This window comes from Vibrio sp. 1069, assembly GCF_033340555.1.
Window position 1 is genome coordinate 1 of the sequence record NZ_JAWOWP010000024.1, and the last position, 48,905, is coordinate 48,905.

The following is a 48,905-nucleotide window of genomic DNA, read 5'->3' on the forward strand; positions in this document are numbered from 1 at the left end:
GCGGGGTGGAGCAGCTTGGTAGCTCGTCGGGCTCATAACCCGAAGGTCGTCGGTTCAAATCCGGCCCCCGCAACCAAATACAAGACGATAGATTGAGTACTTATTTAGTATACAATTGTTAAGTCGTCTACGGATGCGCCGCTTGATTCAACTCCTGCTTCTCGCAACCAATCACATCGCTCTTTTCATAATGCTGCGAAGCATGAATCCCCAAAAGCTAAACTTTTATCCGCATCATATGATGTCGGACGATTTCGTTTGTGTTTAAAACACGATATGAATCGGCTGACGTACAAGTATGATGAGGCTTCGCGTGTTTTATCTACTTTAATTAACAGAGTTATCCACATACGTCGTTCTGTGGATAAGTTGGTTGATAAAGTGTTTTTAGCTTGACTTTTTATGATGGGGAAGAAAGATCTTTTCTCTAAAGTGAAGTGGAAACAACAAAGAAATATCAATTAAATCTTTGTTATATAAAGAAAAAATAAGTTTTTTGTCGGATCGAGTACGTTAAAATACGATCATTAACTGATATTTTTTTGATCCTAGTCATTTCTCCGAGCTGTGTTTAACTTTTTTCTGCTAGCTTGTTTTTCTTGAATCTCAAATTTTTTTCCACATTACAAAATTGAGAACAAGGTCATGAATTGAACATGCAAAAGTACTTTCAATCTCTTGCATATAGACTACGCTCTATGCGTCTCTCGGCAGTCCCTTCTCGACTATCCTTATTAAGCGTTGCTTTTTCGTCTCTATAGATGAATTACTCTCAGTGGGGAGTTGATTCAGTTGCTCTGTCAAAGCCCATTTAATGTGCTCATCAAGTAATTTATTTTCACCTTGCCGACTTTCCAGCGCATCTATGATTCGCTGACTATATTCTGCATTACCAAGTGCGACAGCGATGTTACGTAGCCACTGTATATGACCAATACGACGGATAGCGGAGCCTTCCATATTTTTTAGAAAAGTCGCTTCATCCCAGTTAAACATGTCGACGAGGTCAGGGTTTTTGAAACTGTCACGACGGTGGAAATCATCTTGCTCCGTTATGTCGGCGTAGCGGTTCCATGGGCAAACCAATTGACAGTCGTCACAACCATAAATGCGGTTACCCATTGGCTTTCGAAACTCTTCAGGAATCACGCCATCGAACTCGATGGTGAGATAAGAGATACAACGCCTGGCATCGACAACTTTGTCTTCAACGATGGCTTGTGTTGGGCATGATGTAATGCATGCTTTGCATTTACCGCACTGATCAACGCTTGGCTCATCTACGGGTAGTGGTAAGTCGATAAGTAGTTCACCTAAAAAGAACCACGATCCACAGTCTTGATCTAAAATCAGGGAATGTTTCCCTGTCCAACCTAAGCCCGCTTTTTGGGCGAGAGGTCGCTCTAATATTGGTGCGGAATCAACGAAAGGTCGGTAACCATATTGACCAACCTCTTGTTCAATAAGTTTGCCGAGCTTATTTAGCTGCTTTCTGACGAGCTTGTGATAATCGCGCCCTAGTGCGTAGCGGCTAATATAGGCATGACTTTTATTCGCGAGGTTCGAAGCGAATTGAGCCTCTGGTGGCAGATAGTCCATCCGGACGCTGATAACGCGAACGGTTCCCGGGAGTAGCTCATGGGGTCTAGCACGCATCATACCGTGACGAGCCATCCAATCCATTGAGCCGTGATAGCCTGCATCAAGCCATTTTTGTAGTGCTGCTTCATGTTCACTCAGATCAACGTCGCAGATCCCAACTTTTTGGAAGCCGAGTTCTTTTCCCCAAACTTTGATTTGTTGTGCGAGTTGTTCGTAGTTCATGTTAACCACCGGAATAAAGGGGGGCGGATCTTAACGGATCTCTGGCTTTGGTGCTACCCAGTTAGGTACGTTTTTGATGTTGTGAATACTGCTTATTGAAGTCATTTGCATATATTCTAAATCTAGGTCGATACTAAGATGATTAAGATACCGTTTATTGGATACTTTTTTCGCACATATGACATTTGAAAGCTTGTCTCTCAAAACCAACACGGTTTACTATTCCTGTTCTTTTGATTTTTATATAGTCAACGATCATTAGTTAGAGAAGCATCAATGAGCACGAAACAATTCAATTTAAAAGATGAGCATGAAACGGTTGCACTAGGCACCGCTTTGGCTCAGCTTTGTTCCCAGCAAACCACAATTTATCTGCATGGTGATTTGGGTGCAGGTAAAACAACCTTTAGTCGTGGTTTTGTCCGTGCTCTTGGTCATCAAGGTAACGTGAAAAGTCCAACTTATACTCTAGTCGAACCGTACCAGTTGGATCAGTGGCAAGTATATCACTTCGACCTTTATCGTCTTGCGGATCCTGAAGAGCTTGAGTTTATGGGGATTCGAGACTATTTCACAGACGATGCGATTTGCTTGGTTGAATGGCCTGAAAAAGGGCATGGCTTACTGCCACAACCGGATCTTGATGTAAACATTCGCTACCAAGGTGAGCAACGTGTAGCCGAACTAACAGCTAATAATGATTATGGTGTGCAGTTACTCAGTCGATTGGAGCTATGTTGAGTTTTTCAAATTTTAGAGTAGTGGCGACGTTTGTCGCCACTTTTCTCCTTCTCATCCCCAATTTAGCATTTGCTAACGTCGTTAAGAGTTTTCGAGTTTGGCCTTCACCTGATGAAACACGTGTTGTCATCGATTTAGGCTCGGAAGCTGACTATTCCTATTTCTCTTTATCAGGGCCGGATCGCCTTGTCGTGGATTTAAAAAGCACGACGATGCAGGCCAAACTGCCTGTTACTGTTACGGATAGCCCTGTTTTAAAACTGGTACGAAAAAGCTCGCCTCCAGAGAAGGGCACTTATCGTTTGGTGTTTGAACTAAAAAAGAGCGTTCAAGCGGAATTATTTAAATTAAGCCCAACACCAGGTGGGCAGTATGGTCACCGCTTGGTGATTGATTTACCGCACGGTAAGAAGGCATCGACCTCTAAACCGAGTAAGCCAGCGGCGGCCAGCAAAGACATGAGTTCAGTTCAACGAGCTCAAGAAGTGTTAATTGTTATCGACCCTGGTCACGGTGGGGAAGACCCTGGCTCTATTGGCCCTTCACGTCGTAAGTACGAGAAAGATGCGGTATTGAGTATCTCAAGAAAAATTGCTGCTCAGCTCGATGCGACTCCTGGTATTAAAACGCGCATGACTCGTACGGGAGATTATTTTGTAAACTTAAACCGTCGTGTCGCGATTGCTCGTGAAAATGATGCGCACTTGCTGATTTCCATTCACGCAGATGCGTTTACTTCACCGAAGCCTCGCGGTGGATCGGTCTTCGTACTAAATACTCGTCGTGCAAATACCGAAATTGCTCGTTGGGTCGAGAACCATGAGAAACAGTCTGAGTTATTGGGCGGCTCGGGTAATGCGTTCTTCACGAAGACAAAAGATCGTAACGTGAACCAAACTTTGTTGGACTTGCAGTTTAGTCATTCACAAAAAGAAGGCTATAAGCTGGCAACAGAAATCCTAGGTGAGATGGGACGTGTTGCGCACCTGCATAACACCAAACCGATCAACACCAGCCTTGCGGTTTTACGCTCTCCACAGATTCCGTCTGTGCTAGTGGAAACGGGCTTTATTTCTAACCCAACAGAAGAGCGATTACTGTTTCAACGAGCGCACCAAGATAAGTTAGCTCAGGCTATCACTAAGGCGGTCGTCAAGTACTTAAAAGATAACCCACCAGAGGGTACGGTGTTCTCGCCTTCAGCGAAGCCAATGGTACATATTGTAAAGCGTGGCGAGTCATTATCGGTGATCGCGAACAAATATGGGCTTAGCTCTAAAGCGCTGATGTCGGCAAACAACTTGAAGTCGACAGGCTTGGCAATTGGTCAGAAGCTCAACATTCCTTCTGCTGGTACGATTAAAGTGCCAAGTAAACCGATTACTGTTGAGACAGAAACCATTACGCACAAGGTTAAGTCTGGTGAGTTCTTAGGTAAGATTGCGAATCACTATAAAGTGAAGGTTTCAGATATCCGCCGAGAGAATAACTTGAAGTCAGATACCTTGTGGGTAGGGCAAAAGTTGAAGATAACGGTCGCGGTAAAAGATAAACCGATTCGTAAGCACAAGGTTTCTCGGGGTGAGTTCCTTGGCAAAATAGCGTCCAAATACGGCGTTAGCGTATCGAGCATTCGTAAAGCGAATAACTTACGCTCTGATCAGCTAGCGGTTGGGCAAGTCCTGATCATTCCAAACAAGTAGGTGAGCTTCTAACTCATTATGACGATTAAAATTTTGCCAGCCAGACTTGCAAACCAAATCGCCGCAGGGGAAGTGGTCGAAAGACCTGCTTCTGTGATTAAAGAGCTGGTTGAAAATAGTCTTGATTCTGGCGCAACTCGAATCGATATCGATATCGAGAAAGGAGGCGCAAAGCTGATTCGTGTTCGTGATAACGGAAAAGGTATCGCGAAAGATGAACTTGGCTTAGCGCTCAGTCGTCATGCGACATCTAAGATACATACCTTAGATGATCTCGAAGCCATTATGAGTCTAGGTTTTCGCGGTGAAGCGTTAGCCAGTATTAGCTCAGTCTCGCGTTTGACGCTCACGTCGCGTCCTGCGGCACAAGAAGAAGCCTGGAGTGCCTACTCCGAAGGGCGTGATATGCAGGTGAAGCTTAAGCCAGCAGCGCACCCGATTGGCACGACTGTTGAGGTGTTGGACTTATTTTTTAATACTCCAGCGCGTCGCAAGTTTCTTCGTACGGAGAAAACCGAATTTGCTCATATTGATGAGTTATTGAAACGCATTGCGTTAAGCCGCTTTGATGTCACCATCAATGTGCGTCATAACGGCAAGATCATCCGTCAATATCGCGCGGCGAAAAATCAGCTTCAAACCGAAAAGCGTATTGCTGCTGTCTGCGGTAATGCGTTTGTGCGGCATATGCTCAGAATCGAGCTTGAGCATCAAGGGTTAAAGTTACATGGGTGGATTACCACACCAGAGGGAGCAAGGCAGCAAAGCGATTTACAATATTGCTATGTGAATGGCCGAATGATGCGTGACAAATTAATCAATCACGCGATTCGTCAAAGCTATGAAATGAGCTTAAAGCCAGATCAGTTTGCTGCGTATGTGCTCTTTATTGAGCTAGATCCGCACCAAGTAGATGTGAATGTTCACCCTGCTAAGCATGAAGTGCGTTTCCACCAAGCTCGTTTGGTGCATGATTTCATCTATCAAGCTTTGACGGATGCACTTTCACAAAGCGCCGTGATTGATAAACCACAGGTGAATGAATCGGCATTTCATCGCGTGGAACCGACTGAGTCCGAAGAGATTGAGCATTCGCCAGAGCCTGAAAAAGTACAAGAGCCAGCATCTTCACCAGTACCAGAGCGGGTTTATCAAGCGATAGATAGTACACCGGCTTATCCTGGACGCAGTGATTATGAAGTGAAGCCTCGTAATAGCGGTCCTAGTGAAACCTCCGTGCGAGAGGCGCGCGTAGTGGAGTCATTCAAACGTAATGATTGGGTGGAATCCAAACCCGCACCAAAGCCAAGTCACAGTAAAGAGCGCCACGTAGAACCAGCGCCAACTAAACAAGAAGTACGCGCTTATCACGAGCTGTTGAAAACGCCAGAGTTTGAGGCTCAGGCAGTCACTCCAATAGCGCCCCAAACGATAACTTCGCACACATCAATGCCATCGATTACTGCATTAGGCAAAGCGCTGATGGTGGTCGATGAACAATTTGTTTTGATGAGCAGTGACAGTGGGGCGGCGTTAGTCTCGTTACCTAGAGCAGAATTTTATCGTGTAAAAGGCCAGCTTTCTCCAAGCGATGGTGCACTCAAGGCACAACCTCTGCTTGTTCCTCTATCTATTAAGTTAGAGGCCGAATTAGTGAGACTGGCCCAAGATTATCAACAAGATTTGGCATTGCTTGGTATTCAATTGAAAGCGAGAAACGAGCACGCCTTAATGGTGATGGGCGTCCCAGCTCCGCTGCGTCAACAAAACTTACAAAATTTAGTACCAGATCTGTTATCTTACGCGCAATCTTGTGTGAACGAAGGTATAGCAGCGGCTCAGATGCTGTCTGAGTTGATAGATTGGCTCGCATTACAGGTCACGACAGTGAAGAGTCACTATACTTTTTCTGAAGCCATTCAAATTATTGCGGAACTTGAACAGCTAAGACATGGTCAATTGCCATTAGAAGATACAAAATTCGTATCCGCTGTTGATTTCTCTGCCACGATAGCCAAATTAAAACCATGACAGATAAACTACCTTTGGCGCTATTTTTAATGGGGCCAACTGCATCAGGAAAAACTGAGCTGGCGATTCGTCTTCGTCAAAAATTTCCGATTGAGATCATCAGTGTTGATTCTGCTTTGATCTACAAAGGGATGGATATCGGTACGGCGAAACCGGATGAAAAAGAGTTAAGTTTGGCGCCTCATCGCTTGATAGATATTTTGGATCCAAGTGAATCTTACTCTGTTGCCGACTTTCGTCGAGATGCATTGAAAGCGATGGATGATATTGTTGCAGAAGGAAAAATTCCACTTCTTGTGGGTGGAACAATGCTGTATTACAAGGCGTTACTTGAAGGTTTATCACCACTTCCTGCTGCAAATCCTGAAATTCGTCAGCAAATTGAACAAGAGGCATTGACTAAAGGTTGGTCAGTGTTGCACGATGAACTCAAAGAGGTTGATCCTGTGTCAGCCGCGAGAATCCATCCCAATGATCCCCAACGTTTATCTCGGGCATTGGAAGTATTTCGCATTTCAGGTAAAACTTTGACTGAATTGACTCAAACGAAAGGTGAAAGCCTACCATACCGAGTCAAGCAGTTTGCAATAGCTCCCAAGGATAGGGCAGAACTTCACCGTCGGATTGAACTCCGTTTCGAGAAGATGATGGAAGCGGGCTTTGAAGAAGAAATGAAAGCGTTACATTCGCGAAAAGATCTTCACCCCGATCTTCCTTCCATACGATGCGTCGGTTACCGACAGATGTGGGAGTATTTAGATGGGGAGTGTACACGTGACGAAGCGGTATTTCGTGGCGTATGCGCGACTCGTCAATTGGCCAAGCGTCAAATCACCTGGTTACGCAGCTGGGATGATTTAACTTGGTTGGATAGCGAGAACATTGAACAGGCATTAGAAACGATGTCGGAAGCAATAGCATCTGATTGACATAGCTGTGTATAATGTGATCGTTTTTGCGTGAACGCACTCTCAAAGGATCTGTTGTTGGCGGTTTTTATACTATGCTGCTAATTACTTAGAGTGCATTTTTGATTCGTTTAGCTCAGATGCAAAAGCCGTATCTTTTGCATTGCACCACTAGCTAAATAATTACAACTACAAATTAAATAAGGAAAATAAAAATGGCTAAGGGGCAATCTCTACAAGACCCATTTCTAAACGCGCTACGTCGTGAGCGTATCCCGGTATCTATCTACCTTGTGAATGGTATTAAACTACAAGGTCAGATCGAATCATTCGATCAATTTGTGATCCTGCTGAAGAATACTGTTAACCAAATGGTGTACAAGCACGCGATCTCAACAGTTGTGCCGGCTCGTCCAGTGAGCCATCACAGCGGTGAACGTCCACAAGGTGAGCGTCCACAAGAGAAATCAGAAGATTAATTCTTCATCGAGTATTTTTAAAATAAGGAGTTGATTGCTTGTTTGACCGTTATGAATCCGGTGAGCGAGCCGTACTTGTTCATATCAACTTCACGCAAGAAGGTGAATGGGAAGATCTGGCTGAGTTCGAAATGCTGGTTTCTTCTGCTGGGGTAGAGGCGCTACAAGTGGTAACTGGTAGTCGTCAATCCCCACACCCGAAATACTATGTCGGAGAGGGTAAGGCCCAAGAGATTGCTACAGCGGTACAATCAACGGGTGCCGAAATTGTGATTTTTAATCACGCCCTCTCTCCTGCCCAAGAACGTAACCTCGAAGCACTGTGCCAATGTCGAGTTCTCGACCGCACTGGTCTTATTCTCGATATCTTTGCTCAACGAGCTCGAACACACGAAGGTAAGCTACAGGTAGAGCTGGCTCAACTTCGTCATATCTCTACTCGTTTGATTCGTGGTTGGACGCACCTTGAAAGGCAGAAAGGTGGTATCGGTTTACGTGGCCCGGGTGAAACCCAGCTGGAAACCGACCGTCGCTTATTGCGTGACAGAATCAAAGCCATCCTGCGACGCTTAGACAAAGTAGCGAAGCAGCGTGAACAAGGGCGCCGCGCCCGAAATCGAGCTGAAATCCCAACGGTTTCACTTGTGGGTTACACCAACGCGGGTAAGTCGACACTCTTCAACCGTATTACAGAAGCTGGCGTGTACGCGGCTGATCAATTATTTGCTACTTTGGACCCGACTTTACGTAAGATAGAGTTAGCAGATGTTGGTCCTGCCATCTTGGCAGACACGGTTGGTTTTATTCGACATTTGCCACACGACTTGGTTGCGGCCTTCAAGGCAACCTTGCAGGAAACGCAAGAAGCTGACATTTTGTTACATGTTGTTGATGCCAGTGATGAGCGTTTTCGTGAGAATATTCAAGCTGTTCATGAAGTACTAGAAGAGATCGACGCGCATGAAGTGCCGACTCTGGTTGTCATGAACAAAATCGACAATCTAGATTCGCAGAAACCACGTATAGAACGAGACGAGGAAGGCGTACCTCGCGCAGTTTGGGTTTCAGCAATGGATGGGTTGGGCATTGATGTCCTGTTTGAGGCTCTGACGGAACGTCTGGCGTCACAAATGGTCGAGCATCAGTTGCGAATTCCTCCACAGTATCAAGGACGATTCCGTAGTACCTTCTTCCAAATGAAGTGTATTCAACGTGAGGAATATGACCAGGATGGTAACTTGTTGATCGATATTCGAATGCAGCAAGTAGATTGGTCTAGACTTGAAAAAAGAGAAGGGGCAGTTTTGACAGGCTTTATAGTCACTTAAAGGACTGCTACAGTATAACGTCATATCAAATGATGGAGCTTTCTAATGGCGTGGAATGAGCCTGGAAATAACAACGGCAACAATGGCCGCGATAATGACCCTTGGGGTAATAATAATCGTGGTGGCCAGCGTCCTGGTGGCCGAGATCAAGGTCCGCCAGATTTAGATGAAGTGTTCAACAAACTGAGTCAAAAGCTGGGCGGCAAGTTTGGTAAAAAAGGCGGCGGTGGTTCTCCAATCGGCGGCGGTGGTGGTAGTGCAATTGGCTTTGGCGTGATTGCTCTGATTGCTGTTGCAGTTTGGTTCTTCGCTGGTTTTTACACCATCGGTGAAGCAGAGCGTGGTGTTGTACTGCGTTTAGGTAAATACGATCGTATCGTAGACCCAGGTCTTAACTGGCGTCCTCGCTTTATTGATGAGTACGAAGCGGTAAACGTACAAGCGATTCGTTCACTACGTGCATCTGGTCTAATGCTGACCAAAGATGAAAACGTTGTAACAGTTGCGATGGATGTTCAGTACCGAGTGACTGACCCATACAAATACTTGTACCGTGTAACCAATGCAGACGACAGCTTGCGTCAAGCAACGGATTCTGCACTACGTGCAGTAATTGGTGACTCATTGATGGATAGCATTCTAACCAGTGGTCGTCAGCAAATTCGTCAAACTACGCAAGAAACACTGAACCAAATCATTGATAGCTATGATATGGGTCTGGTACTTGTTGATGTGAACTTCCAGTCTGCTCGTCCACCAGAGCAAGTGAAAGATGCGTTTGATGATGCAATCGCAGCACGTGAGGATGAAGAGCGTTTCATTCGTGAAGCTGAAGCATACAAGAACGAAATCTTGCCTAAGGCAACGGGTCGTGCAGAGCGTTTGAAGAAAGAAGCACAAGGTTACAATGAGCGTGTCACTAACGAGGCTCTTGGTCAGGTAGCACAGTTCGAAAAACTACTACCAGAATACCAAGCAGCGCCTGGTGTAACGCGTGATCGTCTGTACATTGACGCAATGGAAGAGGTGTACTCAAGCACTTCGAAAGTGTTGATTGACTCGGAATCAAGCGGCAATCTTCTTTACCTTCCAATTGATAAGTTGGCGGGACAAGAGGGCAAAGCAGATACCAAACGTAAATCGAAGTCATCTTCAACCTATGATCAAATTCAACTTGAGTCTGATCGTACACAAGAAGACACTTCGAACTCGCAGTCTCGTTCAACAGGTTCACGTCAAGGGAGATACTAAGAATGCGTAAGTTAATGATCCCTGTACTGGTAATCGCACTGGCATTAATGTTGATGTCTTTGTTTGTGATTCCTGAAGGTGAGCGCGGTATCGTGGTTCGATTTGGTCGTGTCTTGAAAGACAACAACGACATCACTCGAATTTACGAGCCTGGTCTGCATTTCAAGATGCCTTTGTTTGACCGTGTGAAACAACTTGATGCACGTATCCAAACAATGGATGGCCGTGCAGACCGTTTCGTAACGTCTGAGAAAAAAGACGTTATCATTGATACCTACGTGAAGTGGCGTATTGAAGATTTTGGTCGCTACTACCTCGCGACTGGCGGTGGTAACTCGCTAACGGCAGAGGCACTACTTGAGCGTAAAGTGACGGACGTGCTTCGTTCTGAAATCGGTGCTCGTGAAATCAAACAGATCGTATCTGGTCCACGTAACGATGATGTGCTACCAGAAGACGCAAGTGCCGATGTTGTCGCAACTGAAGCGGCTCGTGAGGCGCTTGAGATTGATGGTGAACGCGACCTAATCATGTCTGAAGTATTGAAAGACACGCGTGAAAGCGCAATGAAAGACTTGGGTGTTCGTGTCGTTGATTTCCGAATGAAGAAAATCAACCTGCCTGATGAAATCAGTGAGTCTATCTACCGTCGTATGCGTGCGGAGCGTGAGTCCGTTGCTCGTAAGCACCGTTCTCAAGGTCGTGAAAAAGCGGAAGTTATTCGTGCTCAAGCAGAACTAGAAGTAGCAACTATTCTAGCTGAAGCTGATAAAACTGCGCGTGTGACACGAGGTGAGGCGGATGCTGAAGCTGCGAAGATTTATGCTGAAGCATACAACAAAGACCCTGAGTTCTTTAGCTTCCTACGTTCGCTACGTGCGTATGAGAAGTCCTTCAGCTCTAAGAGCGATATTCTGGTGCTTGATCCGAAGAGTGAGTTCTTCCAATACATGAACCAGTCGAAGGGCAGCATGGAGAAATAATCTCCGCGTCTCATTGAAATAAAAGGCTCCTTAGGGAGCCTTTTTTTGTATCTGATGCTAAGTGCTAGCTCATCATGATGGCGATGACGGCTCCAGCAACTACTAGGCAGCCACCGATGCGTCGTAGCTGATTGTTGGGTTGTTCACTTAATTGAGCCACCATATTCCGCCAACCGTTAGGAGCAATCAGTGGCCCAATGCCTTCCACGATCAAGACGAGCCCAATCGCCAACCATATGGATTCAGACATAGCGCTTTCCAGTCGAATAGAGAAAGCTAAATACTATCAGTGATATGCTGATTTCAAAATGAACAAAGCGGCAAGATGACATTCTGGTAGCAACTCTGTGAACAAAAAATGACTGCAAGAAGCGTGATTCGGTGCTAGAATCCATTTTTAACTAGCAATCAGACTTGGAAAGATGGGAAATAACGTAGTCGTTCTAGGCACCCAATGGGGTGACGAAGGTAAAGGTAAAATCGTAGACCTTTTAACTGAAGATGCAAAATACGTGGTACGCTACCAAGGCGGTCACAACGCAGGCCACACTCTCGTAATTGACGGTGAAAAAACCGTTCTTCACTTAATTCCATCAGGTATCCTTCGCGATAACGTAAAATGTGTTATCGGTAACGGTGTTGTACTATCACCTGAAGCTCTACTTAAAGAAATGAAGCCTCTTGAAGAGCGCGGTATTCCAGTACGCGAGCGTCTTTTCATTTCTGAAGCATGTCCGCTAATTCTTCCTTACCACGTTGCAATGGACCAAGCTCGCGAAATCGCTCGCGGTAAAAAAGCTATCGGTACTACTGGTCGTGGTATCGGTCCAGCATACGAAGATAAAGTTGCTCGTCGCGGTCTACGCGTTGGCGACCTATTCGATATGGCGACTTTCGCAGAGAAGCTAAAAGAAGTCATGGAGTTCCATAACTTCCAACTAGTTAACTTCTACAAAGCGGAGCCAGTAAGCTACGAAGAAGTACTTGAGCAAGCTAAAGGCTACGCTGAACTACTAACGTCAATGGTTATCGACGTAACTGACGAACTAGACGCAGCACGTAAGCGCGGCGACAAGATCATGTTCGAAGGTGCACAAGGTACACTACTTGATATCGACCACGGTACTTACCCGTACGTAACGTCTTCTAACACGACTGCTGGTGGTGTTGCTGCAGGTTCTGGTTTTGGTCCTCGTCACATCGGTTACATCTTGGGTATCGCAAAAGCGTACTGTACTCGCGTTGGTGCTGGTCCATTCCCGACTGAACTATACGACGGTTTAGATAAGCAAGATCCAATTGGTAAGCACTTAGGTGAAGTTGGCCACGAGTTCGGTGCGACAACTGGTCGTCTACGTCGTACAGGTTGGTTCGATGCTGTTGCTATGCGTCGTGCAATCCAAATCAACTCTGTATCTGGTTTCTGTCTAACTAAACTAGACGTACTAGATGGTCTAGAAGAGCTAAAAATCTGTACTGGTTACAAGATGGAAGATGGCTCTGTGCTAGAAGTTTCTCCGATGGCTGCTGAAGCATTCGAAAAAGCAACGCCAATCTACGAAACAATGCCTGGTTGGTCTGAGAACACATTTGGTGCTAAGTCACTAGATGCTCTACCACAAGCCGCTCTTGACTACATCAAGCGTATTGAAGAGCTAACTGGCGTTCCAGTAGACATCATCTCTACAGGTCCTGACCGTAACGAAACTATCATCAAAGTTCACCCATTCGAAGCTTAATTGATAGCCGTTAAAGATTGCAAAAGCCGACCTTATGGTCGGCTTTTTTGTATCTGAACAAAAACAGCGTGACTCTCATATGGCAAGCTTTTGCCGCTGAGCCTAAATCAGAGGCAAAAATTGTCTAAAGCTTAGCTGTTTTTTGCCGATAAGGTTATCAAGCAGAGGAGATCCTTCACCGATCTTTGGTTTCTTAGATACCTTAAGGGTACGTTTATGAAGTTACGAACAGTGGCTGCTTCACTGTTGTTGACCTTGGTTGCTACCACAGTGAAAGCCAATGTTGCTGATGTGGGGGCACCAGTTCCGATCTATACCGAAGCAGAGCTGATAAAGCTTATTGAGCAAAATAAGCACTTACAACGTGTGCGCGCTGATAACTGCCAGCTGGTGGAGGATATCGTAGCTCGTGCGACTCGAATTAACTTACCCGCTTATGAATTTCTGTACGGAGATATGTTGGCTTGGGGGGTGTGTGTCGAGCAAGATGTCGAACTGGGTCTTTACTACATCGAAAATGCAGCGCATCAGGGGTTACCAGCTGCACTAGAGCAGATTGGCCGATACTATTCGCGTGGCACTTTAGTACAGCAAGATAAAGAACGTGCAATTCCATATTTGCGAGAAGCTGCGTCAATGGGAAACCTAAACGCGCGTATTCATCTGGCCGAGTTGCTTTTACGTGATTATGGCAGTCCACTCGATTACGAAGATGCGTATCGTTGGTTATATAACTCTGTCACAGCAGATAAGCGGCAGCATAAGCGCATAACTGTATTGAGAAACGGCCTTGAACAGCGCATGCCACAAAACGTTATTGCTCGAGCTAAACGGCGAGACACCTTTTGGTAACGCTTCAATATTGCAAACAACTTCATACAACAAAGCCCACGTCACGTGGGCTTTGTTGTTTTCCCGATAGTTGGTAGCGCTTAAACCACTTTGTGTGGACCGAAGCATTCGTAATGGAATTGCTCTTCTGGTACGCCAAGTTCTAATAGCTGTTTCGCTACGTGCTGCATAAATCCTACAGGACCACAGAAGTACACCTGCACGTTATCTTGCTTTAATGCAGCTTCAATTTCATACAGATTGACAAAGCCCGTGAAGTGGAAGTCTTCACCTAGCTTGTCTTCTGCCGTTGGTTGGTTATACCAAACGAGCGCGTTCATATTTTCTTTTTCTGCAACGAGTTGGTTTACGTGTTGCTTGAAAGCATGCTGTTGGCCATTTTCGGTTGCATGAACCCAAGTTACAGGTGCTTGATGTGCTGAGAGACTTTCTAGCATTGACAGCGTTGGAGTAAGTCCCACACCAGCAGAAATTAGAACAACGGGTGTTTGTGTTTGTGGTTCGGCATCCATAAAGAAATCACCGGCAGGGGCTGCAAGCTGCACTTTTTCGCCAATGTTCAGGCTATCGTGCAGGTAGTTCGACACTTTTCCGCCTTCTTCACGTTTTACTGAGATACGGTAGGTGTTCTCTTGGACCGCAGAAGACAGGCTATATTGGCGAATTTCTTGGTTTTCTAACTGGTCACTGTTGATGTAGATGCCAAGGTATTGTCCCGGTTTATACGGCGCCACTTTTTGACCATCGGTTGGCTTTAGCACAAAGCTGCAAATGTGTTCGCTCTCAATCTTTTTATCGACTAATTCAAATTCGCGTAGACCGCGCCAGCCGCCTTCCAAAGCTTCATTTTGTTGGTAAATTTGTTCTTCGCGCTGAATAAATACATTCGCAAGTACGCCGTAAGCCTCAGCCCAAGCATCCAACACCTCTTGACCTGGATTAAAAAGCTCATCGATTGTCGCAAGTAAATGCTTACCAACGATTTGGTACTGATCTTCTGTGATCAAAAAGCTCGTGTGCTTATGCGCAATTTTCTCTACTGCGCCAAGCAGAGCTGGCAAATTTTCAATATTGGCAGCATAGGCACAGATAGCGTTGAATAATGCTTCACGCTGATCGCCGTTACGCTGGTTACTCATGTTAAAAATATCTTTCAACTCAGGGTTATGAGTAAACATACGCTCGTAAAAGTGCGCGGTCAGTTTTGGTCCTGTTTCGGCGATGAGTGGTGCGGTCGCTTTGACGATCTCGATAGTTTGATTGCTGAGCATAAGGGCTTCCTACTTTAAGTTGTATTTATAATGCATGTTTAAAGTTGTATCTCAAATGTATCTTTCGATCAAGAAAAGATTTACACTTTTATCGATAGCTCAAGTTTGGGGTTTTAGCATCACCAGCGGGTTATTGAGTCGCACTTTGGGAGAGAGTATGCAGTTAACTAGTTTCACTGATTATGCGTTGAGAACCTTAATTTTCTTGGCTTCGTTGCCGGAAGATGAGTTAACCAGCATTACCGAAGTGACGGATTTATTTGGTGTGTCGCGCAACCATATGGTTAAAGTTATCAATCGGTTAGGACAGTTGGGTTATGTCCATACCGTGCGCGGAAAAAACGGTGGTATCCGGCTGATGAAGCCAGCGTCTGAAATCACAGTCGGTGGTGTTGTGCGCGATTTAGAGCCGTTAGATTTAGTCAACTGTGGTGTGGATTTTTGCCATATTACCCCTGCTTGCCGCCTCAAAGATAAATTGGCGAAAGCAAAAAGTGCCTTTCTGGCGGAGTTGGATAACTGCACGATTGAATCCTTGCTCAGTGACAGTTCTGAACTTTTGATCTTGCTGGCTCGTCCTTAACTCATTTGCATGCCTAGAGTCGATCTCGATCATTCTTTTTTCAAAGCAATTCTGTAGCTTATCGAGAGACTCAGATATACTAGCCATATACCTTCCTTGCTAGATAGGCGTGCCTATGTCAGACAATATTCCAAACGATCCTTTTGCAGATCGTGAATCCAAAAATTACGAAAATCCAATTCCAAGCCGAGAGTTTATCATCGAGTTTCTAGAGCAAGCGGGCGTTCCAATGAATCGTAACGACTTGTTTGAGGCACTAAAGCTTGAGGGCGAAGAGCAATACGAAGGGTTGCGTCGTCGGCTACGTGCGATGGAGCGAGATGGCCAACTGGTGTTTACCCGCCGTCAGTGCTATGCATTGCCTGAAAAACTTGAAATGGTGAAAGGTTACGTGATTGGTCATCGTGATGGCCATGGTTGGGTACGTCCAGAAGGCAGCGTCGGCAAGGATGATGATATTCTGTTACCGCACCATCAGATGAAGAACATCATCCACGGTGATTTTGTCTTAGTGCAACCGACAGACAACAGCAAGCGCGGCCGCCGTGAAGGACGTTTGGTGCGTGTGCTAGAGGAGCGTAATGATCAAATCGTCGGTCGTTTCTTCCTTGAATATGGATACTCCTATGTTGTCCCAGATGACTCGCGTATCAGCCAAGATATCCTGATCCCAAATGAGCACAAAGCGGGTGCACGCATGGGTAACGTAGTCGTAATTGAAATTACTGATCGTGGCTCACGCTCACGCGGCATGATGGGTAAAGTGGTTGAAGTCCTTGGTGAAAATATGGCACCAGGTATGGAAACACAAATTGCGATTCGTACACACCAAATCCCTCACGAATGGCCAGAAGCCGTCGATAAACAAATCGAAAACTTAGGCGAAGAAGTACCAGAAGAAGCGAAAGTTGGTCGTGTGGATCTACGTGATTTGCCACTAGTGACCATTGACGGCGAAGACGCACGAGACTTTGATGATGCCGTTTACTGTGAAAAGAACAAAGAAGGTGGTTGGCGTTTATGGGTAGCGATTGCTGACGTCAGTTACTACGTTCGTCCTGACTCTGCGTTGGACAAAGAAGCGATCAATCGTGGTAACTCAGTATATTTCCCGTCGCAAGTTGTGCCGATGTTGCCAGAAGTACTGTCGAACGGTCTATGTTCGCTTAACCCGCAAGTAGATCGCTTGTGTATGGTGTGCGAAATGACCATTTCCGATACAGGTAAGCTGTCTGGTTACAAGCATTACGAGGCGGTGATGAACTCGCACGCTCGTCTCACATATAGCAAAGTGAGCGCGATTCTAGAAGGGGATGAAGAACTACGTGAGCGCTACCAGCCGCTTGTTTCTCATCTAGAAGAGTTGCACAAGATGTACAAAGTGCTGAAAGAAGCACGAGATCAACGCGGTGCAATCGAATTTGAAACCGTTGAAACCAAATTTATTTTCAATGCGGAACGTAAAATCGAAAGCATTGAGCCAGTAATTCGTAATGACGCGCATAAGATCATCGAAGAATGTATGATTTTAGCCAACATTGCTTCGGCATCGCTGGTAGAAAAAGCGAAAGAGCCCGCGCTTTATCGTATCCACGAATCTCCAGGTGAATTACGCCTGCAAGGTTTCCGTGACTTCTTAAGTGAACTTGGTCTTGAGCTAAAAGGTGGTTTAGAGCCTTCACCAACGGACTATGCTGATCTCGCACGTCAAATCTCCGGGCGTCAAGATCAAGAGTTGATTCAGACCATGCTGCTACGCTCAATGAAGCAAGCGGTATACAACGCAGATAACGCGGGGCACTTTGGGTTGGCATTGAAACGCTATGCGCACTTTACGTCGCCAATTCGTCGTTACCCTGACTTGTTACTTCACCGTGCAATCAAGTATCTGATTGCTAAAGAAGAAGGTCGTAATCAAGATCGCTGGACACCAACAGGTGGCTATCATTACTCGTTTGACGACATGGATTTTTACGGCGAACAATGTTCGATGACAGAGCGCCGTGCTGATGATGCAACACGTGATGTTGCGGATTGGCTGAAGTGTGAATATATGCAAGACCACGTCGGTGACGAACTAGACGGTGTTATCGCTAATGTCACTAGCTTTGGCTTCTTTGTACGTTTAACGGATTTGCACATCGATGGTTTGGTACATATTTCTACCCTTGCGAACGACTACTATCAATTTGACCCGATTGGTCAACGACTTATTGGTGAAAGTTTCGGTAACATCTACCGCTTAGGTGATGCAGTAAAAGTAAAAGTACTGGCTGTTAACCTCGATGACAAGCAAATTGACTTTGAATTGGTCGAAACAAGTCGTAAGCTACGCGGCGAAGGTAAGACTGCGAAGAAACGCGCAGCGGAAGCAAAACGCAAAGCGAAAGATAAAAAACGCGCTGCGACTCGCTCTTCATCGAAAGAAGGTGGCGCGGCTCGTGCAATTCCTGCGATAGAGCCAACTAAACGCCCAGAAGAAACGGGCGCAACGAGTAAGCGAAATGGCCCAAAACGTGGTGACGCCGAAGGCAACGAGAAGCCTAAAGTGAAAAAAGCACGTAAAAAGAAGCCGCACAGTAAGCCGAAGAAAACCAAGCGCACTAAAAAAGAAGCGCAGTAGGTTGAAGCGCCAACTTAGTTCAAACTCGGTTGGCGCAGGCAATACGACCAGAACAACAGGTTAAACAATGAGTAACGAATTTATCTACGGCATTCACGCAGTGAAGGCGGTATTGGAGCGCGAACCAGAGCGTTTTATCGAGGCGTACGTTTTAAAAGGTCGTCAAGATGATCGCCTAATGCCAATCCTAAATGATCTTCAGGTTTGTGGTGTTTCTATTCAGCAGATGACACGTAAAACCTTGGATGACAAAGCACGCGGTGCAAATCACCAAGGCATCATCGCTCGTGTGAAACCAGCGAAGCAGCTGAATGAGAACGATATTGATGACATCCTGGCGCAGCACGAATCACCACTGCTCTTAGTGTTAGACGGCGTGACCGATCCACACAATCTTGGTGCGTGTTTACGTAACGCAGATGCGGCAGGTGCTGCGGCGATCATCGTACCGAAAGATCGTTCTGCGCCAATGAATGCGACGGTAAGTAAAGTCGCTTGTGGTGCAGCTGAAGTCGTACCATTGATCCGAGTGACTAACTTGGCTCGTACTATGCGTACATTGCAAGAGAAAGGCATCTGGTTTGTTGGTACTGCGGGTGAAGCAACGCACGACATCTACCAAGCCAAACTGACTGGACCCCTTGCTATCGTAATGGGAGCAGAAGGTGACGGTATGCGTCGTCTTACTCGTGAAACCTGCGACGATTTGATTAAGATCCCAATGGCTGGTAGCGTTTCAAGCTTGAACGTATCTGTGGCATCCGGCATCTGTTTGTTTGAGGCAGTTCGTCAGCGTATTGCTGCAAAGTGACGACGAAACAAACAGTTACTGTCGAATCAGACATAATGATAAAAACAAAGGATGGGGTGCCATCCTTTGTCGTTTTCACCGATTTATAAATAAAAATCCTCAGGGAAGTTATGACTCAACAAGACATTAAATTCATCGCCTTCGATCTAGATGGCACTTTGCTTGATAGCGTGCCAGATCTAGCTGTCGCGGCAGACCAAGCAGTACAGGCGCTTGGCTTTCCATCGGTTTCAGAAGAACAAGTTCGTGATTACGTGGGTAACGGCGCAGACGTGCTTATTGGTCGCTCATTAAGCCAAAGCCTGACCATCAACCCGGAGCTGAGTGAAGAGCTTCGTGCTAAAGCGCGTGTATTGTTTGATGATTACTACGAGCAAAGCGGTCACAAGCTAAGTCATCTTTACCCAACGGTAAAAGAGACACTAGCAGAGCTGCACAAAGCGGGCTTTGTTATGGCGTTGGTGACTAACAAACCTTCAAAGTTTGTGCCTGACGTTTTGGAAAAGCACGACATCGCAAAATACTTCGTTGATGTCCTTGGCGGTGATGCATTCCCAGAGAAAAAACCAAACCCAGTAGCATTGAACTGGCTAATGGAAAAGCACCAAATCCAACCAAGTGAAATGCTGATGGTTGGCGACTCGAAAAACGACATTCTCGCAGCAAAGAATGCAGGCTGTGCCTCATTTGGTCTGACATATGGTTACAACCACGGTGAACCTATTTCAGCATCAAATCCAGATTTCGTCGCTGACAGTTTGGCAGAATTATTGGACGTTGTAGCGGTTTCTGCATAACGGCTACAAAAGAGCTTCCAAAATACTCGTTAATGAGTACACTGAGTAAACCGTGCACCTATTACTGCACGGTTTTTTTCATTTAATTAGATTAAGAAGTCAAAGGAATCATTCTAATGAGCAAACCCATTGTATTGAGTGGTGTTCAACCTTCAGGTGAACTAAGTATCGGTAACTACTTGGGTGCTCTACGTCAATGGCAGCAGATGCAAGACGATTATGATTGCCAATATTGTGTGGTAGACCTTCACGCGATTACGGTTCGTCAGGACCCTAAAGCGCTGCATGAAGCAACTCTAGACGCACTGGCAATTTGTCTGGCAGTTGGTGTTGACCCGAAGAAGAGCACGCTATTTGTTCAGTCACATGTACCAGAGCATGCTCAATTAGGTTGGCTTCTTAACTGCTACACTCAAATGGGTGAGCTGAGCCGTATGACTCAGTTTAAAGACAAATCGGCACGTTACGCGAATGACGTAAACGTCGGTCTATTTGACTACCCGGTGTTGATGGCGGCTGACATTTTGCTTTACGGTGCACACCAAGTACCTGTAGGCAGTGACCAGAAGCAACATCTAGAATTAGCGCGCGATATCGCAACGCGTTTCAACAATATTTACTCGCCAGAGCAGCCAATCTTCCAAGTTCCAGAGCCTTACATTCCGACAGTAAATGCGCGTGTAATGAGCCTTCAAGACGCAACGAAGAAGATGTCTAAATCTGATGACAACCGTAAGAACGTTATCACGCTGCTGGAAGAGCCTAAGTCGATCCTTAAGAAGATCAACAAAGCGCAAACCGATACCGAAACGCCACCAAGTATCCGTCATGATATCGAGAACAAGGCGGGCATTGCTAACCTAATGGGTCTGTACTCTGCGGCGACAGGCATGAGCTTCGAAGAGATTGAAGCGAAGTACCAAGGCGTAGAAATGTATGGCCCATTTAAGAAAGATGTTGGTGAGGCAGTTGTAGCAATGCTTGAGCCAATTCAAGCAGAATATCACCGTATTCGCGCTGATCGTGCTTACATGGACGAGGTAATGCAGCAAGGCGCTGAGAAAGCCTCGGCACGAGCGGCTGAAACGCTTAAGAAAGCATACGAAGCAGTAGGTTTTGTAGCTCGCCCATAGTTGCTAAGAACGAATACGAAAAGCTCCACTTTGGTGGAGCTTTTTTTATGCCTGTATTACTGAAATGGTGTGTCTTTCATACAGCGTTCCATGTCGTAATATTCAACACGTCCTCGAGCTCCTAGAAAGGCAGACTTCACAACCATGCCTCTATCAATGAAGTAACTAAGCTGTACGCATGATATATCGTAGCTGAGTTCTTTAATTCTCGCTGGAATCCAGTAGGTTCCTGGCGTTCTTAGACGCTGAGTAAAGGTAATAACACCCTCGTCACTGACTTCTAGCTCTTCAATACCATCCAGTTCATTTTTGGCTGATTCGATGATGTCTTGATTCGCCGTAGGTTGAAGTGGCTCACTGGCGGTCAACTGACACCCCGCTATCAAGCCAAGTAGGGAGAGAGCTAGCACACTGCGTTGAATTGTTTTCATTTGTCGTTCCTGGGTTTACAGCTAATGAGATCTTATTGTCTCGCGCAGGTGTTATATCTTTTGTGTATGTTTTTGGCTAGTGAGTAATGAAAAGTTATTGAATAAATCATGAAAACTTTGAAGTATGAGGGGCCTGTATAAGAGAGAACGAAGCGAGTAATAGATTCTTGGGCTTGAACAGTGATACAAGTGAAAATTAAAGCATTCTAAATTAGTGACTAATTATATTTTTTATTTGTAACAGGAACGGTTGGGTTAATAAGCAACTCAACAAGTGATGTATTTTCTACTCCTTAACATGAAGTGAAAAAGTAAACTGAGTAATCAATCTAAATTCTGACTTGTTTATCAATAGCGCTCTGTATTTATTACAAAAAATGTTTGAATGGGATGCTCTGGCATATTTTCTTATATTCACATGTGATTCATTTCACGGCTTTAATTACTCATTCTTATTTATTTCATAAATAAACCTGATAGTAGACGCAAATGGCAGGCTCTAACCAGAGCTAAGTTTGCATTTACATAAATATCAGGTATGACAATGGACACGTTAATCAAACCCTCAATACTCGCATTAACCATCGCCAGTGCACTTAGTGCAAACGCGAACGCAGAGATTATTATTTCCCAATACGTAGAAGGCGGCGCTTATAATAAAGCGGTAGAGATCGCTAATACGGGTGATACTGCGGTGACACTCACTGGCTACGAGTTGGCGAAATCATCAAACGGTGGTGGTACTTGGGGTAGCACATTCGACCTTAGCCAAGTGACGCTACAAGCTAACCAAGTGTATGTACTGGCGCATGGTGACGCGAGCGATACCATCAAAGCTGTCTCGGATATCACAGATAAAAGCGTTGCGAACTTTAACGGTGACGACCCGATCGCACTGCTTAAAGATGGTGAAGTGCACGACATCATCGGTGTGATGGGTGACGTAGATTTTGGTAAAGACACCACATTAGTTCGTAACAGTGATGCACTAACCCCTTCTGCTACTTATGATGCATCTCAGTGGACGGCATTTGAGAAAGACAACATTGACGGCCTTGGTGAGCTAAATGCGACTGAGCCACCAGCACCATTCGCTTGTGAAGTCGACGGTCAGCAACTTAACTTCACTACCATCCAAGATATTCAAGGTGAAGGCGATACGTCTCCATTCATTGATGGTTACCCATACATTACTGACGAAGATCATTTCGTAACGGGTGTCGTGACTGCTGTTACTACTGGCCTCACCAAAGGTTTCTACCTACAAGCATTAGAAAGCGACAACAACGACAAGACCTCAGAAGGCTTGTTCATTCATACTGACGCGGCAGACACGGCGCTGAAAGCTGGTGACGTTGTTTGTGTGAAAGGTAAAGTTCAAGAGTATTACAGCAATACTCAGCTTGCTTCTGATGCTAACAGCTATGTGAAAACAGGCACCTCTGAAACCCCTCGAGTTACCGATCTTGTTATCAAAGAAGGTGAGACACTACGTGATGCGCTTGAGCGTCATGAAGGGATGCAAGTTGAGTTGACCTCGGCAAGTGACTTGTTTGTAACTCGAAACTTCTCTTACGACTACGATTCACGTCGTAACAATATGATGCTCTCTCATGAAGCGCCATTGTTAAAGCCGACTCAATTACACGCGGCAGAGAGCGATGCAGCCGTTAAGCTAGCAAAAGACAACGCAGCGAACCGCGTATACCTAGAATCAGATGGCAAAGCACCAAACGGACAAATCCCATACTACCCAGATTTTGCTAAAGATGCAGACCAAGATGGCTCTTCAGAGCAGCACATTCGCCTTGGTTCGCGAGTAGAAGGTCTGCAAGGCGTGGTGGCTTACAGCTACAACGAATACCGCCTGATTGCGACCAATGAAGTCGATAACACCAACTTTGTGACTTCAGGTGAGGGTTTCGATGTGGCTCGTAAAGATGCCCCAGCGATTGCGGACTCAGATTTGCGTATTGCAAGCTTCAACGTACTGAACTACTTCAACTCCGTGGCTGACAGTGGTCATGAAAACCCAACCGGACAAAACCGTGGTGCGACTAATCTAGACGAATTCCTGATCCAGCAAGCGAAAATCGTTGCGGCGATGAACAAGATGGACGCAGACGTTATTGGTTTGATGGAAGTGGAAAACAACGGCTTTGGTGATGGCAGTGCTATCCAAAACTTAGTTGATGCCCTAAATGCTGAGATTGATGACGCTGAAGATCATTACACGTATGTCGAAATCGAAGAGCAAGACAAATACCAAGACGAATACTTTGGCAGTGATGCGATCATGGTGGCGATTTTATATCGTGCTAACGCTGTAACGCCAAAAGACGCTGCAAAAGTGATCATCACGCCAGAGCAGCACATTGCAGAAAACACAATTACTCGTAAAGAGGGCACAGAAAGTAACCCTGCTTACGATAAGTACCAACGCCACAGTCTACTTCAGACCTTTACGGTGAAAGAGACGGGTGAAGATTTGTCTATTGTCGTAAACCACTTTAAGTCGAAAGGCTCTGAGTGTATTGAAGAGTGGATTGCTGGTGTAGAAGATTCTGAGCCAGCGGATCTGCAAGGCAACTGTAACAACTTCCGCGTTTCTGCTGCGCACGCAGTGGGTGAAGCGTTGAAAGAGGTGAAAGGCGATGTATTGCTCATGGGCGACCTCAATGCTTATGGCATGGAAGACCCACTTCTGACACTGACTGATTACTCGAAAGAGAAATACGGCCGTGACATTTATACTGCTGCTTACACAACCATTGGTGATGGTGAACTTCAAGTAGAGAAGACCAAAATTGAAAAAGGTTACGGTCTGCACAATTTAAACACGTTGCTGCACGGCACTGATACGTTTTCTTACACCTATTCGGGCGAGCTGGGTAATTTGGACCACGCATTGGCAAGCAGCAGCCTAGCGCAAAAAGTGGTAGCAATTGAAGATTGGCACATCAACTCACTAGAGAGTAACTTGTTCGAATACAGCAGCAAGTACACAGGTGATATGCCGAAGTACAAAGATGCGTTCTCTGCCTCTGACCACGATCCAGTGATCATCGCGATTGATTTACCAGATGATGACATCGATTTACCTAAAGCAGGTGACAACTTAGCCGTCGATGTCCGTTTACCACCAACGGCGGTTGTGGGCGATATTGTTACGGTGAACTTAACGCCATCCACACAAGCGGCTGCGGCAAGCAGCGATACGAAAGCTTACTCGGCTAGCCAAACCTTAGTTCAAGCTGATATTGATGCGCGTAGCGTGAATATTGAGTTTGAACAAACGCCAGAGCAAGGTAATTATCAGTTAGAAGAGAAAGTGACTGACTCGACAGGTAATATCGTGAAGTTTAGCTCTGTTCGTGATGTTTCAATGACGCAAACTGAAGCTGGAACAGAAGGGTCGAAGGATTCAGATGGTGGTTCGTTTGGTTTTGGTGCTCTATTTGCGCTGCTAGGTCTCGGCTTATTCCGTCGTCGCCGCTAAGCGAATTTACTTCCTGACAAACAGTTCCTAAATAACTGTAAAGACCAAAGGCCAGCCTATGCTGGCCTTTTTATTCAGCAAAAACTTGCCTTTCTTGCTTGGTATAGCAAAATACCGCCCTTGATTGTCACGAACGTGGCGATTCACTACGTAAGCATTGCCAAAACGGATTGGAGCAACCGACCCTTTATGTTGTTGATCATCGATAACTACGACTCTTTTACCTACAACCTTTACCAATACTTCTGCGAGCTTGGTGCAGACGTAAAGGTGGTGCGTAACGATGAAATCGATATCCAAGGCATTGAGGCGCTCAACCCAACTCATTTGGTGATCTCGCCAGGGCCATGTACGCCGAACGAAGCAGGTATTTCACTGAAAGCGATAGAACACTTCGCTGGTAAGCTTCCAATATTGGGTGTTTGCCTTGGCCATCAAGCGATAGCGCAAGTGTTTGGGGGTGAAGTGGTACGTGCACGACAAGTGATGCACGGTAAGACCTCACCGATTCGTCATAACGGTCGTAGTGTGTTTAAAAATCTGAATAACCCACTCACGGTAACCCGTTATCACTCTCTTGTGGTGAAAAACGGTACTTTACCCGACGTGTTTGAACTGACTGCATGGACAGAACTGCCGGACGGAAGCATGGATGAAATAATGGGTTACCAACATAAAGCCTTGCCAATTGATGCGGTGCAGTTCCACCCAGAATCAATCAAAACTGAGCAAGGTCACGAGTTGCTTGCGAACTTTTTAGCACGCAAAGCGATCTGATCGCGATCACTTTTCTTAACAAATCATTCATCTTTTTGCTGAGGTGAGCAGATTGCAAAACTATGCGATTCTCTCGAGTCTCTTTGTCTATTCATGTCTTTTTAAACCTTCTATCCCCTGTATTACATAACATTTATAAAAAATCACTTCTCTATTTTACTTTCTTGATGCATAAATAGTCATAAGCAGTGATTAATGGAAGTTGCTTTCGAGAACGAAAAGAATAAATCACTATTGAAATGGTTAATTAAATGTAAATACAATGCCGCAATAGCTTAAATGCAAAACATTATTTGCTGGCAAAGAGAGCCGGTTAAATTCGCTTATCTGCTACGCATGCGGTATCAAGAAGGAATGTGCAATGACAACGGAAATTAAAGTAGAGCGCGGTTTATTCGATGAGGTAATGGTACCTTGCTATAACCCGATGGAAATGATCCCTGTTAAAGGTAAAGGTTCACGTGTTTGGGATCAGGAAGGTAATGAATACATCGACTTTGCTGGTGGTATTGCAGTGAGCTGTCTTGGCCATTGTCATCCAGTAATGGTAAACGCACTAACAGAGCAAGCTAACAAGCTTTGGCACTTAAGTAACGTTATGACGAACGAACCAGCCCTTCGTCTGGCGAAAAAGCTAACAGAAGTGAGTTTTGCTGAGCGTGTGTTCTTTGCTAACTCTGGCGCAGAAGCAAACGAAGCCGCTTTGAAGCTGGCACGTCGTTATGCAGCAGACGTTCATGGTACTGAGAAATCTGAAATCATTGCATTCAAACAAGGTTTCCACGGTCGTACATTCTTTACCGTAACGGTTGGTGGCCAAGCGGCATACTCTGACGGCTTCGGTCCTAAGCCAGGCGACGTGACACACCTTCCTTACAACGATATCGAAGCTTTACAAGCACACATGTCTGATCGTACTTGTGCGGTCATGATGGAGCCATTACAAGGTGAAGGCGGCATCGTGCCACCAACGCCTGAGTTCGCTCAAGCGGTTCGCGAGCTGTGTGACAAACACAACGCCTTACTGATCTTCGATGAAGTGCAAACTGGTAATGGCCGAACAGGTAACTTCTACGCTTACCAAGGTTTAGGTATCACGCCAGATATTCTAAGTACTGCGAAATCACTTGGTGGCGGTTTCCCAATCGGTGCAATGCTAACGACAGCAAAATTGGCAGAGCACATGAAAGTGGGCACTCACGGTTCTACATATGGCGGTAACCCACTAGCGTGTGCGGTTGCAGAAGCGGTTGTAAATGAAGTCACTAAGCCAGAGGTTTTGGCTGGTGTACTAGAACGCGAAGCAATGTTCCGTGAAGGTCTAGAGAAGATCAACGCGAAGTACAACATCTTCTCAGAAGTGCGCGGTCAAGGCCTATTACTTGGCGCTGCACTAAATGAAGAATGGCAAGGCCGTGCGCGTGACGTGCTGGTTGCTGCAGGTAAACAAGGTCTCATGGTATTGGTTGCGGGTGCCAATGTCGTACGTTTCACACCATCACTCGTTATCACACAACAAGAAATTGAAGAAGGCTTGGCGAAACTGGATAAAGCGATCGCGACTTTAGTTTAAGCGCGATATCAGTTTAAACGTCAACGCAGACACCCCCGTCAAGGATCTCTGATGGGGGAATTGTTCCTACAATATAGTTAGGATCTTCTTGCATCTGGAGGGAGTATTGATGCTAGTAGTTCGCCCTATCGCGATGTCGGATTACGACGCACTGCACACTTGTGCGGTGGAGTCTGGTCACGGATTTACATCTCTACCGGTTAACGAAGAACTGTTAACCAATCGAATCAAACATTCAGAGTACAGCTTTGGTAAGCCAGATGTGGCAGAACCAGGCGATGAAGGCTACCTGATGGTTGGCTTTGACTCTGAAACGGGTGAGGTTGCGGGTACCACCGGAATCGAAGCATCTATCGGCTGGGATGTCCCATTTTACTCATATCACATTAGTAAAGTTGTGCACTCGTCGCCAAAGCTTGGCGTTAACAACGTCGTTAAACTGCTTACTTTTGGTAATAACTACACGGGTAACAGCGAAATTTGTACCTTGTTCTTGCGTGAGAAATTCCGCCAAGGTCTGAATGGTCGTCTAATGTCGAAGTGTCGTTTCCTAATGATGGCAGAGCACCCAGAGCGCTTCTCTGAAACGATCTTTGCGGAGATGCGTGGCGTTTCAGACGACGAGGGTAATTCACCATTCTGGCAATGGCTTCAAGAGCATTTCTTCTCTATCGATTTCACTCTTGCAGATTACCTGACAGGTATCGGCAAGAAAGGCTTTATCGCCGACTTGATGCCGAAACTGCCTATTTACATCAATCTGCTCAGCCCAGAAGCGCAAGCCGTGATTGGTCAAGTACATGACAACACGCGTCCAGCGCTGAAGCTGCTTGAGCGTGAAGGTTTTACCAACCGAGGCTACGTCGACATCTTCGACGGTGGCCCAACGGTTGAGTGTGATCTGCGTAATATTGAGTCGGTACGTCATTCATTCCGTGCGCAAGTCAAAATCTCTGAACATTCCAGCACACAAGACTTCTTGATGTGTAATTCATCTTTCGAGAACTTCCGTGCGACAGTCACTAAAGCGGCGTATGACGCAGAAACACAAAGCGTGATGATTGCACCAGACGTTGCGGATGCACTTTCGGTTGAAGAAGGGGATTTCGTTCGCCTTCTTCCGCAGTAACAGACGACAGAATTTAAGGATAGAAACAATGACACATTGGATTGCAGGTGAGTGGGTACAAGGTCAGGGTGAAGCATTTACGTCTCTGTCGCCGTACAACCAAGAAGTAATCTGGCAAGGCAAAGGTGCAACGGCAGAGCAGGTGAACCAGGCGGTATCTGCAGCGCGTGAAGCGTTTATTGACTGGAAAAAGCGTCCATTTGCAGAGCGTGAGGCGATCGTGTTGGCTTTTGCTGAGAAAGTAAAAGAGAACAGCGAAAAAATCGCTGAAGTGATTGCCAAAGAAACCGGCAAGCCAATCTGGGAAACACGTACCGAAGCGGCAGCGATGGCAGGTAAAATTGCGATTTCTATTCGCGCTTATCATGACCGCACTGGTGAGGCGAGCCGTGAAGCAGCAGGCAACCAAATCGTATTGCGCCACCGCCCATTGGGCGTGATGGCGGTGTTTGGTCCTTACAACTTCCCAGGCCACCTACCAAATGGTCACATTGTGCCTGCGCTATTGGCTGGTAACACGGTAGTCTTCAAACCGTCTGAGCAAACGCCATGGACGGGTGAATTGGCAATGAAGCTATGGGAAGAAGCCGGTCTGCCGAAAGGCGTGATTAACCTTGTCCAAGGCGCGAAAGAAACTGGTATCGCCCTCGCTGACGCTAAAGGCATTGATGGCGTACTGTTTACGGGTAGCGCGAATACGGGGCATGTATTACACCGTCAATTTGCGGGTCAACCGGGCAAGATGCTCGCACTAGAAATGGGTGGTAATAACCCGATGGTGATCTCTGATAAATATGGTGATTTGGATGCCACGGTTTACACCATCATCCAGTCAGCGTTTATCAGTGCTGGGCAGCGTTGTACGTGTGCTCGTCGTTTGTATGTGCCATTGGGTGAAAAAGGCGATGCGCTTATCACCACACTCATTGAAGCGACACGCAATATTCGCGTAGACCAACCATTTGCAGAACCTGCGCCATTTATGGGACCGCAAATTTCGGTCGCGGCAGCCAAGTTTATTCTTGATGCACAAGCTAATCTACAGTCTCTTGGCGGTGAAAGCTTGATTGAAGCGAAAGCAGGAGAGGCGGCGTTTGTTTCTCCAGGCATCATTGATGTAACGAACATTGCTGAGTTACCAGATGAAGAGTACTTCGGCCCACTTCTGCAAGTGGTGCGCTACGAAGGATTAGACAAAGCCGTGGCGCTAGCAAACGATACGCGCTTTGGCTTATCTGCTGGTTTGGTTTCAACCGACGACCAAGAATGGGAATACTTCGTTGACCACATTCGTGCAGGAATCGTGAACCGTAACCGCCAGCTTACTGGGGCAAGCGGTGATGCGCCATTTGGTGGTCCGGGGGCGTCGGGTAACTTGCGCCCAAGCGCTTACTACGCAGCAGATTACTGTGCGTACCCAATGGCATCAATGGAAGGTCAAGAAACTGTCTTGCCTGCAACATTGAGTCCAGGTGTAGCGCTATAAGTTTTAATAATAGAGTCGCAACTATGCATTGCGGCTCACCTTGCCGGCGCATCATTTAGGTATGGGTTGTAGTGATCGTTGGCAGAACACGAAAAGTGAGCAAAGACTCGGAAAAGCGTGTTGACTGACTGGCATTTACCGTCACAGGTTGATGGTTGCTCGTTCATTATTCTGGACAACTTTTGTTGTGAACGAGCAGCCAACTTCCGCTTACCTTTAAACTCTACATCTCGTAACAAGGAGTCGTTATGACGCCCGATGTGTTATTTGAATCGCTATGGCAAGATTACATTCAACGTCTTTGCCCTTCGGCGGCTAAAGTGCATCAGCTGCTTCAAGAAGATGAGCCTCTGATTAATGATCATATAGCTTTACGTACCTTCAATATCGCGCCTCTTGGTATTGAAACTCTAGCTAAGCCATTTGTAGCTATTGGTTACAAGGCGTGTGGTGATTACATTTTCGAAAGCAAAAAGCTGGTTGCTAAGCACTATGAGCACCCAGATCCGAAGCAACCTAAAGTATTTATTAGTGAGCTAAAAGTTGAAGAGTGCTCGCCTGAGCTACAAGAGATTGTGAAAAATTTGGTGGCACAAATCGATGCTGACAAGCTGAAAGATAGCGCATTCTTACATGGTGGACGCTTGTGGGATTTAAGCTTTGCTGATTACCAAACGTTGGCTAAAGAAAGTGAGTACGCATCTTGGCTTGCGGCGCATGGTTACGGAGCAAACCACTTCACGGTGAGCGTTAACCAGCTCAATGAATATGAAGAAGTGAAGCAGGTAAACGATCATCTGCGTACCGCTGGGTTTACCATTAATGAAAATGGTGGTGAAGTGAAGGGCACTCCTGAGGTGTTGCTAGAGCAGTCATCGACCATGGCAGATAAAGTAGCGGTTCGTTTTAGCGAAGGCACTGAAATTATCCCTGGCGGGTTTTATGAATTTGCTAAGCGCTATCCGATGGAAAATGGTGATTTGTACCCAGGTTTCGTGGCCGCTTCAGCTGACAAAATCTTTGAAAGTACGAATGGCTAAGTTTTAGGGTTAACCTGTTAAGCTTACTCATTAGTGTTCGCTGCACCCTATCTCATTTGGTCATGAGTAAATAAAAAGCCACCAATGTTGCCATTGGTGGCTTTTATAATTTTGTTCGTGTCACTCTAGTTCGAGATTAACGAGTACCGTAAACCACGATGGTTTTACCGTGAGCAGAGATTAGGTTCTGCTCTTCTAGCATCTTCAAGATACGACCTACTGTCTCACGAGAACAGCCAACAATTTGACCGATTTCTTGACGAGTGATCTTGATTTGCATGCCGTCTGGGTGAGTCATTGCGTCTGGTTGTTTTGCAAGGTTCAGAAGCGTCTGAGCGATACGACCAGTTACGTCTAGGAACGCCAGGTCACCCACTTTTTGGCTAGTTACTTGAAGACGACGAGCCATCTGCGCAGAAAGACGCATTAGGATGTCTGGGTTTACTTGGATAAGCTGACGGAACTTCTTGAAAGAAATTTCAGCAACTTCACAAGGAGATTTAGCACGAACCCAAGCTGTGCGCTCTTGGTCTTCCTCGAATAGACCAAGTTCACCAATAAAGTCTCCTTGGTTTAGGTAAGAAAGGATCATCTCCTTACCTTCTTCGTCTTTGATAAGAACCGCAACAGAACCTTTAACGATGTAGTACAAAGTTTCTGCCTTTTCGCCCGCGTGAATTAGCGTGCTCTTTGAAGGGTACTTATGAATATGACAGTGTGAAAGAAACCACTCTAATGTTGGGTCGGTTTGAGGTTTACCTAGAACCATAATATCTCACTTCCTCTGCAGGGTACGCTTGCGCTATCCATATTTTAGCTAAGCCTGAATTAGGCCTACTAGAATAAGAGCACTTTTTATATGCTGCAAGCTCTCTTGTGTTTCGGTAAGAAATAGTATCCTTTTTCGAAAACGATTTCTTGATTTTAATCGTGCCATGATTGAGATTTTGTAAGCAAAACTGTGCACATGATCACGGTATGAAAAGTAAACATCTTCGCAGGCAGGTTTTTAGCCAATTTTCCCTGTTTCGATGAGCTGTTGTAGGATAGGCCGAACTATGAGCTCCATTGCAAAGCTCATCTTACCGCCGGGTACGACAATCGTGTTGTGGCGTGACATGAATGAGCCATCAATCATGGCCAGCAGATATGGGAAGTCGACATTCTTGATACCGCGTAGGCGAATCACCACAAAACTCTCATCCAAACTAGGGATGCCTTTTGCATTAAGTGGGTTGGAAGTATCAACGGTCGGTACGCGCTGGAAGTTGATGTGAGTACGAGAAAACTGCGGAGTGATATAGTTGAGGTAATCGTCCATGGATCGCACGATTGAGTCCATTACCGCTTCACGCGAATGGCCGCGATCGCGAGTGTCACGTACGAATTTTTGGATCCACTCTAAGTTCACAATCGGCACCATGCCAATTAAGAAATCCACATGTTGAGCAACATTAACATCGCCATCGACCACGCCACCATGTAACCCTTCATAAAACAGCACGTCGCTGTTTTCGGGTAAGTCTTGCCACGGTGTAAACGTGCCTGGCATTTGATTGTAGGGAACCGCTTCGTCAAACGTGTGCAGATAACGGCGCACGCTGCCAGTGCCGTCATGCCCGAACTTACGGAAAAACTCTTCTAATCCCGGGAAGTCATTAGCTTGTGGGCCAAAGTAGCTAATGTGTCGACCTTGCTCGCGGGCTTTGCGGATTTCGATGTCCATCTCTGGGCGAGTAAAGCGATGGAAGCTATCGCCTTCAACCCATGCGGGTTTAACGTTCATCATATTGAACATTTTACGGAAGGCTTCAGATGTAGTGGTCGTGCCGGCACCGGACGAACCAGTAACCGCAATAATTGGGTGTTTAGCTGACATGACAAACCTTGTCGAAAATTACTTACCTGTAATGTGCAGTAGAGTTACTACTGCACGGTCGATATCCCACTATAGCACGTAACAATACCTTGTCATCGAGTGGGATACGGTAAAATGTGAAGGGTCTAAAATTTTGTTTTATGTTGAATATCGACGGTTTCGTGTAGCTCAGAGAACACGATAACCGCTTCACCTTTTTCCAATTGAGCTTTGACTTGATCAATTTTGTCTTGCAAAGAAACCTCGACGGTTCCGTAATCCGTTCCTTCGCGTAAGACGAATTCACGAATTAAGTTTTCCAATGTTTCCGGCGCAATGTCTTGCCATGGAATGATCATAAATACCTCTAACTTTTATGATGAGCGGCTAGTTTACTGCGTTCGTTGCTTGGATACAGCAGAAAGGTAATCTGCGGCGATACTTTCGTAATACGCGGGCAGCGCTTCCTCCAACCAAAACTTAGGTTTTAACGCCGTTCCTGTCAGGAAGCCAACATGGCCACCGTGTTCAAAGAGACGGTAATCAATGTTATCTGGCAGAACAAACTTCGGGATCACATCGTCGGTCATGAACGGATCGTCTTTGGCATGGATGATCAGTGTGGGTAGCGTGATTTGCTGTAGTTTACTTAAGCCAGAGCATTGGTCGTAATAATCTTGTGCGTCTTTGAAGCCATGCAATGGTGCGGTAATCAAATCATCGAATTCATACAATCGTGTGACACGTTTTATTGAGTTGTAGGACAGCGCAAGCTCGCCATGCAGTAGATGATGCTTTTGTAACGCGTTACGTTTCAGTGAAGAAAGCAGATAACGGCGATACACTTTTGAAAAGCCTTGTTCTATACGGTTTGCACACGCCGCTAGGTCTAAAGGCGCTGAGATAATAGTCGCTGCATTCAAAATAGGGTGGTCTTTATATTGGGCTAAATAATTCGCCAACATGTTACCGCCAAGAGAAATACCAACTGCAACTTTGGGATTATCAGGAAAACGTTGTTCAAGGTGCTCTAGGAAGTAACGAGCATCCGTCACTTCACCCGAGTGGTAAGCTCGTGCTTTTTTGTTTGGTTTACCGCTGCAGCCACGAAAATGCATCATCACCGACAGCCATCCAGATTGAGCAAATGCATTCATTAACCCATTGGCATAAGGGCTATAGAAGCACCCCTCTAATCCATGAAATAAAACAAAAATCGGCTTTTTTTGTGCAGGCTCTTGGGTTGGGTTCTCGCTCCACGCGAGATCGAGAAAGTCGCCATCGGATGTATCGAGGGTTTGCCAAATCGGCGTAAATAACGCTTTTTTGCGAATAAAACGCGGCAAAAGTGTTTGGAGATGCGGGTTTTTGATCCCGGCGGCTGCGAAAAATTGTGTCATACCTAACTGCTCTTATGCGGTCCTTCGGTGTCCGTTGAAGAACTTATTAATATAATCCTTTATAAAGATTATAGGTATTCTACAGATTTATGGGCGTTTTGGTGGTTGAATGTTTGGCACCGGAATAGCAAAGGCTTGCTGCAAATGCTCCCCACCGAGTTGACGACAGTATCTCAACGTCAGTGGGTCACCATCATTTTTGAGTAGTGTAAGTGAGTTAATGCAGTCCACCAAATCCGCTTGTTGCTGCTTTTCTAGTTGCAGCTCAAACTGCAAGGTCTCACGATACAAAGCGTCATTGACTTGAGACTTAAGGTGGCGACGAAGGTCGCGAAAGGAGTGAAGTAAAGTTTCGCTTCTACCTAGACAGTCTTGCACCAAGGGCCAGTCTTTTTCTTGGAAAATGAGTTGCTGCTCATCGAGCCATCTGAGCAGCAGGAGTAGGTTCACGTTACCGTGGTAGTTGTTCTGTAATGATAAACACGCCTCTTTCACTTCTCGCACACCATAAAATTGCAGACTAAACTGCCAAAGGTGTTCTAGGGTGAGTGTGTATTCAGCGTGTTGATTACTCATTGATTAAACTCTAGCTCCATCTGCTCCAACGTTTCTTGAGCAGACATCCATTCCATTTCAATTTCTTCGAGCTCAGCTTTACTGGAAGCTTGAAGTGCCAGCACTTGGTTAAGTTTAGCTTTATTTTCGGCCGCATACAGTGAGTTGTCCGCCAATTGTTCTTCAGCTTCGGCCAGTGCAGCACCTAACTTATCCATTTTATTTTCTAGTTGTGTCAGCGTTTTGCGAATTGGCGCTGTCTGTTTTCGAAACTCTGCATCGCGACGTTTTTGCTCTTTCTTCGCAGCTGCGCTGTTGGCCGTATCTTTGCTTGGCTGCGCAGCCTGCGCTTCTTTGCGTTCCGCTCTTTGTTGTTCGGTTAACCATTTATAATAGTCATTTAAATCACCGTCGAACGGAGCAACTTGTCGATCATGCACTAAATACAAGTCATCGGTCGTAGCGCGCAGTAAATAGCGGTCGTGCGAAACAATCACCATCGCACCTTCGAATGTTTGCAGTGCCATCGTAAGTGCTTGGCGCATGTCCAAGTCTAAGTGGTTGGTCGGTTCATCAAGTAGCAACAGGTTTGGCTTTTGCCACACAATTAAAGCCAATACCAAACGGGCTTTTTCGCCACCAGAAAACGGCGCAACTTTTTCTAGTGCTTTGTCACCTTGGAAGCCAAAGCTACCTAGGTAATCACGTAGCTGCTGTTCGGTTTGATCGGGTGCGATTTGCATCATGTGTTGCAGCGGCGTTTCTTCAGGATGAAGCGTTTCTAACTGGTGCTGAGCGAAGTAACCAATTTTCACGCCTTGTGAGTAAGTTAGGTCACCACCTTGCGCGTTAAGTTCACCAGAGAGCAGCTTGATTAAGGTCGATTTACCCGCACCATTACGGCCGAGTAGACCAATACGACTGCCAGGAACCAAGTTTAAGCGGATCTTCTCTAAGATGAGGTTGTCACCGTAACCTGCAGATACTTCATCCATCATCATGATTGGGTTTGGCAGCGCAGCTGGCTCACGGAATTGAAAGCTAAATGGGTTATCGAATTGAGCTGGCAGTACTTTTTCCATGCGCTCCAAAGCTTTGATACGACTTTGGGCTTGGCGTGCTTTTGATGCTTTGTAACGGAAGCGGTCGATGTAGCTTTGCATGTGCGACATCTGCTTCTGTTGCTTTTCAAACATCGCTTGTTGCAACACCATCTTTTGTGCGCGTTGGTTTTCGAATGACGAGTAGTTACCCGTGTATTCGTTCAGCTGCTGATTCTCGATGTGAATGATGCGACCAACAATTGGATCAAGGAAGTCTCGGTCGTGCGAGATCAGAATCAGCGTGCCAGGGTAGTTTTGTAGCCAACGCTCTAACCACATTACCGCGTCCAAATCCAAGTGGTTGGTTGGTTCGTCGAGTAGCAGTAGATCAGAACGACACAATAGCGCTTGAGCCAAGTTAAGACGCATACGCCAACCACCCGAGAATTGGGTCAAACTCCAACTCATTTGCTCTTGGCTGAACCCTAAACCATCGAGCAGTTCTGCCGCGCGAGCGCGAATGCTGTAACCACCAATGGTTTCAATTTTACCGTGTATCTCGGCAACTAGGGTTCCGTTGTCTTGTGTTTCTGCTTCAGCTAACTGCTTTTCGAGAGCGCGGTACTCGCGATCACCATCAATGACGTATTCCAGTGCAGTGCGCTCTAGCGCAGGCGTTTCCTGTGCGACCCAGGCCAACTCCCAGTGTTGAGGTTGGCTAAATGAGCCAGCATCAATTGACAGTTCATCTTTCAGTAGGGCAAACAGCGTTGATTTACCGCAGCCGTTTTTGCCCACAAGACCGACTTTATCGCCAGGGTGAATAGTCGCAGAAGCTTGGTCTAAAAGAGGTTTACCGCCACGCAGTAACTGAATATCAGAGAAGGTAATCATAAAGTTTTCATTCACTTTGCGCAGTGCGCGTTGCTTGGTTACATAGCGAAGTGGTTTCAATCGTTTTTAAAGCCACTTGGGTATATATCTAGCGGTGAATAGTAGGGGTATTGGCCGGAAAAGTCGATTGATTCGCTTTAATTGCATTATGCTGTACAAAAAAGTATAACAATTTGATAACGGATAAAAATAACCACAAGGACGACCATTTGGCTGTTGCACCGTCTATTCTCCCAAAAGTTCTGGTCATTTATGCTCATCCAGAGCCACATAACTCGATTGCCAATCAAGTGATGATAAAAAAAGCTCAGTCGCTTGATCACGTCACTGTGCACGATCTTTACGGTGTTTACCCTGATTTCTTTATTGATGTGAATTACGAACATGAGTTGTTGCTCGCTCACGATGTGATTGTATTTCACCACCCACTTTATATGTATTCATGTCCAGCCCTATTAAAAGAGTGGCTAGACCGAGTGTTAGGTAAAGGCTTTGCGTTTGGCGGAGGTGCGGCGCTAGAAGGAAAATACTGGCGCAGTGTCATTACAACAGGTGGTAAAGAAGAAGCCTTCAGCGCGAAGGGGTACAACAAATACCCACTTGAGCAAATCTTGCAACCGTTTGAACTGACGGCAGCCCTATGTCAAATGCACTGGATTGAACCACTGGTGTTGTATTGGTCAAGAAATGTTTCAGATATTGAACGCTACGAACATGCCGAGTTATACCGTGGATGGCTGAGTAACCCACTTGAAAACTGGCAAGCGGCAGAGCGAGGAGGTCAGTATGGCGATCACCAGTGAGTTTCTTCAAAGCAGTGTGGTCTTTCTTTCGGCTGCGGTTATTGCGGTGCCGATTGCTCAGCGCCTTGGGCTTGGCTCGGTTTTAGGTTATTTACTCGCTGGTGTGTTGATTGGCCCATGGGGGCTTGGCTTAATTAGCGACGTTGATGCCATTTTGCATTTTGCCGAGCTTGGGGTTGTGTTGTTACTGTTTTTGATAGGGCTGGAATTAAACCCTAAAAAATTGTGGCAGATGCGAGGGCCGATTTTAGGTTTAGGCGGTGCGCAGGTTGTGGTCACGACCGCCGTGATTGGTAGTGTCGTCAGTATGTTTGGCGTAAGCATGCAAGTGAGTTTGGTGATCGGGATGGGGTTGGCGCTGTCCTCGACGGCGATTGCGCTTAAAGTCATTGAAGAGCAAGGGCTTAATGGTACCGAAACGGGGCAATCTGGTTTTGCGGTGCTGCTCTTTCAAGATATTGCAGTGATCCCGATGCTTGCGATGTTGCCCTTGCTAGCAGGCGGGCATAGTGGTGGAAGTTGGTTGGATGTCTTCACTATTTTAGGCAGTGTGTTAGCACTGTTGATTGGTGGTCACTTTTTACTACGTCCGCTATTTCGTTTTGTCGTGATGAGCGGCGTTCGTGAACTCTTTACCGTTGCTGCACTTTTAGTCGTGCTTGGCATTTCGGTCGTGATGCAAAAGCTCGGCCTTTCGATGGCATTGGGGACTTTTTTAGCAGGCGTTTTGCTGGCAGAGAGTGAGTATCGCCATGAGCTGGAAATCGCGATCGAGCCATTTAAAGGTCTGTTGTTGGGGTTATTCTTTATTGCGGTGGGCATGGCGGTAAACTTGGGGTTATTGGCATTACATCCTTTAGAGATTCTCGGTGCGGTGGTGGCTTTGGTCGTGGTTAAGGGTTTGGTTTTGTATGCATTGGCGAGAGCTGCCCGTGTTGGAGCCAAAGCGAGAAGCCGTATGGCTGCAATTTTGAGCCAAGGCGGTGAGTTTGCCTTTGTCATATTTACCGCGGCGAGCCAAGAGGGCATTTTGTCCAAAGAGCAAGTGGCGTTTCTGTTGGTGGTGGTCAGTCTATCCATGGTGACGACTCCTCTTTTGCTGATGGGACAAAAGAAGTGGTTTGCTCATACCCTGAATCAAGAAGAAGAGGGCATGACCACGAAAGTCGTGGATCGCCGACCACGCGTTATCATTGCAGGCTTTGGACGTTTCGGTCAGATCGTCGGACGTTTAATGTATGCCAATAAAATCAAAGTGACAGTATTAGAAAGTGATGCCAGCCAAATCCACCTATTACGTAAGTATGGTTACAAAGTGTTTTATGGCGATGCTACACAAATTGACCTATTGAGGGCTGCTGGTGCTGATAAAGCGGAAGCATTGATTATTTGTACTGATTCACCTGATGAGGTGATGGCTATCGTGGACATTTGTCGCGTGCACTTCCCGAAACTTAAGTTGTTAGCCCGAGCAAGAAGCCGTGTCGAGGCTTACCAGTTAATGAGTCATGGTGTAGAGAATTACTCTCGTGAAACATTTTTAGGGGCGCTAGATCTCGGTCGCCAAGCGCTCGTAGAACTGGGTATGCACCCTTATCAAGCAAAGCGGGCAGAAGCACATTTTCGCAAGTTGGATAATGCTATGCTTAAGGACTTATTGCCTCAACACAATGAAGATAAGAAATTAGCTCAAAGGGCGAAAGAGGCACGCAAAGAGCTAGAAGAAATATTTGGTCGTGAAATGGAGAGCGACCATCAGTCACCTAATCATTGGAAGTAGTACTTGAGCCAAGACTCAAGCTAAGGAAATAGCGTGAAAATCAAGAAACGTTTTATTGCCGGCGCTAGCTGCCCAAATTGCAGCCAGCAAGATACCCTGCGCTGGTGGATTGAAAATAACATCGAATTAGTTGAGTGTGTCGAGTGTGAGTTTACAGAGCAGCGCAAACCACAATCTGTAGAGAAAAATAAACACTCAGATCAGGAAATGATCGGAATTTTTAAGCCGGAGTAATTGAACTTCGATAATTGATCCCCATAATACACCCAGATATCTCAGTACTTAACCCCATTCAGGTTAAGTCAATTAATCTCCCTGGAGTTAGTATGAAAATTGAAAAGAACGTTGTTGCAAGCCTTGCATACAAAGTAATGATGGAAGACGGTGTCGTTGTTGATCAATCAACAGCAGAAGCACCTCTAGATTACCTTCACGGTCACAACAACCTAATCACAGGTCTTGAAAAAGAACTTGAAGGTAAAGTGGCTGGCGACAAGTTCTCAGTAACGGTAGCTCCTGAAGAAGCTTACGGTGAGCACAACGATGCGCTAGTACAGCGCGTTCCTGCGGACGTATTCCAAGGCGTTGAGCAAATCGAAGTTGGCATGCGCTTCCTAGCTGACACTGACCAAGGTCCAATCCCTGTTGAAGTAACAGAAGTTGACGGCAACGAAGTGGTTGTTGACGGTAACCATATGTTAGCTGGTCAAACACTAACTTTCGAAGTAGAAGTTATGTCTACACGTGAAGCAACAGCAGAAGAGATCGAACACGGTCACATCCACCAAGGTGGTGGCTGTTGTGGTGGTCACGATCATGACCACGATCACGAAGAAGAAGGCGGCTGCTGTGGCGGCGGTAGCTGTGGTTCTCACTAATCATAAGCTCCTTCACTAGATAATCTTATCTAGCAAAGCTTTGAAAAGCGCAAGTTGAGTTTTCAACTTGCGCTTTTTGTTTATCTAAGGTGTAGTGCCAACCATACAAGGAATAACAGTTGGACAAAGTGATGACGAAACCTTTCTCGATTGCCATTCATGGCGGTGCAGGCACCATCTTGCGTGAACAGATGAGCGATGAGCTGCAACAATCCATCTTGGCGGATTTAGAAGCTGCGGTAAAAGCTGGACATCAAATTCTAGAAACGGGCGGTGAAGCCTTAGATGCAGTCGTAGCGGCAGTGAAAGTATTGGAAGACTCTCCTAACTTTAATGCGGGTAAAGGCTCAGTGCTGACCAACAACGAAATGGTTGAAATGGACGCTTCTGTGATGGATGGGCGAAACCTTGCAGCAGGTGCGGTCGCTGGGGTTCGTCATATCAGAAACCCAATTGAGCTCGCTCGTGACGTGATGCGAAACAGCAATCATGTGTTGTTGGTGGGTGAGGGCGCAGAGAAGTTTGCTTTTGAGCAAGGCCATGAGTATACCGAGCAAGATTACTTCTTTACTGATCGCCGTTATGAGCAGTTACTGTCTATGCGTGAGAAAGGACTGTTTGCTTTGTCGGAATCTCGTTACCCAGATGACCGTAAGCACGGTACCGTTGGTGCGGTGGCATTGGACCAACAAGGCAACTTAGCCGCTGCCACCAGTACGGGTGGCGTGACGAATAAGAAATACAACCGAGTCGGAGATTCGGCTCTGATTGGTTGTGGTACGGTGGCCGAAAATGGCGTTGTGGCAGTTTCCACTACGGGTGTCGGTGAGTTCTTTATTCGTAAACGTGTTGCCGAAGACGTTGCAGCACGTATGCGTTACTTACAAGAAGATATTCATACGGCTTGTGAACACATTATCCAAGGTGATCTCAAACAGATGGGCGGAGAGGGCGGTTTGATTGCCATTGATGCTAAAGGTGAGATGCACTTTGCGATGAACAGTTCTGGCATGTACCGAGCAGGCATTAATACGCAAGGCGAGCTGAGCGTTAAAATCTACGCCGACGAATAGCTTCCTCTTGAGTACCTTCTTAAGTAATTAATACAACAAAGCCCAGAACATGTTCTGGGCTTTATGCTATTTGAGCCTGCATTTTAATAATGCGGTGGTGGGGTTTCTTCTGACGGATCGGCTAAATTCGACGAGTCCATATTTTTTACTTTACCTACCACATATTTCATCTGATCGAGCATCTTGGTAATTTGCAGTTGTTGCTGCGATAAAGCGCCGTTCAGATCTTCAATAGTCTGTTCTTGGAACGCAAGCTGACATTCTAAGTCATTAATGCGTGCTTCCAATTGCTGAATGATTTTTTCTGTCATGATCCGTTCTCTAACTGCCAAGCTTGGGCAATACCTGCTGAAGTAGCAGTAATTACGCGTTGTTTTGAATCAAAGGCTGCATCATACACGACCGCACGGGGAGGGCGAGTGTCTTTTTTGGGCTCCACTTCAAATCCACTCATTCGTTTTCCGGTTTGAGTATCCCATATCGACACACGGCCAGAAGGGCTTCCTGTGACTAGTTGAGTCCCGTCGTCAGAAAATCGTGCGGTAGAGAAAATTAATTGGCGTGACCAACTGCTCAACTGTGTGACTTCTTGTCCAGTTTTTAAATCCCAAACAATCGCTTGGTTTCCGCCATCAGATGTCATTGCTAATTTTCCATCTCTTTGCAGGGCCACGCGAACAATTCGTTGTTCATGTTCGAAGGTTCGTATTACTTGTCCGGTTTCGGTGTCCCACAGATACGCTTTATAGTCATTACCTCCGGTTAGGGCGAAGCGCCCATTAGGAGAAATGGCCACGGAATTGACTTTTTCACGATGCGCAAGGAACTCCATGCGACGCCCGGTGACTAAGTTGACATAAATTGCTTTACCGTTGGATAACCCAAGCAGAACTTGTTCACCATTACTGGTGATATCAACGTCGCGAATGAGCGCATCAGAGATAGACCAAAGGCCTTCGGATTGCGTCCAGCCTAGGTCCCAAACTGCGAAGTTCATTTGGCTTGCTGTAATTGCGTAGCGACCATTGTCAGATATGCGGATATGGGAAACCACATTTGCATCGGCATCGAGTTCACCCAGATTGGCTAGTTGTTCATTTTGCTCTAGGTCCCACAACATCAAATGACGTTGTTGAGAATAGAGCAGAGCAAACCGTCCATCTCTGCTAAGTGCGAAGCTCGTCGCACCTTGAGGTTCTATCGGCCAACGCTGCACTTCACGCTCGGCGAAAAAGCAACCATTTAACGTGGTGATGACAATTAAATATAGGAATAAATGAAAAATTCTTTGCATCACATCTAATAATCCGGTTTGTGTCTTAAGACATATAGCTAGTATATTGGTATAACGATTGTCTTCACTAGTCTCATAGAAGATTTGTGCACAACAACCAATGGCAGAGCCATTATTGGGAGAATTTAATGAAATCAGTTTTAAAAGTGTCGCTACTTGCTGCAACAGTCATGCTAGCGGTAGGTTGTCAGAAAGAAGAAACTAAAACAGAAACCGCACCTCAAGCAGAACAAGTTCAAGCAGAAACCGGTAAAGCGGTTCACTTTAAAACCGACGACGACAAAGCGGCATACGCAATCGGTGTTTCATTTGCTAACTACCTAAGCACAAGCATCGACAAGCCAAGCGAAATCGGCATTAATCTTAACAAAGATTTGGTACTAAAAGGTATCGAAGACGTCTTCAAAGGCAATGCTGAATTGAATGAAGAAGAAACACGTGCAGCACTAGAATCTCTAGACAAGCGTGTTGCAGAAAAGATGCAAGCACAAGCGGCTGAGAAAGCAGCTGAAGCGAAAAAAGCTGGCGATGATTTCCGTGCTGAGTTTGAGAAGCAAGAAGGCGTAGTGAAGACAGATACAGGTCTTCTATACCAAGTAATGACACCAGCTGAAGGTGAGAAGCCAAAAGACACTGATACGGTTCAAGTACACTACAAAGGTACTCTGATCGACGGTACTCAGTTCGACAGCTCATACGATCGTGGTGAACCTGCAACGTTCCCACTTAACCGTGTAATCCCAGGTTGGACAGAGGGTGTTCAGCTAATGCCTGTGGGTTCTAAATTCAAATTCGTTATCCCGCCAGAGCTAGCATACGGTGACCAAGACACACCAAGCATTCCTGCTAACTCAACGCTAGTATTTGAAGTTGAGCTGCTAAAAGTTGAGAACGACAACGCAGAGCAATAACAATAAGCTGCGATAAGTTATTGAAAAAGGTCCGTTTAACGGGCCTTTTTTGTTCTAGGTCACTAGTTGGTGAGTTTGCTAGGTTGCTTTTCAAATTTTCTGATAAACTTACACCAATTTGTTGATTTTTCGCTCGAAGGCTTATGACAACTACAGAAACAATAAACGCGGAGATGTTGCTCGAAATGGAATCCGTTAACGTGATGCCGTTTACCGAGCACGACAAAATCATTTTAAGATCTTATGAGGCGGTCGTGGATGGTATCGCCAGCCTGATAGGTCCATTTTGTGAAATCGTTCTTCACTCTCTAGAAGACTTAAATACCTCTGCAATTAAAATCGCTAACGGTGAAAACACGGGGCGCCAAGTCGGCTCACCAATCACTGATTTAGCGCTTAAGATGCTAAAAGACATCGAAGGCTCGGAGCGCAACTTCTCACGTTCGTACTTTACCCGTGCAAAAGGTGGCGTGTTGATGAAGTCGATTACTGTCGCCATTCGTAATGGCGAAAATCGCGTGATTGGTTTGTTGTGTATCAACGTCAACTTGGATGCGCCTTTCTCGCAAGTTCTTCAGTCTTTCATGCCGACGCAAGAAGCGAAAGAAGCGGCTTCCTCGGTCAACTTTGCTAGTGACGTAGAAGAGCTGGTGGACCAAACTGTTGAACGCACCATCGAAGAGATCAATGCGGATAAATCTGTGTCTAACAACACCAAAAATCGCCAGATCGTGATGGAGTTGTACGACAAAGGTATCTTCGATATTAAAGATGCCATCAACCGTGTCGCGGATCGCCTTAATATTTCAAAACACACCGTTTACTTGTACATTCGTCAACGTAAAACCGAGGATGATGAAAGGTGAGTAAACTGACTTACACGTTAGTGGTGAATGGTCCCGTTTATGGCAGCCAGTCAGCGCGCAGTGCTTATCAGTTCGCCAAAGCGGTGATAGAGCAAGGCCATCAGCTAGTGAGCGTCTTCTTTTATCAAGATGGTGTGACTAATGGTACTGCTTTGAGTGTGCCAGCCAACGATGAATTTGATCTCAATAAGGCGTGGCAGTCTTTGGCTAAAGAGCATGGTGTTCGCCTAGAAACTTGTGTCGCGGCCGCTTTGCGTCGCGGGATTGTAAGTGAAGAAGAAGCGAATCAACATGGTTTGGTTCAGAACAATCTAGCCGATGGTTTTGAACAAGCAGGCTTAGGTAGCCTAGCTGAAGCGATGTTAACCCAAGACAGAGTGGTACAGTTTTGAGTCAGTTAACTTATCTATTTCGTAGTGCGCCACATGGCTGTGCAGCTGGTCGTGAAGGTGTGGATGCACTGTTAGCTGCGTCGGCTTACTGTGAAGATATCAGCGTCATTTTCATGGGTGACGGGGTATACCAGCTTCTACTCGGACAAGACCCCAACAATATTTTGAGTAAAGATTACGCGCCGATGTTAAAGCTTTTCGATTTATACGACATCGAACAAGTCTTTGTGTGTTCAGAGTCGTTAACCCAGCGAGGTTTGGCGCAAGCGGATTTAGTCATTGAAGCCCAAGCGTTAAGCTCAGAACAGCTCAAAGATAAGTTACAACACGCTGGCAAGCTACTGTCTTTTTGAGGAAGGTATGTTACACATCATAAAAACAGTCTCTGCTCTAGAAGACGCCATGCCCTTATGCAGTGAACAGGATGACATCTTACTTATAGAAGATGCAGTGTACGCTGCTAACTCGCAACATAAAGCATTTTCCCATCTAAAAAACCGCAGCGTATTTGTGTTAGAGAGCGATGCGCAAGCTCGCGGTATTGCAAATCGTATCAGTCCATCGCTGACGATTGTGAATTACTCAGGCTTCGTTGAACTAACAGCAAAACAGGATAAATCCCTAACTTGGGATTGAACAAGATTTGCTGTCGACAAAGCTTTACGGATGAATTGTTCTAATTGAACAAAAAAGATCCGTATATTTCTTGACACACCTCTCACTGCTGCATAGAATTTTGCGTCCCTAACTGCATTGGCAGTTGGGGATAGATTTTTCACAAAGCTTACTTTCAAGTAAATCAGGAGCTAGTTAATGGCAACTATTAACCAGTTGGTACGTAAGCCACGTGCAAAGCAAGTTGTTAAAAGCAACGTGCCTGCACTAGAAGCGTGCCCACAAAAACGTGGTGTATGTACTCGTGTTTACACTACTACACCTAAAAAACCTAACTCAGCACTTCGTAAAGTTTGTCGTGTACGTCTGACAAACGGCTTCGAAGTTACATCGTACATCGGCGGTGAAGGTCACAACCTTCAAGAGCACTCAGTTGTTCTAATCCGTGGTGGTCGTGTTAAAGACCTTCCAGGTGTGCGTTACCACACTGTTCGCGGCGCACTAGACTGTGCTGGCGTAAATGACCGTAAACAAGGTCGTTCTAAGTACGGTGTGAAGCGTCCTAAGTCTTAATGGATTCCGTTAAGTAAGGCCAAACACTAAATTATTTTTAATTTTTTGAAAAAACTGAAAAGTTTTGGATAAAACCTGAAGAAGACAACGGAGATAAATCCATGCCACGTCGTCGCGTCATTGGTCAGCGTAAGATCCTTCCAGATCCAAAATTCAAATCTGAATTGCTGGCAAAATTCGTTAACATCCTAATGGTTGACGGTAAAAAATCTACTGCAGAGAAAATCGTTTACACTGCACTAGATGCTATGGCTGAAAAGTCTGGTAAAGACCACTTAGCTATTTTTGAAGAAGCTCTTGAAAACGTTCGCCCAGCGGTAGAGGTTAAATCTCGCCGTGTTGGTGGTTCAACTTACCAAGTACCTGTAGAAGTACGTCCGGTTCGCCGTAACGCACTTGCTATGCGTTGGTTGGTTGAAGCTGCGCGCAAGCGTGGTGAAAAATCTATGGCTCAACGCCTAGCTGCTGAAATGCTAGACGCGTCTGAGAACAAAGGTACTGCGGTTAAGAAACGTGAAGACGTTCACCGCATGGCTGACGCAAACAAAGCGTTCGCTCATTACCGTTGGTAATACCTTCTGTGCTGCGAGGTTCTCTCGCAGCACTTTTCTATACTCTAAGGTACACCTTAGTAAGAGGATACAATCGTGGCTCGTAAAACTCCTATTGAGCTATACCGTAATATCGGTATCTGTGCTCACGTAGATGCAGGAAAAACAACCACAACTGAGCGTATTCTGTTCTACACTGGCCTTTCTCACAAAATCGGCGAAGTTCACGATGGTGCAGCAACCATGGACTGGATGGAGCAGGAGCAGGAGCGTGGTATCACTATCACATCCGCTGCGACTACTACATTCTGGCGTGGTATGGAAGCACAGTTCCCTGAGCATCGCGTAAACATCATTGATACCCCTGGACACGTTGACTTTACTATCGAAGTAGAGCGTTCTCTTCGTGTACTTGATGGTGCTGTGGTTGTGTTCTGTGGCTCATCTGGTGTTGAACCTCAGTCTGAAACTGTATGGCGTCAAGCAGACAAATACCACGTTCCACGTTTGGTATTTGTAAACAAGATGGACCGTGCGGGCGCAGACTTCCTACGCGTTGTGAACCAAATTAAGAATCGTCTTGGTGCGACTCCTGTTCCAATCCAGCTGAACGTTGGTGCGGAAGATGAGTTCAGAGGTGTCATCGACCTTATCAAGATGAAAATGATCAACTGGAATGATGCCGATCAAGGCACTTCGTTTACTTACGAAGACATCCCGGCTGACATGATTGAACTTGCTGAAGAGTGGCGCAACCACATGGTTGAATCCGCTGCTGAAGCTAGCGAAGAGCTGATGGACAAGTACCTTGAAGAAGGTGAATTGACTGAAGCTGAGCTCAAACAAGCTCTACGTACTCGCACACTAAATAACGAAATCGTACTGGCTACTTGTGGTAGTGCGTTCAAGAACAAAGGTGTTCAAGCGGTACTGGATGCAGTAGTTGAGTTCTTGCCATCGCCTGTTGACGTACCTGCAATTAAAGGTGTCGACGAAAGAGAAAATGAAGTTGAGCGTCATGCTGACGACAACGAACCTTTCTCAGCGCTAGCGTTTAAGATTGCGACTGACCCATTCGTGGGCACGCTAACTTTCATGCGTGTTTACTCCGGTGTTGTAAACTCGGGTGACGCTGTTTACAACTCAGTAAAAGAGAAGAAAGAGCGTTTCGGTCGTATCGTTCAGATGCATGCGAATAAGCGTGAAGAAGTGAAAGAAGTTCGCGCTGGTGATATTGCAGCTGCTATCGGTCTGAAAGACGTAACAACAGGTGACACACTGTGTGATCAGAACCACAAAGTGATTCTAGAACGCATGGAGTTCCCTGAACCAGTTATTCAGATTGCTGTAGAGCCTCGTTCTAAGGCAGACCAAGAGAAAATGGCTATCGCGCTAGGTAAACTAGCAGCGGAAGATCCATCATTCCGCGTGGAAACGGACGACGAATCAGGTCAGACTCTGATCTCAGGTATGGGTGAACTTCACCTAGACATTATCGTTGATCGTATGAAGCGTGAATTCAGCGTTGATTGTAACGTTGGTAAACCTCAGGTTGCTTACCGTGAAACCATTCGTGGTAAAGCGGAAGTTGAAGGTAAGTTTGTTCGTCAATCAGGTGGTCGTGGTCAATACGGTCATGTTTGGGTCAAACTTGAGCCTTCTGAGCCTGGTGAAGGTTTCGTATTCGTAGACGAAATCGTGGGCGGTGTGATTCCTAAGGAATACATCAGTTCGGTATCGAAAGGTATCGAAGAGCAAATGAATAGTGGTGTTCTAGCGGGTTACCCTGTACTAGATATTAAAGCTACACTATTTGATGGTTCTTACCACGATGTAGACTCAAGCGAGATGGCGTTTAAGATCGCTGGCTCGATGGCATTCAAGAAAGGTGCACTAGAAGCACAACCTGTGATTCTAGAACCTATGATGAATGTCGAAGTAACCACTCCGGAAGACTGGATGGGTGACGTTGTTGGTGACCTAAACCGTCGTCGCGGTATCATTGAAGGCATGGACGAAGGTGTGGCTGGTCTTAAGATCATCCGTGCTCAAGTACCACTATCCGAAATGTTCGGTTACGCAACTGATCTACGTTCTGCAACTCAAGGCCGTGCGTCTTACTCTATGGAGTTTCACGAGTACGCTGAAGTGCCGAAAAACTTCGCAGATAAAATTATTGCAGAGCGTGGTTACTAATTGACGATTGAACTGCAAAAAGTTTACGACTTTTTGCGAGATCAGGGCGTCCAAATATTGCGCTAACGGGCGTTGGCGCATAAAATAACAATTTCTGGCGCGTCGTCGATCAATAATGATCACGACGAATCATAACTAGGAAGGAACACGATCGTGTCTAAAGAAAAATTTGAACGTACGAAACCGCACGTTAACGTTGGTACTATCGGCCACGTTGACCACGGTAAAACA

Annotated in this window: 46 protein-coding genes; 34 read left to right on the forward strand and 12 right to left on the reverse strand. The window is 45.9% G+C overall.

Features of this window, described 5'->3' with window-relative positions:
- Positions 1 to 696: 696 nt before the first annotated feature.
- Positions 697 to 1,824 carry a tRNA epoxyqueuosine(34) reductase QueG gene (gene queG, locus R7040_RS22200; protein ID WP_005381370.1) on the reverse strand — a complete coding sequence of 376 codons (1,128 nt, stop codon included), beginning with the start codon at positions 1,822 to 1,824 and terminating at the stop codon, positions 697 to 699.
- Between the two features lie 276 nt (positions 1,825 to 2,100).
- On the opposite strand from queG, the gene tsaE reads away from it, so the two are divergent.
- From tsaE to hflC, 8 genes are all read left to right on the forward strand, one after another.
- Positions 2,101 to 2,565 (forward strand): tRNA (adenosine(37)-N6)-threonylcarbamoyltransferase complex ATPase subunit type 1 TsaE, encoded by a 465-nt coding sequence (tsaE, locus tag R7040_RS22205; RefSeq protein WP_005381372.1) that lies wholly within the window; start codon positions 2,101 to 2,103, stop codon positions 2,563 to 2,565.
- On the forward strand, positions 2,559 to 4,268 hold the full coding sequence (locus R7040_RS22210; protein ID WP_005381374.1) for an N-acetylmuramoyl-L-alanine amidase: 1,710 nt from the start codon (positions 2,559 to 2,561) through the stop codon (positions 4,266 to 4,268). The genes tsaE and R7040_RS22210 overlap by 7 nt, the downstream gene beginning before the upstream one ends.
- Before the next feature lie 18 nt (positions 4,269 to 4,286).
- Entirely contained in the window at positions 4,287 to 6,299 is a 2,013-nt protein-coding gene (mutL, locus tag R7040_RS22215) for a DNA mismatch repair endonuclease MutL (protein WP_054575295.1), read from the forward strand.
- Positions 6,296 to 7,228, forward strand: a complete 933-nt coding sequence (miaA, locus tag R7040_RS22220) for a tRNA (adenosine(37)-N6)-dimethylallyltransferase MiaA (protein WP_005381378.1) — start codon at positions 6,296 to 6,298, stop codon at positions 7,226 to 7,228. The genes mutL and miaA overlap by 4 nt, the downstream gene beginning before the upstream one ends.
- Before the next feature lie 194 nt (positions 7,229 to 7,422).
- The gene (gene hfq, locus R7040_RS22225) at positions 7,423 to 7,686 is read left to right on the forward strand and encodes an RNA chaperone Hfq (RefSeq protein WP_005381379.1); all 264 of its coding nucleotides are present in this window, start codon (positions 7,423 to 7,425) and stop codon (positions 7,684 to 7,686) included.
- Positions 7,687 to 7,724: 38 nt separating this feature from the next.
- A complete protein-coding gene (hflX, locus tag R7040_RS22230) occupies positions 7,725 to 9,014 on the forward strand; it encodes a ribosome rescue GTPase HflX (protein ID WP_005381380.1) in 1,290 nt (429 codons plus the stop codon).
- 45 nt (positions 9,015 to 9,059) lie between these two features.
- Positions 9,060 to 10,265, forward strand: a complete 1,206-nt coding sequence (hflK, locus tag R7040_RS22235; protein WP_005381381.1) for an FtsH protease activity modulator HflK — start codon at positions 9,060 to 9,062, stop codon at positions 10,263 to 10,265.
- Between the two features lie 2 nt (positions 10,266 to 10,267).
- Positions 10,268 to 11,248, forward strand: coding sequence for a protease modulator HflC (hflC, locus tag R7040_RS22240; protein ID WP_005381382.1), 981 nt, complete (start codon positions 10,268 to 10,270; stop codon positions 11,246 to 11,248).
- Between the two features lie 64 nt (positions 11,249 to 11,312).
- On the opposite strand, the gene R7040_RS22245 is transcribed toward hflC, so the two are convergent.
- A complete protein-coding gene (locus R7040_RS22245) occupies positions 11,313 to 11,498 on the reverse strand; it encodes a DUF2065 domain-containing protein (RefSeq protein ID WP_005381383.1) in 186 nt (61 codons plus the stop codon).
- A 172-nt stretch (positions 11,499 to 11,670) separates the two neighbouring features.
- Between R7040_RS22245 and R7040_RS22250 the strand changes: the two genes are divergently transcribed.
- Positions 11,671 to 12,987: an adenylosuccinate synthase gene (locus R7040_RS22250; protein ID WP_005381385.1), complete on the forward strand. Its 1,317-nt coding sequence runs from the start codon at positions 11,671 to 11,673 to the stop codon at positions 12,985 to 12,987.
- A 216-nt stretch (positions 12,988 to 13,203) separates the two neighbouring features.
- A complete protein-coding gene (gene motX, locus R7040_RS22255; protein WP_005381388.1) occupies positions 13,204 to 13,839 on the forward strand; it encodes a flagellar protein MotX in 636 nt (211 codons plus the stop codon).
- 80 nt (positions 13,840 to 13,919) lie between these two features.
- On the opposite strand, the gene hmpA is transcribed toward motX, so the two are convergent.
- Complete coding sequence (gene hmpA, locus R7040_RS22260; protein ID WP_318081587.1) at positions 13,920 to 15,110, reverse strand: NO-inducible flavohemoprotein; 1,191 nt, start codon at positions 15,108 to 15,110, stop codon at positions 13,920 to 13,922.
- A 157-nt stretch (positions 15,111 to 15,267) separates the two neighbouring features.
- On the opposite strand from hmpA, the gene nsrR reads away from it, so the two are divergent.
- From nsrR to trpS, 5 genes are all read left to right on the forward strand, one after another.
- On the forward strand, positions 15,268 to 15,693 hold the full coding sequence (gene nsrR, locus R7040_RS22265) for a nitric oxide-sensing transcriptional repressor NsrR (protein WP_318081586.1): 426 nt from the start codon (positions 15,268 to 15,270) through the stop codon (positions 15,691 to 15,693).
- A 115-nt stretch (positions 15,694 to 15,808) separates the two neighbouring features.
- Positions 15,809 to 18,316 (forward strand): ribonuclease R, encoded by a 2,508-nt coding sequence (gene rnr / locus R7040_RS22270; protein WP_064368822.1) that lies wholly within the window; start codon positions 15,809 to 15,811, stop codon positions 18,314 to 18,316.
- 67 nt (positions 18,317 to 18,383) lie between these two features.
- Positions 18,384 to 19,127 (forward strand): 23S rRNA (guanosine(2251)-2'-O)-methyltransferase RlmB, encoded by a 744-nt coding sequence (gene rlmB / locus R7040_RS22275; RefSeq protein WP_005381395.1) that lies wholly within the window; start codon positions 18,384 to 18,386, stop codon positions 19,125 to 19,127.
- Between the two features lie 110 nt (positions 19,128 to 19,237).
- Positions 19,238 to 19,924 carry a phosphoglycolate phosphatase gene (locus R7040_RS22280; RefSeq protein ID WP_005382834.1) on the forward strand — a complete coding sequence of 229 codons (687 nt, stop codon included), beginning with the start codon at positions 19,238 to 19,240 and terminating at the stop codon, positions 19,922 to 19,924.
- 116 nt (positions 19,925 to 20,040) lie between these two features.
- On the forward strand, positions 20,041 to 21,057 hold the full coding sequence (gene trpS / locus R7040_RS22285) for a tryptophan--tRNA ligase (protein ID WP_005381398.1): 1,017 nt from the start codon (positions 20,041 to 20,043) through the stop codon (positions 21,055 to 21,057).
- Positions 21,058 to 21,113: 56 nt separating this feature from the next.
- Here trpS and R7040_RS22290 read toward each other — a convergent pair whose 3' ends face one another.
- Complete coding sequence (locus R7040_RS22290; RefSeq protein WP_064354374.1) at positions 21,114 to 21,488, reverse strand: hypothetical protein; 375 nt, start codon at positions 21,486 to 21,488, stop codon at positions 21,114 to 21,116.
- Positions 21,489 to 22,032: 544 nt separating this feature from the next.
- Here R7040_RS22290 and R7040_RS22295 point away from each other — a divergent pair.
- The 6 genes from R7040_RS22295 (at position 22,033) to R7040_RS22320 (ending at position 30,992) form a co-directional block, all read left to right on the forward strand.
- The gene (locus tag R7040_RS22295; protein ID WP_318081585.1) at positions 22,033 to 24,987 is read left to right on the forward strand and encodes an ExeM/NucH family extracellular endonuclease; all 2,955 of its coding nucleotides are present in this window, start codon (positions 22,033 to 22,035) and stop codon (positions 24,985 to 24,987) included.
- 189 nt (positions 24,988 to 25,176) lie between these two features.
- Complete coding sequence (locus tag R7040_RS22300; protein ID WP_031780782.1) at positions 25,177 to 25,764, forward strand: aminodeoxychorismate/anthranilate synthase component II; 588 nt, start codon at positions 25,177 to 25,179, stop codon at positions 25,762 to 25,764.
- A 361-nt stretch (positions 25,765 to 26,125) separates the two neighbouring features.
- On the forward strand, positions 26,126 to 27,337 hold the full coding sequence (locus R7040_RS22305; protein WP_064354372.1) for an aspartate aminotransferase family protein: 1,212 nt from the start codon (positions 26,126 to 26,128) through the stop codon (positions 27,335 to 27,337).
- A 109-nt stretch (positions 27,338 to 27,446) separates the two neighbouring features.
- Positions 27,447 to 28,466: an arginine N-succinyltransferase gene (astA, locus tag R7040_RS22310; protein WP_005381422.1), complete on the forward strand. Its 1,020-nt coding sequence runs from the start codon at positions 27,447 to 27,449 to the stop codon at positions 28,464 to 28,466.
- Between the two features lie 28 nt (positions 28,467 to 28,494).
- A complete protein-coding gene (gene astD, locus R7040_RS22315; protein WP_213967792.1) occupies positions 28,495 to 29,952 on the forward strand; it encodes a succinylglutamate-semialdehyde dehydrogenase in 1,458 nt (485 codons plus the stop codon).
- A 248-nt stretch (positions 29,953 to 30,200) separates the two neighbouring features.
- Positions 30,201 to 30,992 (forward strand): DUF1338 domain-containing protein, encoded by a 792-nt coding sequence (locus R7040_RS22320; protein WP_064354370.1) that lies wholly within the window; start codon positions 30,201 to 30,203, stop codon positions 30,990 to 30,992.
- 136 nt (positions 30,993 to 31,128) lie between these two features.
- On the opposite strand, the gene crp is transcribed toward R7040_RS22320, so the two are convergent.
- From crp to R7040_RS22350, 6 genes are all read right to left on the reverse strand, one after another.
- Entirely contained in the window at positions 31,129 to 31,761 is a 633-nt protein-coding gene (gene crp, locus R7040_RS22325; RefSeq protein WP_005381432.1) for a cAMP-activated global transcriptional regulator CRP, read from the reverse strand.
- A gap of 240 nt (positions 31,762 to 32,001) precedes the next feature.
- Complete coding sequence (locus tag R7040_RS22330; RefSeq protein WP_005381434.1) at positions 32,002 to 32,871, reverse strand: phosphoribulokinase; 870 nt, start codon at positions 32,869 to 32,871, stop codon at positions 32,002 to 32,004.
- A gap of 125 nt (positions 32,872 to 32,996) precedes the next feature.
- Complete coding sequence (locus tag R7040_RS22335) at positions 32,997 to 33,209, reverse strand: YheU family protein (protein ID WP_005382815.1); 213 nt, start codon at positions 33,207 to 33,209, stop codon at positions 32,997 to 32,999.
- Between the two features lie 33 nt (positions 33,210 to 33,242).
- Entirely contained in the window at positions 33,243 to 34,250 is a 1,008-nt protein-coding gene (locus R7040_RS22340) for a hydrolase (protein ID WP_064354369.1), read from the reverse strand.
- An 87-nt stretch (positions 34,251 to 34,337) separates the two neighbouring features.
- Positions 34,338 to 34,826, reverse strand: a complete 489-nt coding sequence (locus R7040_RS22345) for a TIGR02444 family protein (RefSeq protein ID WP_005381440.1) — start codon at positions 34,824 to 34,826, stop codon at positions 34,338 to 34,340.
- Positions 34,823 to 36,742, reverse strand: coding sequence for an ABC transporter ATP-binding protein (locus R7040_RS22350; protein ID WP_042523641.1), 1,920 nt, complete (start codon positions 36,740 to 36,742; stop codon positions 34,823 to 34,825). Before R7040_RS22350 ends, R7040_RS22345 begins: the two co-directional genes overlap by 4 nt.
- 209 nt (positions 36,743 to 36,951) lie before the next feature.
- On the opposite strand from R7040_RS22350, the gene kefG reads away from it, so the two are divergent.
- From kefG to R7040_RS22375, 5 genes are all read left to right on the forward strand, one after another.
- Positions 36,952 to 37,545 carry a glutathione-regulated potassium-efflux system ancillary protein KefG gene (kefG, locus tag R7040_RS22355; protein ID WP_017821749.1) on the forward strand — a complete coding sequence of 198 codons (594 nt, stop codon included), beginning with the start codon at positions 36,952 to 36,954 and terminating at the stop codon, positions 37,543 to 37,545.
- On the forward strand, positions 37,529 to 39,325 hold the full coding sequence (gene kefB, locus R7040_RS22360; protein WP_318081584.1) for a glutathione-regulated potassium-efflux system protein KefB: 1,797 nt from the start codon (positions 37,529 to 37,531) through the stop codon (positions 39,323 to 39,325). Before kefG ends, kefB begins: the two co-directional genes overlap by 17 nt.
- A gap of 33 nt (positions 39,326 to 39,358) precedes the next feature.
- The gene (locus R7040_RS22365) at positions 39,359 to 39,559 is read left to right on the forward strand and encodes a YheV family putative zinc ribbon protein (protein WP_005381449.1); all 201 of its coding nucleotides are present in this window, start codon (positions 39,359 to 39,361) and stop codon (positions 39,557 to 39,559) included.
- A 92-nt stretch (positions 39,560 to 39,651) separates the two neighbouring features.
- Entirely contained in the window at positions 39,652 to 40,203 is a 552-nt protein-coding gene (slyD, locus tag R7040_RS22370) for a peptidylprolyl isomerase (RefSeq protein ID WP_005381451.1), read from the forward strand.
- 131 nt (positions 40,204 to 40,334) lie between these two features.
- On the forward strand, positions 40,335 to 41,276 hold the full coding sequence (locus R7040_RS22375; protein ID WP_053303049.1) for an isoaspartyl peptidase/L-asparaginase family protein: 942 nt from the start codon (positions 40,335 to 40,337) through the stop codon (positions 41,274 to 41,276).
- 83 nt (positions 41,277 to 41,359) lie between these two features.
- On the opposite strand, the gene R7040_RS22380 is transcribed toward R7040_RS22375, so the two are convergent.
- Positions 41,360 to 41,587, reverse strand: coding sequence for a SlyX family protein (locus R7040_RS22380; RefSeq protein ID WP_005381455.1), 228 nt, complete (start codon positions 41,585 to 41,587; stop codon positions 41,360 to 41,362).
- Entirely contained in the window at positions 41,584 to 42,570 is a 987-nt protein-coding gene (locus tag R7040_RS22385; protein WP_318081588.1) for a hypothetical protein, read from the reverse strand. Before R7040_RS22385 ends, R7040_RS22380 begins: the two co-directional genes overlap by 4 nt.
- Positions 42,571 to 42,698: 128 nt before the next feature.
- On the opposite strand from R7040_RS22385, the gene fkpA reads away from it, so the two are divergent.
- From fkpA to fusA, 8 genes are all read left to right on the forward strand, one after another.
- Positions 42,699 to 43,481, forward strand: a complete 783-nt coding sequence (gene fkpA, locus R7040_RS22390) for an FKBP-type peptidyl-prolyl cis-trans isomerase (protein WP_017821751.1) — start codon at positions 42,699 to 42,701, stop codon at positions 43,479 to 43,481.
- A 143-nt stretch (positions 43,482 to 43,624) separates the two neighbouring features.
- Positions 43,625 to 44,347: a transcriptional regulator gene (locus R7040_RS22395; protein ID WP_005382804.1), complete on the forward strand. Its 723-nt coding sequence runs from the start codon at positions 43,625 to 43,627 to the stop codon at positions 44,345 to 44,347.
- Positions 44,344 to 44,739, forward strand: coding sequence for a sulfurtransferase complex subunit TusD (gene tusD / locus R7040_RS22400; RefSeq protein ID WP_017821752.1), 396 nt, complete (start codon positions 44,344 to 44,346; stop codon positions 44,737 to 44,739). The genes R7040_RS22395 and tusD overlap by 4 nt, the downstream gene beginning before the upstream one ends.
- Complete coding sequence (gene tusC / locus R7040_RS22405) at positions 44,736 to 45,092, forward strand: sulfurtransferase complex subunit TusC (protein WP_054702275.1); 357 nt, start codon at positions 44,736 to 44,738, stop codon at positions 45,090 to 45,092. The genes tusD and tusC overlap by 4 nt, the downstream gene beginning before the upstream one ends.
- A 7-nt stretch (positions 45,093 to 45,099) precedes the next feature.
- Positions 45,100 to 45,375 carry a sulfurtransferase complex subunit TusB gene (tusB, locus tag R7040_RS22410; protein WP_005382799.1) on the forward strand — a complete coding sequence of 92 codons (276 nt, stop codon included), beginning with the start codon at positions 45,100 to 45,102 and terminating at the stop codon, positions 45,373 to 45,375.
- A 177-nt stretch (positions 45,376 to 45,552) separates the two neighbouring features.
- Positions 45,553 to 45,927, forward strand: a complete 375-nt coding sequence (rpsL, locus tag R7040_RS22415) for a 30S ribosomal protein S12 (protein WP_004399892.1) — start codon at positions 45,553 to 45,555, stop codon at positions 45,925 to 45,927.
- A 101-nt stretch (positions 45,928 to 46,028) separates the two neighbouring features.
- The gene (gene rpsG / locus R7040_RS22420) at positions 46,029 to 46,499 is read left to right on the forward strand and encodes a 30S ribosomal protein S7 (protein WP_005382796.1); all 471 of its coding nucleotides are present in this window, start codon (positions 46,029 to 46,031) and stop codon (positions 46,497 to 46,499) included.
- Positions 46,500 to 46,574: 75 nt separating this feature from the next.
- Entirely contained in the window at positions 46,575 to 48,674 is a 2,100-nt protein-coding gene (gene fusA, locus R7040_RS22425; RefSeq protein WP_005382794.1) for an elongation factor G, read from the forward strand.
- The last annotated feature ends 231 nt before the right edge of the window (positions 48,675 to 48,905 follow it).

Bases quoted from the DNA above. Each gene is read 5' to 3' on its own strand.
- miaA (WP_005381378.1), top strand. From the start codon at position 6,296: ATGACAGATAAACTACCTTTGGCGCTATTTTTAATGGGGCCAACTGCA.
- crp (WP_005381432.1), bottom strand. From the start codon at position 31,761: ATGGTTCTAGGTAAACCTCAAACCGACCCAACATTAGAGTGGTTTCTT.
- astA (WP_005381422.1), top strand. From the start codon at position 27,447: ATGCTAGTAGTTCGCCCTATCGCGATGTCGGATTACGACGCACTGCAC.
- tusB (WP_005382799.1), top strand. From the start codon at position 45,100: ATGTTACACATCATAAAAACAGTCTCTGCTCTAGAAGACGCCATGCCC.
- astD (WP_213967792.1), top strand. From the start codon at position 28,495: ATGACACATTGGATTGCAGGTGAGTGGGTACAAGGTCAGGGTGAAGCA.
- hflK (WP_005381381.1), top strand. From the start codon at position 9,060: ATGGCGTGGAATGAGCCTGGAAATAACAACGGCAACAATGGCCGCGAT.
- R7040_RS22385 (WP_318081588.1), bottom strand. From the start codon at position 42,570: ATGCAAAGAATTTTTCATTTATTCCTATATTTAATTGTCATCACCACG.
- R7040_RS22280 (WP_005382834.1), top strand. From the start codon at position 19,238: ATGACTCAACAAGACATTAAATTCATCGCCTTCGATCTAGATGGCACT.
- R7040_RS22245 (WP_005381383.1), bottom strand. From the start codon at position 11,498: ATGTCTGAATCCATATGGTTGGCGATTGGGCTCGTCTTGATCGTGGAA.
- R7040_RS22300 (WP_031780782.1), top strand. From the start codon at position 25,177: ATGTTGTTGATCATCGATAACTACGACTCTTTTACCTACAACCTTTAC.
- hmpA (WP_318081587.1), bottom strand. From the start codon at position 15,110: ATGCTCAGCAATCAAACTATCGAGATCGTCAAAGCGACCGCACCACTC.
- R7040_RS22250 (WP_005381385.1), top strand. From the start codon at position 11,671: ATGGGAAATAACGTAGTCGTTCTAGGCACCCAATGGGGTGACGAAGGT.
- rpsG (WP_005382796.1), top strand. From the start codon at position 46,029: ATGCCACGTCGTCGCGTCATTGGTCAGCGTAAGATCCTTCCAGATCCA.
- R7040_RS22320 (WP_064354370.1), top strand. From the start codon at position 30,201: ATGACGCCCGATGTGTTATTTGAATCGCTATGGCAAGATTACATTCAA.
- R7040_RS22380 (WP_005381455.1), bottom strand. From the start codon at position 41,587: ATGACAGAAAAAATCATTCAGCAATTGGAAGCACGCATTAATGACTTA.
- R7040_RS22345 (WP_005381440.1), bottom strand. From the start codon at position 34,826: ATGAGTAATCAACACGCTGAATACACACTCACCCTAGAACACCTTTGG.
- hfq (WP_005381379.1), top strand. From the start codon at position 7,423: ATGGCTAAGGGGCAATCTCTACAAGACCCATTTCTAAACGCGCTACGT.
- hflC (WP_005381382.1), top strand. From the start codon at position 10,268: ATGCGTAAGTTAATGATCCCTGTACTGGTAATCGCACTGGCATTAATG.
- R7040_RS22335 (WP_005382815.1), bottom strand. From the start codon at position 33,209: ATGATCATTCCATGGCAAGACATTGCGCCGGAAACATTGGAAAACTTA.
- motX (WP_005381388.1), top strand. From the start codon at position 13,204: ATGAAGTTACGAACAGTGGCTGCTTCACTGTTGTTGACCTTGGTTGCT.
- R7040_RS22395 (WP_005382804.1), top strand. From the start codon at position 43,625: ATGACAACTACAGAAACAATAAACGCGGAGATGTTGCTCGAAATGGAA.
- kefB (WP_318081584.1), top strand. From the start codon at position 37,529: ATGGCGATCACCAGTGAGTTTCTTCAAAGCAGTGTGGTCTTTCTTTCG.
- rpsL (WP_004399892.1), top strand. From the start codon at position 45,553: ATGGCAACTATTAACCAGTTGGTACGTAAGCCACGTGCAAAGCAAGTT.
- tsaE (WP_005381372.1), top strand. From the start codon at position 2,101: ATGAGCACGAAACAATTCAATTTAAAAGATGAGCATGAAACGGTTGCA.
- rnr (WP_064368822.1), top strand. From the start codon at position 15,809: ATGTCAGACAATATTCCAAACGATCCTTTTGCAGATCGTGAATCCAAA.
- R7040_RS22305 (WP_064354372.1), top strand. From the start codon at position 26,126: ATGACAACGGAAATTAAAGTAGAGCGCGGTTTATTCGATGAGGTAATG.
- R7040_RS22375 (WP_053303049.1), top strand. From the start codon at position 40,335: ATGACGAAACCTTTCTCGATTGCCATTCATGGCGGTGCAGGCACCATC.
- R7040_RS22290 (WP_064354374.1), bottom strand. From the start codon at position 21,488: ATGAAAACAATTCAACGCAGTGTGCTAGCTCTCTCCCTACTTGGCTTG.
- R7040_RS22295 (WP_318081585.1), top strand. From the start codon at position 22,033: ATGGACACGTTAATCAAACCCTCAATACTCGCATTAACCATCGCCAGT.
- slyD (WP_005381451.1), top strand. From the start codon at position 39,652: ATGAAAATTGAAAAGAACGTTGTTGCAAGCCTTGCATACAAAGTAATG.
- R7040_RS22340 (WP_064354369.1), bottom strand. From the start codon at position 34,250: ATGACACAATTTTTCGCAGCCGCCGGGATCAAAAACCCGCATCTCCAA.
- R7040_RS22210 (WP_005381374.1), top strand. From the start codon at position 2,559: ATGTTGAGTTTTTCAAATTTTAGAGTAGTGGCGACGTTTGTCGCCACT.
- queG (WP_005381370.1), bottom strand. From the start codon at position 1,824: ATGAACTACGAACAACTCGCACAACAAATCAAAGTTTGGGGAAAAGAA.
- R7040_RS22330 (WP_005381434.1), bottom strand. From the start codon at position 32,871: ATGTCAGCTAAACACCCAATTATTGCGGTTACTGGTTCGTCCGGTGCC.
- mutL (WP_054575295.1), top strand. From the start codon at position 4,287: ATGACGATTAAAATTTTGCCAGCCAGACTTGCAAACCAAATCGCCGCA.
- rlmB (WP_005381395.1), top strand. From the start codon at position 18,384: ATGAGTAACGAATTTATCTACGGCATTCACGCAGTGAAGGCGGTATTG.
- nsrR (WP_318081586.1), top strand. From the start codon at position 15,268: ATGCAGTTAACTAGTTTCACTGATTATGCGTTGAGAACCTTAATTTTC.
- fkpA (WP_017821751.1), top strand. From the start codon at position 42,699: ATGAAATCAGTTTTAAAAGTGTCGCTACTTGCTGCAACAGTCATGCTA.
- trpS (WP_005381398.1), top strand. From the start codon at position 20,041: ATGAGCAAACCCATTGTATTGAGTGGTGTTCAACCTTCAGGTGAACTA.
- R7040_RS22350 (WP_042523641.1), bottom strand. From the start codon at position 36,742: ATGATTACCTTCTCTGATATTCAGTTACTGCGTGGCGGTAAACCTCTT.